This window comes from uncultured Bifidobacterium sp. (assembly GCF_945269915.1).
GTDB lineage: Bacteria > Actinomycetota > Actinomycetes > Actinomycetales > Bifidobacteriaceae > Bombiscardovia > Bombiscardovia indica.
Map to the genome: position 1 here is coordinate 1 of NZ_CALYOY010000020.1, position 42,190 is coordinate 42,190.

General features: G+C 61.3%; 35 protein-coding genes and 1 riboswitch. Of the genes, 7 read left to right on the top strand and 28 right to left on the bottom strand.

Going from position 1 to position 42,190, the window contains the following annotated elements; translation table 11 throughout:
* Positions 1–83 precede the first annotated feature (83 nt).
* The 9 genes from Q0K62_RS04945 to Q0K62_RS04985 form a co-directional block, all read right to left on the bottom strand.
* Positions 84–884, bottom strand: coding sequence for an amino acid ABC transporter ATP-binding protein (locus Q0K62_RS04945; protein ID WP_297316906.1), 801 nt, complete (start codon positions 882–884; stop codon positions 84–86).
* 68 nt (positions 885–952) lie between these two features.
* On the bottom strand, positions 953–1,930 hold the full coding sequence (locus Q0K62_RS04950; RefSeq protein WP_297316875.1) for an amino acid ABC transporter permease: 978 nt from the start codon (positions 1,928–1,930) through the stop codon (positions 953–955).
* 171 nt (positions 1,931–2,101) lie between these two features.
* Positions 2,102–3,046 (bottom strand): ABC transporter substrate-binding protein, encoded by a 945-nt coding sequence (locus Q0K62_RS04955; protein ID WP_297316876.1) that lies wholly within the window; start codon positions 3,044–3,046, stop codon positions 2,102–2,104.
* Between the two features lie 490 nt (positions 3,047–3,536).
* Entirely contained in the window at positions 3,537–4,013 is a 477-nt protein-coding gene (gene smpB, locus Q0K62_RS04960) for an SsrA-binding protein SmpB (protein ID WP_297316877.1), read from the bottom strand.
* A 126-nt stretch (positions 4,014–4,139) separates the two neighbouring features.
* Entirely contained in the window at positions 4,140–5,540 is a 1,401-nt protein-coding gene (locus Q0K62_RS04965; protein WP_297316878.1) for a CHAP domain-containing protein, read from the bottom strand.
* Positions 5,541–5,638: 98 nt separating this feature from the next.
* Positions 5,639–6,562, bottom strand: a complete 924-nt coding sequence (ftsX, locus tag Q0K62_RS04970) for a permease-like cell division protein FtsX (protein ID WP_297316879.1) — start codon at positions 6,560–6,562, stop codon at positions 5,639–5,641.
* Positions 6,559–8,070 (bottom strand): cell division ATP-binding protein FtsE, encoded by a 1,512-nt coding sequence (gene ftsE, locus Q0K62_RS04975; protein WP_297316907.1) that lies wholly within the window; start codon positions 8,068–8,070, stop codon positions 6,559–6,561. The genes ftsX and ftsE overlap by 4 nt, the downstream gene beginning before the upstream one ends.
* A gap of 127 nt (positions 8,071–8,197) precedes the next feature.
* Positions 8,198–9,337, bottom strand: coding sequence for a peptide chain release factor 2 (prfB, locus tag Q0K62_RS04980; protein ID WP_297316880.1), 1,140 nt, complete (start codon positions 9,335–9,337; stop codon positions 8,198–8,200).
* A gap of 185 nt (positions 9,338–9,522) precedes the next feature.
* Positions 9,523–9,654, bottom strand: a complete 132-nt coding sequence (locus tag Q0K62_RS04985; protein WP_297316881.1) for a hypothetical protein — start codon at positions 9,652–9,654, stop codon at positions 9,523–9,525.
* Between the two features lie 128 nt (positions 9,655–9,782).
* On the opposite strand from Q0K62_RS04985, the gene dapD reads away from it, so the two are divergent.
* A complete protein-coding gene (dapD, locus tag Q0K62_RS04990; protein WP_297316882.1) occupies positions 9,783–10,778 on the top strand; it encodes a 2,3,4,5-tetrahydropyridine-2,6-dicarboxylate N-succinyltransferase in 996 nt (331 codons plus the stop codon).
* Positions 10,779–10,920: 142 nt separating this feature from the next.
* Here dapD and Q0K62_RS04995 read toward each other — a convergent pair whose 3' ends face one another.
* The 3 genes from Q0K62_RS04995 to Q0K62_RS05005 form a co-directional block, all read right to left on the bottom strand.
* Complete coding sequence (locus Q0K62_RS04995; protein WP_297316883.1) at positions 10,921–12,213, bottom strand: citrate synthase; 1,293 nt, start codon at positions 12,211–12,213, stop codon at positions 10,921–10,923.
* A 193-nt stretch (positions 12,214–12,406) separates the two neighbouring features.
* Complete coding sequence (map, locus tag Q0K62_RS05000) at positions 12,407–13,183, bottom strand: type I methionyl aminopeptidase (protein WP_297316884.1); 777 nt, start codon at positions 13,181–13,183, stop codon at positions 12,407–12,409.
* A 138-nt stretch (positions 13,184–13,321) separates the two neighbouring features.
* Entirely contained in the window at positions 13,322–13,990 is a 669-nt protein-coding gene (locus tag Q0K62_RS05005) for a DUF308 domain-containing protein (RefSeq protein ID WP_297316885.1), read from the bottom strand.
* A 201-nt stretch (positions 13,991–14,191) separates the two neighbouring features.
* Here Q0K62_RS05005 and Q0K62_RS05010 point away from each other — a divergent pair, with 201 nt between their 5' ends.
* Complete coding sequence (locus Q0K62_RS05010; RefSeq protein WP_297316886.1) at positions 14,192–16,285, top strand: M13-type metalloendopeptidase; 2,094 nt, start codon at positions 14,192–14,194, stop codon at positions 16,283–16,285.
* Between the two features lie 71 nt (positions 16,286–16,356).
* Here Q0K62_RS05010 and Q0K62_RS05015 read toward each other — a convergent pair whose 3' ends face one another.
* Complete coding sequence (locus Q0K62_RS05015; protein WP_297316887.1) at positions 16,357–16,917, bottom strand: single-stranded DNA-binding protein; 561 nt, start codon at positions 16,915–16,917, stop codon at positions 16,357–16,359.
* A gap of 297 nt (positions 16,918–17,214) precedes the next feature.
* Between Q0K62_RS05015 and Q0K62_RS05020 the strand changes: the two genes are divergently transcribed.
* A complete protein-coding gene (locus tag Q0K62_RS05020) occupies positions 17,215–18,069 on the top strand; it encodes an exodeoxyribonuclease III (RefSeq protein WP_297316888.1) in 855 nt (284 codons plus the stop codon).
* Between the two features lie 236 nt (positions 18,070–18,305).
* Here the strand turns inward: Q0K62_RS05020 and Q0K62_RS05025 are convergent, their stop codons facing one another.
* The gene (locus tag Q0K62_RS05025; RefSeq protein ID WP_297316889.1) at positions 18,306–20,120 is read right to left on the bottom strand and encodes a proline--tRNA ligase; all 1,815 of its coding nucleotides are present in this window, start codon (positions 20,118–20,120) and stop codon (positions 18,306–18,308) included.
* Between the two features lie 426 nt (positions 20,121–20,546).
* Here Q0K62_RS05025 and Q0K62_RS05030 point away from each other — a divergent pair, with 426 nt between their 5' ends.
* Complete coding sequence (locus Q0K62_RS05030; RefSeq protein WP_297316890.1) at positions 20,547–21,020, top strand: GNAT family N-acetyltransferase; 474 nt, start codon at positions 20,547–20,549, stop codon at positions 21,018–21,020.
* 43 nt (positions 21,021–21,063) lie between these two features.
* Here the strand turns inward: Q0K62_RS05030 and Q0K62_RS05035 are convergent, their stop codons facing one another.
* From Q0K62_RS05035 to rpmE, 9 genes are all read right to left on the bottom strand, one after another.
* Positions 21,064–22,470, bottom strand: coding sequence for a PIF1 family DEAD/DEAH box helicase (locus Q0K62_RS05035; protein WP_297316891.1), 1,407 nt, complete (start codon positions 22,468–22,470; stop codon positions 21,064–21,066).
* Between the two features lie 63 nt (positions 22,471–22,533).
* Positions 22,534–23,235: an oligoribonuclease gene (orn, locus tag Q0K62_RS05040; protein ID WP_297316892.1), complete on the bottom strand. Its 702-nt coding sequence runs from the start codon at positions 23,233–23,235 to the stop codon at positions 22,534–22,536.
* A gap of 139 nt (positions 23,236–23,374) precedes the next feature.
* Entirely contained in the window at positions 23,375–24,376 is a 1,002-nt protein-coding gene (locus tag Q0K62_RS05045) for a zinc-binding dehydrogenase (protein ID WP_297316893.1), read from the bottom strand.
* A 324-nt stretch (positions 24,377–24,700) separates the two neighbouring features.
* Positions 24,701–26,248, bottom strand: coding sequence for an IMP dehydrogenase (gene guaB, locus Q0K62_RS05050; protein WP_297316894.1), 1,548 nt, complete (start codon positions 26,246–26,248; stop codon positions 24,701–24,703).
* 37 nt (positions 26,249–26,285) lie between these two features.
* A complete protein-coding gene (locus Q0K62_RS05055; protein WP_297316895.1) occupies positions 26,286–27,464 on the bottom strand; it encodes an MraY family glycosyltransferase in 1,179 nt (392 codons plus the stop codon).
* Positions 27,461–28,120, bottom strand: a complete 660-nt coding sequence (locus tag Q0K62_RS05060) for an L-threonylcarbamoyladenylate synthase (RefSeq protein WP_297316896.1) — start codon at positions 28,118–28,120, stop codon at positions 27,461–27,463. The genes Q0K62_RS05055 and Q0K62_RS05060 overlap by 4 nt, the downstream gene beginning before the upstream one ends.
* A gap of 88 nt (positions 28,121–28,208) precedes the next feature.
* Complete coding sequence (prmC, locus tag Q0K62_RS05065) at positions 28,209–29,159, bottom strand: peptide chain release factor N(5)-glutamine methyltransferase (RefSeq protein WP_297316908.1); 951 nt, start codon at positions 29,157–29,159, stop codon at positions 28,209–28,211.
* Between the two features lie 20 nt (positions 29,160–29,179).
* Complete coding sequence (prfA, locus tag Q0K62_RS05070) at positions 29,180–30,268, bottom strand: peptide chain release factor 1 (RefSeq protein ID WP_297316897.1); 1,089 nt, start codon at positions 30,266–30,268, stop codon at positions 29,180–29,182.
* 94 nt (positions 30,269–30,362) lie between these two features.
* Complete coding sequence (gene rpmE, locus Q0K62_RS05075) at positions 30,363–30,575, bottom strand: 50S ribosomal protein L31 (RefSeq protein ID WP_297316898.1); 213 nt, start codon at positions 30,573–30,575, stop codon at positions 30,363–30,365.
* Between the two features lie 209 nt (positions 30,576–30,784).
* Here rpmE and Q0K62_RS05080 point away from each other — a divergent pair, with 209 nt between their 5' ends.
* Entirely contained in the window at positions 30,785–31,558 is a 774-nt protein-coding gene (locus tag Q0K62_RS05080; protein ID WP_297316899.1) for a (S)-acetoin forming diacetyl reductase, read from the top strand.
* Positions 31,559–31,653: 95 nt separating this feature from the next.
* Here the strand turns inward: Q0K62_RS05080 and Q0K62_RS05085 are convergent, their stop codons facing one another.
* Together Q0K62_RS05085 and Q0K62_RS05090 are read right to left on the bottom strand one after the other, a co-directional pair.
* Positions 31,654–32,865: an aminotransferase class I/II-fold pyridoxal phosphate-dependent enzyme gene (locus tag Q0K62_RS05085; protein WP_297316900.1), complete on the bottom strand. Its 1,212-nt coding sequence runs from the start codon at positions 32,863–32,865 to the stop codon at positions 31,654–31,656.
* 74 nt (positions 32,866–32,939) lie between these two features.
* Positions 32,940–34,364 (bottom strand): amino acid permease, encoded by a 1,425-nt coding sequence (locus tag Q0K62_RS05090; RefSeq protein WP_297316909.1) that lies wholly within the window; start codon positions 34,362–34,364, stop codon positions 32,940–32,942.
* Positions 34,365–34,605: 241 nt separating this feature from the next.
* Here Q0K62_RS05090 and Q0K62_RS05095 point away from each other — a divergent pair, with 241 nt between their 5' ends.
* Positions 34,606–35,427, top strand: coding sequence for a PAS domain-containing protein (locus Q0K62_RS05095; protein ID WP_297316901.1), 822 nt, complete (start codon positions 34,606–34,608; stop codon positions 35,425–35,427).
* 483 nt (positions 35,428–35,910) lie between these two features.
* On the opposite strand, the gene Q0K62_RS05100 is transcribed toward Q0K62_RS05095, so the two are convergent.
* Positions 35,911–36,459, bottom strand: coding sequence for a VOC family protein (locus tag Q0K62_RS05100; RefSeq protein WP_297316902.1), 549 nt, complete (start codon positions 36,457–36,459; stop codon positions 35,911–35,913).
* Positions 36,460–36,514: 55 nt separating this feature from the next.
* On the bottom strand, positions 36,515–37,348 hold the full coding sequence (locus Q0K62_RS05105; protein WP_297316903.1) for a MerR family transcriptional regulator: 834 nt from the start codon (positions 37,346–37,348) through the stop codon (positions 36,515–36,517).
* 144 nt (positions 37,349–37,492) lie between these two features.
* Positions 37,493–37,554, top strand: a riboswitch (guanidine-III (ykkC-III) riboswitch).
* 34 nt (positions 37,555–37,588) lie between these two features.
* On the opposite strand from Q0K62_RS05105, the gene Q0K62_RS05110 reads away from it, so the two are divergent.
* A complete protein-coding gene (locus Q0K62_RS05110; RefSeq protein ID WP_297316904.1) occupies positions 37,589–38,269 on the top strand; it encodes an ACT domain-containing protein in 681 nt (226 codons plus the stop codon).
* 345 nt (positions 38,270–38,614) lie between these two features.
* Here Q0K62_RS05110 and Q0K62_RS05115 read toward each other — a convergent pair whose 3' ends face one another.
* A complete protein-coding gene (locus Q0K62_RS05115) occupies positions 38,615–40,891 on the bottom strand; it encodes a DUF2207 domain-containing protein (RefSeq protein WP_297316905.1) in 2,277 nt (758 codons plus the stop codon).
* Between the last annotated feature and the right edge of the window lie 1,299 nt (positions 40,892–42,190).

Below are 42,190 nucleotides of genomic sequence, written 5' to 3' on the forward strand. Positions count from 1 at the left end.
AGACATTATCTACAAGACCACGACCGGACCGGCTTGTAACCAGTACGGGCACCACGGAAGGCCCTTACCCGGCTTGGTTGCCTTTACAGGACGGTATCGAGAAACCCCCTGAAACGATCGGTGGTGGGGTGGTCGATGATCTTGGGACCACCCTGCTCGACGACCACACCCTCATCCATGAAGACGATCTGCTCGGCCACCTCACGGGCGAACCCCATCTCGTGGGTGACCACGACCATGGTCATGCCCTGGCCGGCGACCTGACGCATGACGCCAAGGACATCCCCGACCAGCTCCGGATCCAAGGCGCTGGTGGGCTCGTCGAAGAGCATGATGTCGGGGTGCATGGCCAGGGCCCGGGCGATGGCCACCCGCTGCTGCTGTCCACCGGAAAGCTGGGAGGGATAATAATCCATCCGGTCACCCAGGCCGACCCGTTCCAGCTGGGCCTGGGCCTCCTCCCTGGCCTTGGCCTTGGGCACCCGGCCGACATGGACCGGTGCCTCCATGACGTTCTCGAGGGCGGTCATATGGGGGAAGAGGTTGAACCGCTGGAAGACCATGCCGATCCTGGCCCGCTGACGGGCGATGGCCTTCTCATCCAGGGTCTGCAGGACCGCGCCATGAGAGGTCTCCACCTGCCTGTACCCGGTCAGTTCCCCATTGACGTAGATCTCCCCGGCAGTCCTGGTCTCCAGCTGGTTGATCAGGCGCAGAAGGGTGGACTTGCCCGAACCGGACGGTCCCAGGATGGCGGTCACCGTGCCCGGCATGACCTCCAGACTGATCCCCTTGAGGACATGCAGGTCACCAAAGACCTTGTGCACATCCCTGATGATGATGGCCGGTCTGGAGGAGCCCGACTGCTGCCTGACCTCGCCCAGGTCCCTCTTCACGCCCGGTCCTCCCGCTTCCTCTGCGCCAGTGTTCATGTTCGGTTTCGCTCCCCTGCTCATGCGTTCAACCCCGCCATCAGGACCTGGTTGACCTTATCGACATCCTGCTTGGACTGGGTCTTGTCGCTCTCGCCATCAGAACCCTGTGAGGACTTGCTCACCAAGGGTCGCGAATCGAATCCCTTGCCATAGTGCTTTTCGAGCTGGGCCTGGATGACCATGAGGATGGAGGTGATGACCAGATACCAGATGCAGGCCACGATCAGAAGTGGAATGGTCTTGTAGATGCGGTTGGCGATGGCGTTGGTGGCGAACTGCAGCTCCAGGGTGAAGGGAACGGCCAGGGCCAGGGAGGTGGTCTTGAGCATGCCGATGGTCTCGTTGCCGGTGGGCGGCACGATGATGCGCATGGCCTGGGGCAGGACGATTCTCCGCATGATCATCGAGGGGGGCATGCCCAGGGCCTTGGCGGCCTCGCTCTGACCCGGATCGACGGCCTCGATCCCGGCACGGACGATCTCGGAAAGGTAGGCGGCCTCGTTGAGTCCAAGACCCAGAACCGTGGCCACGGTGGCGTTCAGCAGGGTCTTGGTGTCGATGCTCCAGAACTCCGGTCCGAAGGGGATGCCTATGGCCAGCTTGGGAATCAGGACCGAGAGCAAGCCCCAGAAGACAAGCTGGGTGTATACGGGCGTGCCGCGGAAGAACCAGATGAAGAACCAGCTGACCCAACGCAGGACCGGGTTGGACGACTTGCGCATGACTGCCAGGATGATGGCCAGGACCGTGGCCAGAACCATGGCATAGACGGTCAGGAGGAGGGTCCACTTGATGCCGTCCAGGACGTGCTCATTGAAGAGATACTTCCAGACGGTGGGCCAATCGAAGTTGGGATTGGTCACCATGCCGTGGATCAGCATGGCCACGAAGACGGCCACGATGACGGCAGCCACGATCGGCCCCGGCTTGCGCACCGGTCTGGCCTGTATCCTGCCGGGGATATGAACCGAATCCGTCCCCTTCTTGGTATGCATCTCCTGCTTCCTTCCGATTCGCTGGCATGTAATCAGGTCCAGCCTACCGCCCCGTGTCACCGGGTTCTCGGCCGCCCCTTGCCCTCGAAGGTCCGGCCTTGGTTGCTTTGAACCTACGGCCGGACCGCTTGCCTGTATCGGGGCCAGTCAGGACCGTCCCCTGGTTGTCTCTCAGTCGGCGACCGCCGGGTTGATCTCCGCCTTGTCGATGGCACCGCTCTGCACGCCCCAGTTCTTGAGGATCTTGGCATAGGTGCCATCGTCGATCAGCTTCTGCAGGGCTGCCTGGGTGGCCTCGGCCATACCGCTCCCCTTCTTCAGGGCAGCCCCCTGAAGGACGATATCGGTGTCCTTGCCCAGCTGCTCCAGCTGGCCCCCGGTCTGCTTGATGGCGTACCCGGTCACCTGGGAGTCCGCATAGAGGACATCGATCTTACCGTTGACCACCGCCGTGGCGGCATCGGTCTGCTGCTTGTAGGACTGAACATCCACGGGCTTCTTGCCCTTGGCCTTGCACTCGGCCGAGATCTTGTCGCTGGCCTGCTGCTCCTCGATGGTGCCTGTCTGCACACCGACCTTGACCCCGCAGATGTCATCGGGATCGATCTTGGAGGGGTTGCCCTTCTTGACGGCGAAAGCGGTACCGGCCTTGAAGGTGGTGACGAAATCGACCGACTGCATCCGTTCCTTGGTGATGGTGAAGCTGGAGATGCCCGCATCGTACTTGCTCCCGATGGCGGGGATGATGGTGTCGAAGGAGGCGCTGACCATATTGCCCTTGAGTCCCATGACCTTGGCGATGGCATTGGACAGATCCACGTCGTATCCGATGGGGGTCTTCCCGTCCTCGTCCATGAACTCACCGGGGGCGTAGGAGGTCTCCATGCCGACGGTCAGCTTTCCTCCCTTGGCCACCGACTCGGGCACCTTGGCCGCAATGGCGGGGTCCTTCTTGATGCCGCTCACATCGAAGGCCGCGGGGTGGGAACTGCCTTCGGACTTGCCCCCCTGGCTGGCCTTGTCCGCTCCGTCCGTTGTACCGCATGCGCCGACCGCTGCCAGAAGGACCACACTCAGTGCGGCTGCCGCCGCCGTCTTCATCTTCCCCATCATCATTCAGCTCCATCTCCAGAGACCGCCCTCGTACAACGGCCTCCACGACTTTTCTTGATTGGTATGTACTATTATGCACTCTTTTGTATTTTTATGCAGTTATGCATGTCCGCTACCTGGCGGCCCCATTCGGAAGGGTCCACATTCTCCTTGTGATTGCAATGGTTATCGATGTCGGTAATCAGCCAACCACCATGAAGAACTCGGGCGTGTCGTTATGCATAAAACATATCCCGCATTCACGATTGTTGGAGACAATCCAATTGATCGAACTCCGATCCGTCAGGGCGGTGATACCAATCGAAGATGGTTCGGTTGCGCTGTTCCCCTGGTGGTGGGACCCAACCCGCCCACCACCACAACCAGGCGGGCTGCGGCAACAACCCACCACCCCATAACCATGGCCGGACTGCACTACCGGGAGGGGGGGGGGACGGGTGAAAGCGGAGGCAGACCAGGCCTTGGACCCCGGGCAAGACCCGGCTTCACCCCGTCAGCGGCGTCTGTTCTTATAGCGCATGGCCCGCAGGGCCTCACGTTTGTCCTGCTCCTCGCGCAGGGTCTGGCGCTTGTCGTACTCGCGCTTCCCCTTGGCCACGGCTATCTCGACCTTGACCCTGCCGTCCTTGAAGTACAGGCTGAGGGGAACGATGGTGTAGCCCTTGGCCTGAATCTGGCGCTCCAGGTGAACGATCTGCCGGGAGTGGAGCAGGAGCTTCCTCTTGCGCTTGGGGGCGTGGTTGTTCCAGGTTCCATTCAGGTATTCGGGTATGTTCGCATTCTCCAGCCAGACCTCATGGTGCCTGTCGATGCTGACGAAGGCCTCGACCAGGGAGGCCCTCCCCTCACGCAGGGATTTGACCTCGGTCCCGGTCAGGGCGATGCCGGCCTCAACCCTGTCTTCGATCTGGTAATCGTGACGGGCCCGCCTGTTCTGGGCAATCAAAGTCGTTCCGGTCTCCTTGGCCATGGCATCCCCCTTTCATCCGGGTCATCCTTCCGGGTTGTGCTGCACCGACGATAGCACACAGGCACCGTCCGTCAAGGATGGCGCCTGTGTCGAAGCCGGATCCCGGTCTCGAACCGGGACCGCGAATCAGTAGTGCACGTACTGGTAGTTGCCTGCCCCGTAGACCGTCTCGTAGGCCGGGAAGGAGGCGAAGCCGGTGCCACCCTCGGAAATCAGCACCGAACCGTCCGAATTGACACGTTCAACGACAGCCACGTGCCCATAGGTCCAATCGGCATTCCAGTACCCCACGCGCTGCCCCCGGGCGAAGACCATGGCGGCACCCACGTGCGGGGTGTTGTTGACCAGGTAACCCAGACTACGCCCGGTGTTCGCCCAATCGGCTCCATTGCCCATGTAGGATCCGACAGGCAGACTCAACTGCGAGCGACGGATGTAGGCCCAGAGTGTGCACTGACGTGCCGGATATGCAGCACCACCGACGGAGTTACCGGTGGGATGGCCGTAGCAGAAACCGGAGCCCTCGGGGCAATTGCCGGGAACGCCATAGTTCATGCCGCTGGCTCCACCACCGTTGCCGCCACCACCGCCACCACTGGGCGGAGTCACCGGACCTGATGGCGGCGCGCCGCCGCCACCGGTCTGCTGGGAGCCGCCGGATGAAGGATCGACGGTGCCGCCCCCACCGGGCTGGTTCAGGGACTGAATCATCGATTCGGTGGCCACGATGTCGGCCGCTTCACGGGCGGCCTGGGTGGTAAGAGAGCTCTTCTGACTCTCCAGACTGGCCCGGGCCTGGGCACCCTGGTCGCGCAGGGCCTGGAGACTGTCCTGCTTGGCCTGGGCCTGGGCCGCGGCCTGCTGGGCATCAGCGGCCTGCTGGTCCGCCTTGGTCTTCAGACTGGTGATCTGCTTCTCGATGGCTTCCAGGCGCTGTTTGCGATTCATCGATGAGTTCAGGGTGTTGGCCGCATCGTTGGCGGTGTTGGCCTCGGATCTGGTCACTGCCGCATCGGACTGCATCTTGTCGACGAAGTCCTGGGTGCTGGACGACTTGGTCACGATGTCCATGACCTGGGAGGCATCAGACCCGTGGAACCCCTTACGGGCCATCTGGGCCACGCCGTCCTTGGCATCGTCGTAGTCGATGCCGGTCTGCTTGATCTTCTCCTCCAGGTCGGCCTTGTCGCGCTTGGCCGCCTCCAGGCGGTCATTGGTGGCCTGGGCCAGGCTATTGGCCTGCTCCGCATTCTGCTGGGCTTCCTGGGCATCCTTCTGAGCTGTGGGAATCTGGTTGGAGTTCAGATCGTCCAGGCTGAGAATCTGGTTTGCCAGATCGGCATCCACCCCGGCCAGCTTGCCCTTCAGGGCCTCATTGTTCTGCACCTTCTGCTGAAGATCATACCAGGTCGGAGCGGCCTGGGCCTGAGGCACCTTATCGACGTACCCGAAAGCCAAGGTTCCCACCAGGGTTGTCAGGGTCAGCACGAGGCCAAGCGCAGCGTTCGTCCGTTTCGTACGCTTCATGTTCATGGCCTTTCATTCACTTCCAAATGGACTGTAGTCATTATGACAGATTTCGCTTCCTGGTTGCCGATTTCGGAGCACCCTCATTACATCACCTCTCAAGCCTTGAGATACCTGCGCAGGGAGATGGAGGATGCCAGGGCGGAGAGGACCATGGCACCCAGGATCAGGGCCGGTGCCATGACCAGGACCGTCGTCTGATTGATGTAAGGCATCCACTGCACGGTCTTGGCCAGCCAATCGGTGATGAAGAGTTTGACGATGGCGCTCAGGGCCCCCACAGCGAGGAGGGAACCCAGGAAGGAGGCCACGACGCCCTCCAGGATGAAGGGGAGGCGGATGGTCCAGTTCGAGGCACCCACCAGACGCATGATCTCCGTCTCGTTCTTTCTGGAGGCGGCGCTCATCCTGATGGTGGTACCCGTCAGGAGGATGGCCACCACCACCATGACCACGGCCAGGACCAGGGTGACCACGGTCGCCCTGTTCAGAATCTTGAAGACGGGATCGAAGATCTGCCGCTGATCGGAAACCTCCTCGACCCCGTCCCTTCCACTCAAGACCTCGGTGACCACCTGGTACTTGGTGGGGTCCTTGAGTTTCAGACGGAGGGAATCCTGCATGTCGGCGGCGGTCAGGGTACGCCCCTCATAGGTCCCGTTGGGGTACTGCTTGAGGAAGGTGCCCTTGAAAAAGTCCTCACGGCTCTGGTAGGTGATCTTGGCCACCGAATCCCTGAGTTCGTTGTGGATCGTGGATTCCAGTTTGACGATCTCGTCCTTGGTGGGGGCCTTGCCGGTGGCGCATGAGGTGGCCTGGCTGGTGCCGTCCGGGCAGAGCCAGACGACCACCTCCACCTGGTCGTACCAGTCCCCCTTGGCCTTGGTTATCTGGGCCTGCATCAGACCCGATGCCCCGATGAAGAGGAAGGATATGAAAGTGACCAGCATGACGGAGAGGATCATGGACCCGTTCCGGCGGAGATTATCCCAGGTGCTGGAAAGAATGAACCGCAGTCTCATCGCCTATCGTCCTCCTGAACGCTCTCCTTGGCCGCCCCTCCCCGCACAGGCGGAGTCGGAGGGGCCGGCGGGGCCTGGGCGGGGGCCTTGTCCGCCCGATATGAAGACTGCACCTTTTGGCCGTTTGCCTGGGCCGGGTTTCCTGTTGGCCGTTCCGAAGCATCGGCCGACCGACCGGCCTGAACCGGGGGCTCAACCGCCCGGGCCGGAACCTGACCACCTTGCGCGGAAGACTGTCCGGCCCGGTGCCGGGCACTGCCGGCCGCTCCCGTCTGCGCCGAGGAGGGCTTGAAACGGTCATACCCGGCATCGGCATCCGCACCGACCCGGGAAGGACCGGACTCCGGCGTCTCGGTGGCGGCCTGACCGGCCCCGACATCGGACTCCTGGGGGCCTTCAACCTCACTATCAGTCTGGTCGGCCTCCTGCTGCGACCCGGAAGCCTGGTCTGCGGCCCTGTTCCTTCCGGCCTCTTCCAGATTCTTGATTCCCTTGCCCCAGGTGAGGGTGGTCTCAACGGGGGTGAAGACCTCACCGTACCGGCCGGTTCGACCGGAATGGACCGAATTGGCCAAGCGGGCTATTCCCTCGTCCCCATACTGGGAATCGTGAATGGCCTCGGCCACTGCCTCGACCACCTCGACAGCCCCCTTGGTCCCGTCGCTGATGGCCTTGTTCCTGGAGGCCTCAATCGTGGTCACACGGATCTTGGGCCTGGGGGCATCGCCCTGCTGGGCCTGGTCAAGGGCATCCCCGTCCCCGGGGTCGCGGATGGCGTGATGGGCCTTGGCCTCCACCTCGGCATCGGGGAAGAACTTGGAGGAGTCGTAGGAACCGTGTTCCTGGTCACGCATGATCTTACCGGTGTGGAGCTCCACCACCCGCTTGCGCATGGAGTTGACGATCTCCTCGTTGTGGGTGGCCATGACCACCGTTGTCCCGGTGCGGTTGATGGCGTCAAGGACCTCCATGATGCCCAGGGATGTGGTCGGGTCCAGATTGCCTGTGGGCTCGTCGGCCAGGAGAATCTGCGGATGGTTCACATAGGCTCGGGCCAGGGCCACACGCTGGGCCTCGCCGCCGGAAAGCTCGTGGGGATAGTTGTCTTCCTTGCCGGTCAGGCCCACCGTCTTCAGAACCTGGGGGACCAGGGTCTTGATGGTGGAACGGCGGGCTCCGATGACCTCCAGGGTGAAGGCCACGTTCTGCCAGACCGTCTTGTTGGTCAGCAGCTTGTAATCCTGGAAGACGAAGCCGATGGAGCGTCGGTAGCCGGGGACCTCGCTGTCGCGCAACCTGCGCAGGTCGTTGCCCGCCACACGAATCTCACCCTCGGTGGCCTCCTCCTCGTGCAGGAGCAGACGGAGCAAAGTGGTCTTGCCAGAGCCGCTGGCCCCCACCAGGAAGACGAAATCCCCCCGGTCGATGGCCAGGCTGATGTTGTCCAGGGCAGGGCGGGACCCCTTCGGGTAGATCTTGGTCACGCCCTTGAGTGAAATCAGCGCCATGGACCCTCCGTTCATCGGTAACCTCACCGACATTAGCAACAAATACGACCTTACTCACCCTCACCACACCCCGACAGGTCAGAAGGCCGAAATCATGGCATCATCTCCACGCCAGCAGACCGTAGAGTCACTTTCCGGCCGCTTCGCGCTCCTCCTGTTGTTCGCGACGCTGCTGGTGGCGCCAGCGGATGCCGGCCTCTATGAAGGCGTCGATGTTCCCGTCGAAGACCCCCTGGGTATCGGATGTCTCATGACCCGTACGCAGATCCTTGACCATCTGATAGGGGTGGAGCACATAGGAGCGCATCTGGTCACCCCAGCTGGCCTTGATATCGCCGGCCAGCTCCTTCTTCTTCTTGGCCTCCTCTTCATGGCGCAGGACCAGGAGTCGGGACTGGAGGACAGCCATGGCGGCCGCCCTGTTCTGGATCTGACTGCGTTCATCCTGCATGGTGACCACGATGTTGGTGGGCAGATGGGTGATGCGGACGGCCGAATAGGTGGTGTTGACACCCTGCCCACCAGGGCCGGACGAGCAGTAGGTATCCACGCGGATGTCCGAATCGGGGATGTCGATGTGGTCCGTGGGCTCCACCAGGGGGATGACCTCGACCGCCGCGAAGGAGGTCTGCCTGCGGCCCTGGTTGTCGAAGGGGGAGATACGGACCAGGCGGTGGGTGCCGCCCTCGACCGAAAGCCTGCCGTAGGCATAGGGGGCGTCCACCTGGAAGGTGGCCGACTTGATACCGGCCTCCTCGGCATAGGAGGTGTCCAGAACCTTGGTCTTGAAGCCGTGGCGCTCCGCCCACCGCATGTACATGCGCAGGAGCATCTGGGCCCAGTCGGCCGCATCCACACCGCCGGCCCCGGACCGGATGGTCACCACGGCCGCACGCTCGTCGTACTCGCCGTCCAGGAGGGTCTGGATCTCCATGTCGGCCAGGTCGGAATTCAGGGACTCGACCTCCTTGCGGGCCTCGGCCATGGTGTCCTGGTCATCCTCCTCGCGCCCCAGTTCTTCCAGGGTCTCCACGTCATCCAGCCTGCTGGAGGCGGACTCCAGGTGCTTGAGCTGGGACTGGAGGGAAGAGAGCTTGCTGGTCACCTTCTGGGCGTTCTCCTGATCGTCCCAGAGACCCGGGGCGCTGGCCTCCTTCTCCAGGTCGGCTATCCGCGAGCGCAGACCTTCCGGGTCCAGCGCCTTGGCGATCATCTCGTACTTGGCCCGGGCCTGTGCAAGAGCCTGGGAAAAATCAACTTCTGCCATCTTGTTTCACCATTCCATACGCCGGCCTCGAAACCTGCCGGACTGCATACGCACACATCTGTCTGTATTCCTCGAATGACGGTCATACCAACCGCTCGTTCACCTGTAGGGGTTCAGCATCCTCCCGGATTCCCACACTCACCGGCTGTCGGCCACGGACGAGGACCGGCACCGCAGGGCCAACGTCAAAGCCCACTGAAGATGGCGGGGACAATCAGACTGCCCAGGAGGGCGACAGCGATGACAAGGCAGACCACCCGGGCCACATTCCTACGCCTACGCTCACGACGCTCGCGTTCATCACTGTAATCACTCACAGGGCAATATCCTAGCCATGCCCGGTCCCAACCACCAAGACCGGACGAAGCCCCGCCCCTAACCTGTTCTATTCTGATTGGAAGCGGAAGGACCAAGCGGCCCACCCGGACGATAGGAAGGAGTCGAGATGACAAGTGCAGGTACAGGATGGGGCTGGGGTCTGGCCAGCATCGACGCCCAGGGCAGGACTCTGGATGTCTGGTATCCTCATGCGGAGATATCGACCCCACCCGGTCCGGCGGACAGGCCGGCACATGGGTTCGATGCCCTGGTGCATGACCAACCCGATGCCCGCGGGGTCCGCAGGCAGCCCGTCTTCACGGTGGCCGACCTTGATGCGCCCATCAGGGATGCGGCCGATGCCTACCTGCGTCTCCACCTGCTCAGCCTGCGTCTGGCCAGACCAAACACGATGAACCTCGACGGGATCTTCGATCATCTGACCAATGCGGTCTGGACCAACTACGGCCCCTTCGCCCCGGAGGACTTCGCCCTGCGCAAGACCGACCTGTTGGGGGCTGCGGGCCGATCCATGCCCGGAATCCCAGTGGTGGACGTGACCGTGCTCAGCATCGACAAACTGCCCAGAATGGTGGACTACGTGATCCCTTCAGGCGTCCGCATCGGCAATGCCGACCGGATCCGCCTGGGCGCCTACCTCTCCCCCGGTACCACGGTCATGCATGAGGGGTTCGTCAACTTCAACGCCGGCACCCTGGGCACCTCCATGATCGAAGGGCGAATCTCCCAGGGGGTCGTGGTGGGAGACGGCTCGGACATCGGCGGCGGGGCCTCCATCATGGGCACCCTGTCGGGCGGCGGCAAGCACAGGGTCTCCATCGGTGAACATTCCCTCCTGGGGGCCAACGCCGGCATCGGCATCTCCCTGGGCGACAACTGTGTGGTGGAGGCCGGACTCTACGTGACCGCCGGAACCAAAATCGTCCTGGGTGCCGACAGCGAAACGGCCAAGTACCTGGGCATCAAGAAGGATACGGTCAAGGGCTCCGAGCTCAGCGGCCGGAATCACCTGCTCTTCATCCGCAACTCCCAGACCGGACAGGTCCAGGTAAGGCTACGGACCAAGGGGATAGAACTGAACGGCAGCCTCCATAAGAACTGACCCCGCCACAACGAGGCCCAGCCGGCATCAGCCGACGAACTCCCGTCGCTCCCACGTGCTATAGAACCCGCAAAAACGGAGTCGGCATGCTGAATCGGCAGAGGCGACCCGGTCCCCTACGGATTCGCTCGGCTGCTTCCCGTCAACGGCGCCGATCGATGGGGGTGAAGGTTCGCTTGCCATGTCCGGTGTAGACCTGCCGGGGCCGTCCGATCTTCGAGGCGGGATCGTTCATCATCTCACGGTACTGGGCGATCCATCCCGGAATACGGCCCAGGGCGAAGAGGGTCGTGAACATCTGAGGGTCGAAACCGATTGCCCGATAGACCAATCCCGTGTAGAAGTCCACGTTGGGGTAGAGGTGCCGGTCTACGAAGTAGTCGTCATGGAGGGCCATGTCCTCCAATTCCAGAGCCACATCGAAGAGGGACCTGTCGGCGGAGCCAAAGTGGTTCACCTCATCTTCCATGATGGCGTAGAGCCATTTCTTGGCGATGGCCGCCCGGGGGTCATAGGACTTGTAGACCCGGTGCCCCAGCCCTGAAATCCTGCCTCCCTCCTTCTTGGTCTCCTCAACATAGGCCCGCACACCCAGGCCGGAATCCCGTATCTCCTCGAGCTGACGGAGCACCTGTTCGTTGGCTCCTCCGTGCAGGGGACCGGAAAGGGCGTTGATGCCGGCCGCCACGGCGGAATAGAGGTTGGCATGGGCCGACCCCGCCACCCGGACGACCGAGGTGGAGCAGTTCTGCTCATGGTCGGCGTGGATGATCAGGAGCTTGTCAAGCGCCTGGACCATGAGCGGATTGGCCTGGTATGGCTCATAAGGAATGGCGAAGCTCATCCTCAAAAAGTCCTCCACATAGCCCCTGGTCTCGTCAGGGTAGAGCAGCGGTTCGTTCCTGCGGCGTCGGTGAATCAGGGAGACGACGGTACGAACCTTGGCCATGATGATGGCGCAGGCCTCGTCGAACTGGTCGGGGTCGCCGAACTCACAGGTGTCAGGGTGGAAAGTGGCCAGGGCGTTGACTGCCGAGGCCAGGACGCTCATCGGGTGGGCGCCCCTGGGGAAGGACGAGAGGAGGTTGCGGAAGTCCTCCCCCACGAAGGTGTGGTGGAGGATCCGTTCACGGAAGTCATCGTACTGCCTCTGGTCGGGCAGGTCCCCATGAATCAGGAGCCAGGCCACCTCCAGGAAGTTCGAACCCTGGCAGAGTTCCTCGATCGGATACCCCCGGTAGCGGAGGATGGACCGGCTGCCGTCAATGAAGGTGATGGCCGACTCGCACTGGGCGGTGGTCAGGAAACCTGGGTCCAGCGTGACCCATCCGTCGTTGCGCAGGGAGGAGACCAGGATGCCGTCGGGCCCCTGGGTGGACTTGACCAGCGGAAGATCGAACTCTGTGGCATCGACAACCAACCGTGCTGTTGTCATCCGACACCTCCATCTGTACCTGACGGACCGTCCGGCCAGTACGGTCACCAGGGTCGTGAGACGATGGAGCATCCCGATACCGGCGCGGAATTGCGGTCAGACTACCAGACGAAATCGTTCCTTCCGTTACCGGAAGATGATGTCAAATCACCCTGTAAACACCGGGGTTACATGCGCAGGGAACCTGCACGGATCAATCCCGCCGGGTCAGGATGACCGGTCCGTTCTCGGTGATGGCGATGGTGTGCTCGCTGTGGGCACCACGGGAGCCGTCGGACGATCGCAGGGTCCAGCCGTCCTTGGGATCCTGGAAGATCTCGTCCGTGGTGGCCAGGAACCAGGGTTCGATGGCGATGACCAGGCCAGGACGGAGCTTGTATCCATGGTGGGGAGTGCCGTCATTGGGAACATGCGGATCGCCGTGCATGATCCGACCGACGCCATGACCGCCGAATTCCAGATTGACGCTGTAGCCGTTACGGTGGGCCACCTCACCCACTGCGGCGGAGATGTCTCCCAGACGGTTGCCGGGATAGGCCTGGGCGATACCGGCCGCCAGGGCATCCTCCGTGGTCTTGATCAGACGCAGATCCTCGGGATCGGCATCGTCTCCCACTACGAAGCTGATGGCCGAATCACCGACCCACCCGTCCACGTTGATGGCCAGGTCCAGGGAGAGCAGGTCGCCGTCCTTAAGGTCATAGTCGAAGGGGACCCCGTGCAGGACCGCATCATTGACCGACAAGCAGATGTAATGGGCGAAGGGGCCGGTGCCGAAGTCCGGCGCATAGTCCACATAACAGGACGTGGCCCCCTTGCGGGACTGAATCTGCTGCTTGACATAGTCGTCAAGATCGAGGAGGTTGACCCCGGGTTTGCTCATGGCCTCGAGCTCTTTGAGGATGCGACCGACGAACCTGCCCGCCGGCTTCATCTCCTCTATCTCCTGCTTGGTCTTCAACTCGATCATGCCTGTTCCGTCCTTTCAGATTCTCCGCGTATCCCCAGCGGCTGCACCATGCGTCGGTTTGGCGTTCAGCCGGATGCACGGCCTCACCCAGGTTCTGGTATCAGTCTTATCCGGTAATCAGGACCGACAATCCCCAGATCAGCGCCTGCCGAAGGAGAAAGCCCTGATGATGGAGACGATGCCCAGAACCAGAAGGGCGCATCCACTGAAGATGACCAGGAAGATGACCGAACCCAGAGGGTAGATCATGACGCAGATACCGGCCAGGATCGACACAACGCCGGAGAAGATGGTCCAGCCCGAATGCGGCAGCCCCCAGGAGGCCACCAGGCTCATGATCCCCTCCATGATCCAGGCGATGCCGACAATCATGGTGACAAGAATGGTCAGGGCCGAAGCGGACAGGGCCGTGTTCCTGACAATGACGATGCCACCGATGGCAATCAGGGCACCGAAGAGAACACCCAGAACGCGCCATCCGGCCGGCAATCCCTGTGCCACGATGGAGGTGGCCAACCTGACCACGCCGGAGATGATGAAGTAGATTCCCAGGATGACGGTCAGCACGATCAGGGTCTTATCGGGCCACAGCAGGAGGGCGAGTCCCAGGACGACCGCAAGTGCGCCCATGGTCCCCAAGAGGACGCGGATGGTCTTCACGGTCCCCCCGGCCATACCCTCCACAATCAGTCTGAAGGGATCCATGGTCGGAATGGGGCCACCCTGGGGATTCCCGTTCCCATAGGGGCCCTGGTTCCGCCCTTCCCTGTACCAATCCGGATCTTGACCTTGGTTGGAATCTGACATAGTGCCCCTCTTTCACATGGTGCCGACGGCATCCACATGGGTGCCGCTTCTAATGTTCAGTCTAAACGAGGCCGGGAATTCGACTGTCTTTTTCCTCCCTCCGCTCACCCTGGTCATGACCGGCTTTCTTTGGTTTCCAGCAGGCTCCAGCCCCGTTACCCTGATGGCCCATGTCATCAAAAACGGTTAGGCTTGCTAGGTATGACACACCCAACAGAATCATCCGCCAGGTCCGGTCTGGACCCCGCCTCCTTTTCTTCCGTCATCCGGCCTCAGGACGACCTCTTCCGCTTCGTGAACGGACCCTGGATCGACACCTACGCACTCCCCGAAGACCGCTCCCGGTTCGGGTCCTTCGACAAGTTGGCCGAGGACGCCGAGGGCCAGATCAGGGACATCCTGGAAGATCCGGACAACCCGGCCACCAAATCGACCATCCTCTACCGGAGCTTCCTCGATTCCCGGGCCATCGAAGCGGCCGGCCTGAATCCGATTCGCCCGGACCTGGCGGCCATCGACGCCGTCGAGGACAAGGCGGCCCTGACCTCGCTCCTGGGGCGGCTCAACCCCACAGGCGGCCCCGATCTCTTTGGCATCGCCATCTACGGCGACCCGGGCAACCCCGGCACCAATGTGGCCCACATCGAACAGGCCGGACTGGGTTTACCCGATGAGGCCTACTACCGTGAATCCCACTACCAGCCCGTCCGCCAGGCCTATAAGGAGATGGTCGCCAGACTCCTGAGACTTGCCGGCTACGCACCGGACCAGGACCAGGCGATGGAACAGGCCGACAGAGTCCTGAATCTGGAGACCCGAATCGCCTCCAACCACTGGGACAACGTCTCTACCAGGGATGAGGACAGGACCTACAACCCCACCGACATGCACCAGCTGCAGCAGACCTTGGCCGATTTCGACCTGGCCGCCTGGATCAGGGCCTGGCAGGATGCCTATGATGCCAACCCAGCCGCCGCCGACCAGCCGGTCGACCTGACCGCCGCCCTGACTCACACCATCGTCCACGAACCCTCCTTCCTGAAGGGACTCAACGGATTCTGGAGAGACAGCGACCTGGAGGACCTGAAACTCTGGGCCCGGGTGCACACCCTGATCGAGTGGGCAGGATTCCTGACCGAGGACTTCGACCAGGCCCGCTTCGACTTCTACGGAAAGGTGCTATCGGGTACCACTCAGATGCGCGACCGCTGGAAGCGTGCCGTCTCCCTGGTCAACGGAATAAGTGGTGAAGAGGTGGGACAGGAGTATGTCAGGCGCCACTTCCCACAGTCCAGCAAGGATCATATGGAGGATCTGGTCGGCAACCTGATCGAAGCCTACCGCGTCTCGATCTCCGCCAGCGACTGGCTGGGCGACGAGACCAAGGTCAAGGCCCTGGCCAAGCTCGACAAATTCTCTCCCAAGATCGGATACACCGATAAGTGGCGGGATTACTCGGCCCTGCGGGTTCGTGAAGATGCGGGTCTGGTGAACAACGTCCGCCAGGCCAACCTGTACGAGTCCGGGTACCAGTTCGGCAAGGCCGGCAAGCCAGTCGACAAGGACGAGTGGCTGATGAACCCGCAGACCGTCAACGCCTACTACGAACCGACCCTGAACGTCATTGTCTTCCCTGCCGCCATCCTCCAACCCCCCTTCTTCGATCCCGAAGCCGATGATGCGGCCAACTACGGAGGCATCGGCGCCGTGATCGGACATGAGATCGGACATGGCTTCGACGACCAGGGCAGCAAGTACGACGGAGATGGCAGGCTCAACGACTGGTGGACACCCCAGGACCGTGTCAACTTCGAGGAACGGACCAAGGCCCTGATCGAACAGTACAACGGGTTCGTCCCCCGGCAGCTGGCCGAGAAGTACGCGGACGATCCCGACAAGGCACCTCATGTCAATGGCGCCTTGACCATCGGTGAGAACATCGGTGACCTGGGAGGCGTCAATATCGCCATCAAGGCCTATGCCCTGGCCCTGCAAGACAAGGCCGGCAAGGACATCGACACCAGCGCCCTGGCCATGGATGAGGCCCTGGATCAGGCACCGACCATGGACGGATACACCGGTCTTCAACGCTTCTTCCTGTCCTACGCATCCATCTGGCGGACCAAGAACCGAGACCAGCTGGCCGAGCAGTACCTCCAGATCGACCCCCACTCCCCTGCCGAGTTCCGGACCAATGGTATCGCCAGGAACGTCGATAAGTTCTATGATGCCTTCAGGGTGCAAACCTCGGATGGCATGTGGTTGGATCCGGCGGACAGGGTCCACATCTGGTAGACATGCGCCTCCGGCCGCGGTGCCGCGGCCGGAGGCGCAAAAACCCCTACCGACAACCCATCAAAATGGATTCAGAAGGCATCCGCTGACTGCTCGGATGCCTTCTCCGTATCATCCGTTGGATCCGGAGCCCCTACGTGCTGGTCGGAGGCATCCTCACCCTCGGCATCCGATTCGAGACCTCCGGCCTCTTCGGAATTTCCCCCCGCCCCCGCTTCCGCCTTACCATCCCACGGGTCCCTGAATCCCTGCGAGTCAGGGTCATCAGGTTTGATCCTGATGAAGGATCCCTGCCCCAGATTCAGATCATGGCCCACCCCGTCCGCTTCCAGGACCATGGTGGAGTGCGGCTGCCCACCACTGGTCCATTCCTCGGTCACCAGACCGCCGGACACCATGACCGGGTCCCCCTTATGGAGTGATTGCAGAAGGTTCATGGCCAGGCTCCTGAAGGCCTTGACCGTTATCCATGTTGTAGGCCTTCTGGTCCATACGCCCCTGGCCGTGTCATAGTAGGCCGGCGTTGACCCCAGTCTGAAGGAACACACCGGGGTGGACCCCGGCTGGCCGATCCGTGTGGGGTCCTTTCCCACGAACCCGAACATGAGAACCCTGGATTCATTGGCTGCCATCGGTTACCTCTTTCATCGTGATCGAACATCCTTGTTGAAGGCCACCCGAAGGGACCCTGATCGGGAGAACCGACTGCCAGAGCGGGGGAAGGGGACTTGGCCTCCGTTCCAGGCGTTTCCCATCGAGTGGTGAGGTCCATCATGGGCCAGATGGGCTCAGATTCCCCCCTGCTGACGGGCAATGTGGTCGAACATCGCCCCGAACCCGACCCTGTGCAGGGGAGCCACCTGCTGGCCCGGAGGAGGATAGACTGAAGAAGCAGACAGAGGCATGCCGGCACGGAAGGATCATCACTCATGGTGCACACACTGGTCAGTTGGAACATCGACTCCCTCAACGCCGCCCTCCTGGGCAGCAGCGCCCGCGGATCCCTCTCCCTGAATGTGGTGGATTCAATCAGGGACCTGAACCCCGACGTCCTGGCCATCCAGGAGACCAAACTCAATGACGACCAGAAGAAGACCGACAAGATCCTCAGAGCCCTGATGCAGTACTTCCCTGATTATCAAGAGGTCCATCGCATCTCCGAGCCACCCGCCCGCCGCGGATATGCCGGCACCCTGATGCTGTACCGGAACGATCTGCCCACACCCGAGGTCACCTATCCAAAGATCGGTGCCCCGGACACCATGGATGACGAGGGACGGATGATCACCCTGGAGTTCCCCGACTGCTTCGTCACCACGGTCTACACCCCCAATGCCGGCTCGGGACTGGTACGGCTTGAACCACGCGGACACTGGGATGACTGCTACCGTGCCTACCTGAAGAAGCTGGATGCCAGCAAGCCGGTCCTGGCCTGTGGCGACTTCAACGTGGCCCATGAGGAGATCGACATAGCCAACCCCCGGTCCAACCACCATTCCGCAGGCTTCACCGACCAGGAACGCAACAAGTTCGGTCAGTTGCTGGATGCCGGCTTCACCGACACCTTCCGAAAGGTCCACGGACAGGCGGCGGGATACTTCGATGGCCAACGCAGCGTATACACCTGGTTCGCCCAGCGCGCCCTCACCAGCAAGGCCAACAACTCCGGCTGGAGGATCGACTACTGGCTGACCTCCGATCGCCTGGCCGACAAGGTCACGGTTTCCGAACCCGTTGACACCGGCACGAGAAGGGACCACCTGCCCATCCTGTTGCGAATCTGATCCAGGCAACCGTCATCTGAACCAGCCGGACGAACCTATTCAGCCAACCGGACAGAATCTGGGATGACCGCAGGGCCATCCTGCTCAAAAGGCGAATCCCAAGGTCAATCACCACGATTGCGCACATCCGCCCGCAGCATCCGGGCAGGGATATGGAGCGCCCAGGTCGGACCACAAGAGTCGACCGGGCCGCTTTCCTTTCGCATCAATACCGGTGGGACCATCCGCGAATCAAGTCAGTCCAGGGCCGCGATCCGATCAAGGATGACCTTGGCGGCCTGGTTGACGGGGACCGAGACCGAGTCGGACCCGTCACGGTTACGGATCTCGATGGTCCCATTCTCGATGGTGTCACGCCCTGCGATGGCGACCAGGGGCACGCCGATCAGCTCCGCGTCCTTGAACTTGACGCCGGGGGAAACCTTGGGACGATCATCGTAGAGGACCTCGACACCCTGCTCCTCCAGCTGGGAGACAAGGCCCTCGGCGGCTTGGAAGGCCTCCTCCTTCTTGCCTGTGGCCAGCACATGGACCATGGCCGGCGCCACGGCCTTGGGCCAGGCCAGACCCCTCTCATCGTGGTGCATCTCGGCGATGCAGGCCAGGACACGGGAGATTCCGATGCCGTAGCAACCCATCCAGACGGGGACTGCCTTGCCGTTCTGATCCAGCACCTTCAGGTCCAGGGCCTGGGAGTATTTGAGACCCAACTGGAAGACCTGCCCGATCTCCACTCCCCGCTCGAAGCTCAGAGGCCCCGACCCGTCCGGACTCATGTCGCCATGACGGACCTCGGCAGCCTCGACCACCCCATCAGCCTTGAAGTCGCGCCCATAGACCGCATGGGCCAGGTGCTTCCCATCGGCATCCGCTCCGGTGACCCACTCCGAACCGGGGGCCACATGGGCATCAACCAGGTAGCGCACATGGTCGGCGGACTCGATGTCGCCACGCTGCGGTCCCAGGACCCTGGGCCCGATGTATCCCTTGACGAATTCAGGGTGGGATGCCAGGTCGGCCTCGTTGGCCTCCTCGATCTCGGCAGGGGCGAATTGGGCCTCAAGCCTCTTCATATCGACCTTGCGGTCTCCGGGAAGGCCGACCGCCACCAGCTCACGCCACCCGTCGGGGTGGTCCTCGTCAGCTGGATGCTTGACGGCGACGACCATGTTCTTCAAGGTGTCCTCAGCCGTCCACTCGCGTCCGTCCTGACGCGGATGGAGGTCATTCAACCTCCCCACCAGGTTCTCGATGGTCTTGGAGTCGGGCGTATCCACCTCGGTCATATCCGGGGTGCCGGAGCGGTCGATCGCCTCAGGCTCAGGCGTGGTCAGGGCCTCGACGTTCCAGGCCTTGCCGGAGGGGGCCAGGGCGAAGGTATCCTCGCCGATGGGCAGGGGGGCCAGGAATTCCTCGGACTGGGACCCACCCATGGGTCCGGAAACGGCATGGACGATGACATAGTTGACTCCCAGACGCTTGAAGATCCGCTCGTAGGCCCCGCGCTCGTCCTGATAGGCCTTCTGCAGCCCCTCCTCATCAATCGTGAAGGAGTAGGCATCCTTCATGACGAACTCACGACCACGAATCAGTCCTGCACGGGGACGGAACTCGTCACGGTACTTGGTCTGGATCTGGTAGAGGGCCACGGGCAGGTCCTTGTATGAGGAGTACATGTCCTTGACCAGGAGGGTGAACATCTCCTCGTGGGTGGGGGCCAAAAGGTAGTCAGCCCCGTGCCTGTCCTGGAGCCGGAAGAGATTCTCGCCGTACTCCTCCCAGCGGTGGGTGGCCTCGTAAGGCTCACGTGGCAGGAGGGCCGGGAAGTGGACCTCCTGCGCCCCGATGCCGTTGATCTCCTCGCGGACCACATCCTGGACCTTGTCCAGAACCTTCAGGCCCAGTGGGAGCCAGGTGAAGATGCCGGGCGCCACCTTGCGCACATACCCCGCCCTCTGCAGGAGTTTCGCCGAGTCCACATCGGCATCGGCAGGATCCTCTCGCAGGGTCCTCAGGAACAGTGTTGACATGCGCATGGCTTTGGTACTCATACCTCCCAAAGATATTCGCGCAAAGGGACATACCGGCTTGGGGACCATCATGGAACCCCTCAACGGAATGGAACCTCGGACCGCCAAATGAGTGGGGCTGGACAGGAGTCTCACGTCTGGGTCCACCGACAAGGTTGCCATCGTCACCGGTGAAGCCTTGGGCATGGCTTCACCGGTGTTCCCCTCGTCCCTCACGTTGGCGGTGTCCTTATCAATGCCGACGGCGGCCATGCGGCACGGTAATCCGGATTGACATGGCAGAAGACGGGTTGGTCGGCATCGGTCCGGTCGGACTTCCCTAGGCAATTGCACCTGAAGCGGATCGGCTCCACATCAGGGCGAACCCTTCTCCACCGACCGGTAGACACCGGTATAGTGGTGAATTGAACAGATTCCACGGATTACATAGTGACAAGGCAGGCACCCATGTCACCGACCCAGGCCATAACCATCCAGCCCTTCGCCAGCCTTGATGCGGAACACATGGAGCTCCTTCTGGAGGCAGACCCCTCAGTCCGGATGGTTCATACGGTTTTCGCCCGGGCGGATGCCTATGAAATCCGGGTGGGAGACGACCTGGCAGGTGTCATGCTACTTGTCGGACCAGGTCCGGAGATCATGGAAATCGCCAATATCAGTGTGGCCCGGTCTCATCGCAGGCAGGGCCTTGGCAGGAGACTGATTGAACGTGCCCAGAAGGAGACGGTGGAGCTGGGGTACGGAAGATTGGAAGTCGGCACTGGTTCGACCAGTACGGAAGCCCTCCTCTTCTACCAGATATGTGGTTTCCGCATGGACAGCATCGAGCGGGATTACTTCGCAGGCCGTTACGACCAGCCGGTTGTAGAGAACGGAATCATCCTTAAGGATATGGTCCGCCTGTCATGGATGCCCGACTGACCCGCATCCGCCCTCCCAGGTCCAACCGAACAGACACACCTGGTCAGAAGAGCTGGTCCTGGGCGAATTCGTCTTCAGGCTCCTGACCGACAGCCCGCTTGGTGAAGGACCCGGGGCCCTCATCGTCCAGCCGGGCGCAGGCCGACTTGGAGTTGGCCCTCAGATCCGCATCCAGGATGACGGCATCGGGAGAGACCAGGAAGGCGTGCTCGTTGATGCCGGTCAAATAGAGCCCGCCCAGGCTTTCCACACGGGAGAGGGCCACGTACCCCATGCCAGGCGCGAAGGTCCTTCTCAGATCCATGACGGCCCGGTCCAGGGTCATACCCTGGGACTTGTGGATGGTGATTCCCCAGGCGCACCTCAGGGGGACCTGGTTGACGGCGGCCAGGACGGTGTCCCCGTCCATGGTCTCCCAGGAGGCCGGTTTCATCGTGACCACGTTTCCGTTCTGGAATGAGACGATCGGCCAGCCGCCCTTGGCCGTGCTGGTGAACCCCTTGACCGTACCGATGGATCCGTTGACATACTGGTGGTCCTGATCGTTACGCAGGGCCATGACCGCCGCGCCGGTCTTCAGGGCCAGATCCTCCGGGGCAAGCATGTTCTTCTTCAGCCGTTCCACCAACCTGGCCTCGCCACGGGATGTGGCCTCGTAGTGGTGGGCCTCCTCGTCGATGGCTGCCAGGCGCTGGTCGTTCAAGGTGTCGGCCTGCCTGTTGACCGGGAAGAGGTGGACCGCCACCAGACCCGGGGCCGGGACCGTCCCGACGCGGGTGGCCAGGACGTCGTGGTCCTCCTGGGTCACACCACCCTCCCTGATATCGGTCAGGACGGTCAGCAACTGCCCGTCATCCTGGCGATGCTGCTCGGTCAGGTAGCAGACCACCGGATCCAGATCCTGCCAGACCAGGGATTCCGTAACGAATCCATCCGGGTCCTTTCCCGCCTCAGCGTAGCGTTCCCGTGATGCCTGGCACTCGGGCCCAGGCATCATGCCGCCCGCGTGGTTGGGTCGGGTGACCGGCGGGAGTTGGAAGAAGTCCCCCGAGAGAACCACCTGGATACCACCAAATGGTTCAGGACTGTGCCGAACGGCCCGGCAGGCCTGGTCCACCATGTCGAAGAGCCAGGCATGCATCATCGAGACCTCATCGATGACCAGGATGTCGGTTCCCGCGATCTGCCGACGCCGCCTGGTCTTGATCCTCCGCATCAGGGATTCGGTCATGCAGGTGGAGATGCCCACCCCGCTCCAGGAGTGGATGGTCTGACCGTTGATATGGGTGGCGGCTATGCCGGTGGAGGCGGTTACGGCCACGACCGCCCCGTCCTTACGGGCCTGGTCGACGAACTCGTTCAGCACGAAGGTCTTGCCCGACCCGGGAGCACCGGTGATGAAGGCGTTGGCCCCCGCGTTCAGTATGGTCAGGGCTTCGGATTGCTGCATGTCTCCATGGTGCCACGCCTGAGGTACATGGGCCTTGCCCCCAGCTCAGGTCGGCCGCCACAATCAGTAGTCGGTCTTCTCGGGCTTGTTGGCATCCTCGACCGGGTTGCCGGACTCCTCATAGTGGCGCAGGAGACTGGTCCGCTCGATTTCCTCGGCTCCCGCCTTGGACCGGGCCTCGTCGGGGCCAGGGGCCGCCGTGAAGAACATGGAGCGGTAGTAGCGGAGCTCATCCATGGACTCGATGATGTCGGCCAGGGCCCGGTGACCGCCATGCTTGGCCGGCTTGTTCCTGTAGACGTCCGGGTACCAGCGGCGGGAGAGCTCCTTCAGGGTGCTCACGTCGATGACCCGGTAGTGCAGGAGGTTCATCAGGTCGGGCATGTACCGGTCCAGGAACTTCTTGTCGGACCCGACGGAGTTGCCGGCCAGGTGGGCCTTGCCGTGCTCGGGAAGGAAGGGCCTGATGTATTCGATGACCTGACGCTGGGCCTCGGCCAGATCCAGACCGGTCTTCATCTCCTCGATCAGGCCGGAGGAGGTGTGCATATGCCGGACGAAGTCATCCATGTGGTCCAGGGCGGCCTGGGAGGGCTTGATGACCAGGTCGATGCCCTTGTCCAGGACCTTCATGTTGAAGTCGGTGGGTACCACGGAAACCTCGCACAGCTCGTCGTGGAAGATATCCAGGCCGGTCATCTCGCAATCGATCCAGATCATGCGGGATTCCTCCGCGCTGAAGGTCAGATCATTCTTGTCGCTCATCTGCTCACCTTTCAGACCCGGGTCGCTCCCCGGATCGCTCCTTCCGCCACCTTGGACGGAACATTACAAGATACCGCCAGGACATGACCGACCGGGGATTCCCCTTCCGGCGATTCCGACCCTGTCCGCGATGCGGTCGTCAGTCCCCGCCCACCGTGAGGATGACCTTTCCGAACACTCCACCTTCGCTGAAGTGCCGGAAGGCCTGAGGGGCCTGGTCAAGGGTGTAGGTGGAATCAATCACCGGATGCAGGTCGGCCAGCTCGACGAACCTGAGCAGGCGCCTGAAATCCTCCAGGGAGCCCATGGTGTTGCCGTGGACGCGGATGTCCTGGAAGAAGACCCGGGTCAGTTCGGCACCCGGCTGGTCTCCTGAAGTGGCCCCACAGACGACGATGGTGCCGCCCGGGCGGACGGACCTGACCGAGTGGGACCAGGTGGCCGTCCCGACCGATTCCAGGACTGCATCCACCTTGTGGGGAAGCCGTTCCCCGCTGGCCACAACACCATCCGCGCCCAGCTGACGGGCCCTGTCCAATTTGTCCTGTCGACGCGAAGTCACGAAGACCTCCAGCCCTGCCGCATGGGCCAGCTGCAGGGAGGCGGTCGAGACGCCCCCACCCGCCCCCTGGATCAGGATGCTGTCCCCGGGCTTGACCCCGGCAGCCGTGAATATCATCGAGTAGGCGGTCAGCCAGCTCGTCCCCAGAGCCGATGCCTCCTGGAAGGTCAGGTTGCCGGGCATGGGCAGGACGTGGGCCGAGGGAACGGCCACCTTGGCCGCCATGGTCCCCTGATGGCGTTCCGAGAGGATGCTGCGCCCCTCCCCCGGACCAACCCCGGCGCCATCCCCGCCGACCACCGTGTAGGGAATGACCCTGCTCCCGGCCTTGGGACCGCCCTTGGTCCCCGGGATGTCGTCTTCCAGTATTCCCGCCGCATCGGTCCCCAGGATCATGGGCGTGGCCTGCGGGGAAAGACCCACCCCCTGGAGACTCCAGAGGTCGTGATGGTTCAGGCTGACAGCCCTGACAGCAATGGTCGACCAGAACTCATGCCTGTCAGGTTCGGGCCGCTCCCCGACCTCAAGCATGGAAAGTGGGTCCTCCCCGCAGACACCTTTCGCGTATACCGCCTTCATCGGCCTTCCTTCCTCGACGCAGGGGCCGCAGACCACCGTCATCGGCGGCCATGGCCGAACGGAATCCGGACCGCACGGCCAGGGCAACCCCACTTCGATGAGAGCCTGTACGGCCCCTCACCTGCCACGAGGGTATCACCCAAGCGACAAGTCCGGGCCCATGTCATCATCCCCAATTGCCGCCTTACCGGATACGACTCGAGGCCATACCGTGCGGAACCCATGCGAATCGACACTGGTGCGAACGTGGTCACCCGAAACAAGCGAAGGGCGCGTGGCCAAAACGGTCCTGCGCCCTTCACCCGCCCAAGAGGGCCGAATCACTCAGTCATGGAAGCCGGAGTAGTTGGGGGCCTCCTTGGTCATGACGATGTCATGCGGATGGGACTCGCGCAGACCCGCGTCGGTGATGCGGATGAAGCGACCCTTCTCCTGGAGTTCGGGAATGGTGCGCGCTCCCGTGTAGAACATGGTCTGGTGGAGTCCGCCGACCAGCTCGTAGAGCACATAGTTGAGCGGCCCGCGGTAAGGAACCTCCCCCTCGACCCCCTCAGGGACCACCTTGTCACTGCTGGTCACATCGGCCTGGAAGTAGCGGTCCTTGGAGTAGGACTTCTTGCCCCTGGGTGCCATGGCGCCCAGGGAGCCCATGCCACGATAGACCTTGTACTGCTTGCCACGCAGGAGGACCTTCTCGCCCGGAGCCTCCTCGGTTCCGGCCAGGAGACCGCCCAGCATGACCGTATCGGCACCGGCCACGATGGCCTTGGCGATGTCACCGGAGTAGTGGATGCCACCGTCGGCCACCAGAGGAACACCGGCGGCCTTGCAGGCCTGGGCGGCATCGTAGACGGCGGTCAGCTGGGGTACGCCCACACCGGCCACCACCCGGGTGGTGCAGATGGAGCCGGGGCCTACCCCGACCTTGACGGCGTCCACACCGGCATCGATCAGGGCCTGGGCACCCTCCTTGGTGGCGATGTTGCCACCGATGATGTCAACATGGTCGAATGCGTGGTCGGACTTGATCCTACGGATCATGTCCAGCATGAGCTTGGCATGACCATGGGCCGTATCGACCACGAGCACGTCCACACCGGCGTCGGTCAGGGCTGTGATGCGCTGCCAGGCATCGCCGAAGAAACCGACGGCCGCAGCCACACGCAGGCGGCCACGCTCGTCCTTGGTGGCTTCGGGATACTGCTCGGTCTTGACGAAGTCCTTCACGGTGATCAGACCGGCCAGCTTGCCCTGGTCATCCACCAGGGGGAGCTTCTCGACCTTGTACTTGGCCAGGAGATCGTGGGCGTCTTCCTTGGTGATGTCGGCCGGACCGGTGATCAGATGGTCCTTGGTCATGACGTCACTGACCTTGAGCTTGTCGAAGTCGGCAGGGTTGACGAATCGCATGTCACGGTTGGTGATGATGCCGACCAGGCGCTGCTCGCGGTCGACAACCGGCAGACCGGACACCTTGTAGACCGAGCAGAGCTTGTCCAGGTCGGTCAGGGTGGCATCGGGGGTGACCGTCAGGGGGTCGGAGATCATACCGGACTCGGACCGCTTGACGATGTCGACCTGGTTGGCCTGGTCCTCGATGCTCAGGTTGCGGTGGAGGACGCCGATGCCGCCGTTCCGCGCCATGGCGACGGCCATGGTGGCTTCGGTGACGGTATCCATGGCCGCGGAGAGCACCGGGGACTTCATGGTGATGTTCCTGGTCAGGTGGGTGGTGGTATCCACCTCGGAGGGGATCACATCGGACTCGTTGGGCAGGAGAAGCACGTCGTCATAGGCAAGTCCGAGCTTCTGGAACATTGGGGGAAGAGGAGAGTAAGGGGCGGAATCGATATGTGAATTATCTAGGACCATGGCACTATTCTACAGACCCTGGTTGACCTGGATGCGCTCATTGGCCGAGCCCGGAACCATCGTGGTGGTCATCTCCCCTGGCATGCTCGGCCCGTTGCGCGGAAAGCCGGGCATTCTCCTGCCGAATCTCGGGGATACGCCGCCGATAATAGGGATAGAGGGTGGCGAAGGTCAGAAGGAGGGTGGCGATCAGGAAACCGATACCCACATAGAGCGGCCGGTAGAAGAGGATGAAGAGGGACCCGAAGGAGATCAGGGCCGCCCAACCCCACAGAATCAGGACGGCCGAGCGGACGGAATGACCGATACGGAGCATCCTGTGGTGAAGGTGCATCCGGTCAGGATGCATGGGTGACTGCCCGTGGCTGAGCCGCCGAATGATGGCCAGGCACATGTCGAGGACCGGGATGAAAAGGACCAGGATGGGCAGGAGGATGGGCATGAAGGCGGGCAGGTAGATGCTGGCATGGATGGTGGCCGGATCCAGACGCCCGGTGACCACGATGGAGGCGCAGGTGATCAGGTAACCCAGGAGCATGGACCCCGAGTCTCCCATGAAGAGCTTGGCGGGGTGCCAGTTGTGCAGGAGGAATCCCACACAGGTCCCCACCATGGCCACGTCGATGAGGGTGGCCAGAGAGGCGTAGTCCGGCGAGATGCGGGCGATGATATAGGAGTAGATGGCGAAGGCGATGCCCCCGATGGCCACGATGCCCGATGCCAGGCCGTCCAGACCGTCCACGAAGTTGACGGCATTGATGGAGGCCACGATCAGGAAGGCCGTGATGGCCATGGAAAGACTGGGCGAGGCGGCGACCAGGGAGCCCAGGGGCAGGGAGATGATCTGCACCCCTCCCCAGGAGACGAAGACCGATATGAGCAGCTGACCGGCCAGCTTCAGCATCCAGTCCAGATCCCAGAGGTCGTCGGCCATGCCCAGGAGGCAGATGGCCACGGCCCCGCCCAGGATGACCCAGGCCTGGTGACCCGACTGGAAGAGGCCGGTGATGAAGGGGATGCGGGAGGCGAAGAACATGGAGACGGCGAACCCGATCAGCATGCCCAACCCACCAAACCGGGGGGTCGGAACGGTGTGGACGTCGCGGGCCCGGACCTCACCCACCGCACCGATCCTGATGGCTATATGCCGCACCATGGGCATGACCAGCCAGGTGGCCCCACCGGCGATGGCCGCGATGAACAGGTAGACCCTCATGCCCGGCCGCCTTCCTTCACGACTTCCCTGATGGCCTGGCGCAGGTCCTCCTGGCCGACCACACCCTGGCGGAGGATGCGGATGCCTTCGGGATCATCGGCATCGGCCGCGACGACCGAGCTGGCCACCGAACCGGGGGTCGGACCGCCATCCAGATAGCAGCCGACCGAATCACCCAATTGCTGACGGGCCTCGGCAGCCGTGCGAACACTGGGATTGCCTGACCTGTTGGCACTGGATGCCGCCAGCGGCCCGGTCACCGCAAGGAGGGCACGGCATATGTCGGAGTCGGGCACCCTCACCGCCTGGGTCCTGCAGCCTGCCTCCTGACGGGGGGTGCAGAGTCCGCATCCCTCTTCGACCCGGCAAATCGGCGAAAAGGGTCCGGGCAGGAAACGGTCGGCCAGGATATCCAAGGGAGCGGGCAGGCTCAGGCTCAAGGCGGGTATGGCCCCGACGGAATCCAGAAGGACCTGGATGGACTTGGTGCGGGGCCGGTGCTTGGCGGCGAAGAGCCTGGCGATGGCCAGATCGTTGAAGGGGTCACAGACGATACCGTAGACCGTGTCGGTGGGGATGACCGCCAGCCCCCCACTGTCGATCACCTCGGCCAGACGCAGCAAGGAATCTTGACTGCAATCCAGCACCTGACTCATCCGATTCACCGCCTTTCCTGCTCCTGCCGACCAACCAGCAAGCTGGGTCCATCGCCTGTCTGCCATGGGCGACCATGGTTTTACTCCCCTATTGTGCCCCATGGGCAGGTCTGCTGCCAGTCGGACCATCCGACCTGACCGCCATGAGGTAGCGATCCCGACCGGCAAGGTCCTGCCCGGTTTCAACCTTCCCGAATCCCTCCTGCCGGGCCAGTCGGCGCAGGGCCTCCCCCTGACTGCAATCATGCTCCATGACCAGGGCTCCCCCTGGGCGGAGCAGGTCTGCGGACCGTCTGATGATTCCCTGGGGTATCAGGCACCCGTCAGGGGAACCGCCATACAGGGCCATTTCAGGATCCCAATTCCTGACCTCGGGCTGGGTGGGCATCCGGTCCTGAGGGATGTATGGAGGGTTGCTGATGACCAGGTCGACGCGGCCATTCAACTCGGCAAGGACCTTCCCACTGGTGGCATCGCCGAGGACCAGCCGGTAAGCGGAACCCTGTTCGACCAGCGTTTCCGACTGTGCATCCACATTCCTCCGGGTCCAGGTGGCCGCCTCCTCCGAGGCCTCCACCGCCCAGACCCTGGCACCGTGGACCTCGGTGGCCACCGAAAGGCCCACCGCCCCGCTTCCGGCACAGAGATCGACCACCAGGGGGGTCGGCAATCCCCGGTCGGTCAGCCAATCCAGCCCCGCCTGGACCACGGTCTCGGTCTCCGGCCTGGGAATGAAAACCCCGGGCCCCACGTCCAGGTCGAGCATTCTGAAGGCCGCATGGCCAAGGATGTACTGCAATGGCTCACGGTCGGACCGCCTTTGCAGGCAGTCGTGGTAGTCCTGCAAGACCTGGTCGGCCGCTCTGCCCGGGGCCGCGAACCGGTCGAGCCCCCATCCGAGCAGGAGTCCCCTGTCCAGGTCGTGCAGGTCGGACCCTGCTGTCTCGGCAAGGAGGACCCGGGCATCATGTTCGGGGGTGTCCAGGCCCGACCCGCGGAGTACCTGGCGCCCCTCATCCACCAGGAGGTGCAGACCCATACGGTCATTGTCTGCGGAGGTCACTCCTGGGCAGCCATTCTCTGGGCCTCGTCGGCCTGGATGTCCGAGTCGATGATGGCCTGCAGGTCCCCGTCCAGCACCTGCTCCAGGTTGTAGGCCTTGTACCCGGTGCGGTGGTCGACGATCCTGCTCTCCGGGAAGTTGTAGGTCCTGATCCGCTCGGAACGGTCGAGGGAACGTACCTGCGAATGGCGCATATCGGCGGCCTGGGCGGCCTCCTCCTCATGCTTCATGGCCAGCAACCGGGACTTGAGCACCCGCAGGGCCGCCTGCCGGTTCTGGATCTGCGACTTCTCGTCCTGCATGGAGACCACGATTCCCGTGGGGATATGGGTCATGCGAACGGCCGAATAGGTGGTGTTGACCGACTGCCCGCCAGGCCCGGAACTCATGAAGATGTCGATCTTCAGATCCTTGGGGTCGATCTGGATCTCGTCGTCATCCTCGTCGGCCTCGGGGAAGACGATCACACCCGCCGCCGAGGTCTGTATCCTGCCCTGGGACTCCGTGACGGGAATCCTCTGGACCCGGTGCACGCCACCCTCATACTTCAGCGAGGCCCACACCCCCTCATCAGGGGACACCTGTCCCCTGGCCCTGATCGCCATCTGGGCGTCCTTGATCCCGCCCAGTTCGGTACGGTTCTCGCTCATGATCTCGGTGGACCAGCCGCGCTTCTCCGCGTAACGGGTGTACATGCGCATCAGGTCACCGGCGAAGAGGGCGGCCTCCTCGCCACCGGTGCCGGCCTTGATCTCCATGATGGTGTCGCGGGAATCATCCGGATCCCTGGGAATCAAGGCGGTCCGCAACCGTTCTCGGGCATCGGGAACCCGTTCGGCCAGCTCCTTGGCCTCCAGGGCGAACTCCTTGTCCTCTGCGGCCATGGCTTGGGCGGCCTCGCAATCCTCGATGAGGCTGGTGTATCGGCGATAGGCATCGACGATGGGGGCGAGTTCGGCATGGCGGCGACCCAGCTTGCGGATCTGGGCCGGGTCGGATGCCGATTCAGGCTGGCTCATCTGGTGTTCCAGGCGCTGGTATTCCTCCAAGGCGACCCTGGCTGCCGGGAACTCTTCCTCACTCATCGAATCTCGCCCTCTCTGGCCGATTTACATAGAAAAAACGCCAGTTCCGAACCGGGCATAGCAGACGACCCGGGTCGGGACTGGCGTTGAAATGCTACTTGTTCTTCTTGCCGTAACGGGCTTCGAACCGTGCCACACGCCCACCGGTGTCGAGAATCTTCTGCTTGCCGGTGTAGAAGGGGTGGCAGTGCGAGCAGACATCAACCGTCATATGATCGCCGGGGGCGGTCGAACGGGTGATGAAGGTGTTGCCGCACGAGCACGTGACCTCTACGGGATGATAATCAGGATGAATTCCCTGCTTCATGATGAACTCCTAGGAGACAAACGGCACCGGGTCGCCAACCCCTGTGGCCAGCGTGAACCGGAACCGCGATTATTGTAGCTCACTCTCGGGAGAACCGCCCCGATTGCGCCACGCGCCGAATGGATTTGCCCCGGAATTCTCGCATTCCAAGCCTATAATCAAACCACCAGGCCATATGACTGGCCTTCCACCCAATGAAGGAGGAGAGCATGGCACAGGAAGTAGCATTCGTCACCGGAGCTGCCCAGGGCATCGGAGAGGCCATATCTCGTCGTCTGGCATCGGACGGGTTCGCCGTGGCCGTGGCCGACATGAAAGCGGACAAGGCCCAGGAGGTCGCCGATTCCATCAACCAGGACGGAGGCAGGGCGATCGCCGTCACCCTGGACGTGACCGACAAGGTCCAGGTCCGCTCGGCCGTCGAGAAGGCCGCCACCCAGCTGGGTGACTTCAACGTCATCGTCAACAACGCCGGGCTCGGCCCCACCACCCCCATCGAATCCATCACCCCGGAGATGTTCGACAAGGTCTACCACGTGAATGTGGCCGGCACCATCTGGGGTATCCAGGCTGCGGTCGAGCAGTTCCGCGCCCGTCACCACGGCGGCAAGATCATCAACGCCACCAGCCAGGCCGGAGTGGTGGGCAACCCCAACCTGATGCTTTATTCCTCCACCAAATTCGCCGTCCGCGGCCTGACCCAGGTCGCCGCACGTGACCTGGCCAAGGAGGGAATCACGGCCAACGCCTACGCGCCCGGCATCGTCAAGACCCCGATGATGATGGACATCGCCCACGAGGTCGGAAAAAACGCCGGCAAGGATGACGAGTGGGGCATGTCGACCTTCTCGGACGGCATCGCCATGGGACGTCTCTCAGAGCCCAGCGATGTCGCCAACGCTGTCTCCTTCCTGGCTGGACACGACTCCGACTACATGACTGGTCAGACCCTGATCGTCGATGGCGGCATGCAGTTCCAGTGATGCCCTGGGCTCCTTGCCCACTGGCCCTTGAACACGAGGACCCCCGCCGGTTGGGCGTGAACCCAATCGGCGGGGGTCCTCATCGACTCTGGCACTCAGGCGTTGAAGACGTACTTGTCCAGACGGTCCATGGCCTCCTTGACCCGACTCAGGGGCAGGGCCAGGTTCATGCGGATGGCGCACGGCGCCTTGAACTGTCGTCCGTCCTGAACGGCCACGCCGACATCCCAGGCACGCTTTTCCAGCTGATCCAGGGTGAGGTTATGGTTCCTGCACCAGTCCGTGCAATCAAGGAAGAGCATGTAGGTGCCCTGGGGCTTGGAGACATCGACCCCGTCGAAATGCCGGTCGATGTAGTCGCAGGCATAGTCCACGTTCCCGGTCAGGACCTGACGGAGTTCATCCACCCACTCCTGTCCCTCCGGCTTGTAGGCCCCGATCAGGGCATGCATGGACAGGACGTTCATGTCGTTGTAGTGGGCCTTGGAGCCCTTGGCCACGATCCGGTCGCGCAGATACCTGCTGTAGATGATGTGGTAGGAGCCAACCAGCCCGGCCAGGTTGAAGGTCTTGCTGGGCGCATAGAAGGCGGCCGTCCTGTTGCGGGCGTCATCGCTGACCGACTGGGTGGGGGTGTGCTTGTTGCCCGCCAGGATCAGATCGGACCAGATCTCGTCGGAGATGACCACGCATTCGTTCTCCTTGTAGACCTCCATGGCCTTCTCGACCTCCCACTTCTCCCAGACACGGCCACAGGGGTTGTGGGGGTTGCAGAAGACCGCCACATGGATGTTGTTCTCCTTGAGCTTGCGGTCCATGTCCTCGAAGTCCATCCTCCAGACACCCTGCTCGTCCTTCTTCAGCGGGCTGTGCACAATGTGGTAGCCGTTGTTCTCGATGCACATCGTAAAACCGACGTAGGTGGGGCTGTGAAGCAATACCGCATCGCCTGGAGCAGCAAAAGCCGTCAAGGTGGAGACGACCCCTCCCAGGACCCCGTTCTCATAACCGATGTCCACGGGTGTCAGTCCCTCCACACCATTGCGGGTGCGCTGCCAGTTGATGATGGCATCGTAGTACTCGTCAGTAGGGCTGAAGTAGCCGAATGCCGGGTGCTTGGCGCGCTCGATGATGGCCTCGGGAATGGTAGGCACCGTCGGGAAGTTCATATCCGCCACCCACATGGGGATGACATCGAATCCCTCCTTGGGAGGGTCGGGCGCGAACCCTGGGTTGGCGCCCAAACCGTCAACCGCGATGGCATCCTTGCCATGCCTATCCATGATGGACGTAAAATCGTAGGTCATTGTGTTCCTTTCTCAATCCTGACCGGGCGAGCCGGCCGACTGCAACAATTCACCAGCGGACCATGGCGATGCGTTCAGGAATCCGCATTGGACGCATCACCCTCGTCTGAAAGTGTATCCTTCAAGGCGTCCTCGCCGTTGACCGGTGTCGAATTCCCCGAGTCTCCACCAGAGACCGGTTCCGTCTTCCCCCCGTTTCTTCTGCGTTGGAGAACGAAAAGCACAGCAAGAAGAATCATCCAAGGAATTGTCACCAGATAGCTGATTCTGTACTCGGGCATGATGGCCATCATGACCATGATCAGCATCATGAAGGCGAGCGCATAGAAATTGCTGAAGGGATAGAGCGGGAGCTTGAAGGTCAGCTCGTTCTCCTTACCCTCCCGACGTTTGATGCCGCGGAAACGATATTCACTCACCAGCTCGGCCACCCAGCTGAAGACCAGCATAAAGACCGTAATCGAAGAGAAGAGGGCGAAGGCCCGCTCAGGCAGGACGGCCATGAGGGCAATGCCCAGGAGCTGCATGAGTACAACCGTCAGCACACTGACATAAGGGATCTTCTTCTTCGACACTCTTGACAGAATCGAAGGAGCGCTGCCTTGGAGGGAGAGGTTGTAAAGCTGACGACTGTATATGAATATGCCGCTGCTTACTGCACTCAAGGAGGCGGTGATGATGACGAAGTTGATGATGGAGGCCGCGGCAGGAATGCCCAGTGACGCGAAGACACGGACAAAAGGAGACCCCACGCCCTTCATCCTGTCCCAGGGCCACATGCACAGAATCACGAAGGTGGACCCGAGGTAGAAGAGGATGATGCTCCAGAACACCCCATTGACGGCACGGGGCATGGTCTTCTTGACATCCTTGGCCTCACCTGCCGTGTAAGCCACCGATTCCGAACCGCCGAAAGCGAAGGCCACCATGACGACGGAGAACAGGAGCCCCGTCAGGCCGTTGGGCATGAAGCCATCGACCGTCAGGTTCCTGAACATGACGGGATCGCCTCCGTTGCCGATACCGGTGAAGATGATGATCAGACCACCGACGACCATGACGAGAATGGTGACCACCTTCACGGCAGAGAGCCAGAACTGTGACTCACCATAGAAGCTGACGGATATCAGGTTGATGACGGCCATCAGCACCATGCCGATCAAGCCGCTCGCCCATATGGGGAAGGAGGGGAACCAGAACTGAACGTACTTGCCCAGTGCCGTGAACTCCGCTCCTGACCCGGCCACACAACCGAGCAGGCTGGTCCAACCGATGGCATACCCGACGAATGGATGTATGTACCGGCTGGCATAGGACACGGTCGCACCCGATACGGGTTCGGCAGTAGCCATTTCCCCGACCGCCCGGCAAACGACGAAAATGGCTGCACCGGCCAGTGCATATGCCAGTAGGACGGATGGACCCGCATAGGATATTGCGCCGGAGGATCCGTAAAACAGGCCGACACCAATGGCCCCACCGATGGCCATCATCCCCATCTGCCGGGTGTTGAGGCTACGGTTCAGGTCCTCTTCCTCATATTTCTCCGACGGACTGGACAATGAATCAAACGTACTCACTGGGACACCTCCTCTTTGAGCTGTTTGTAGTTATTTTATCACAACAATAATATTTTGTCTTCTTAATGATAGATTTTTTTGCATTGTGCTAGTATTTCCTGTACATACCGTTCCTGTTTCCAATCAATCGGCACCTGCCGTCGGCGGGAAGGAGTGCAGAATGGGCGACGCTGATACCATCTCCCCAGCCTTGCGGCCTTTCGTCCCCTTGGTTGATTTTCTTGGGGAGCTATTGGGACATGACACCGAGGTCGTCCTGCAGGATGTCCAGGACTTCTCGCACTCAGTGGTCGCCATAGCCAACGGACATGTCAGCGGACGCAGCGTGGGCAGTCCTGCCACCGATCTGGTGCTGAGGATCTGGCAGAACCATGAGTTCGACCACCGGAACTATCTGGTCCACTATGCCGGGTACACCCGTGAAGGCCGACCCATTGTTTCTTCCACATTCTTCCTGAGGAACACTCAGGACCAGGTCATCGGTTTCCTGTGCATCAACTTCGACAATTCCATATTCAAGGAGACCAGCAAGGCCCTGCGCACAGCCAGCGACTATCTGGATTCCATCAGCGCCAGCGGAACCCCCTTCCCCACGCACCGGGCGGATCAGAACCCTTCCGGCCGGGACAATACCGATGTGGATCGGCATGGTGCTGAACAACTCCACACCCCTACGGGTCAACAGCCGGTGGTCACCGACGGAACGCAGGAAATACTGTCGGTCAACGCAGAGGACCTCACCAAGCAACACATCCAGACCTTTGTCAAGGAACGCGGGGTCCAGCCCGAGCGAATGAACAAGTCGGAACGATTGAAGATGATCGCCGACCTTGACGAGTCCGGCGTCTTCCTGATCAAAGGAGCCGTCGACACGGTGGCGGGCGCCCTCGGCATCTCCTCTCCGACCGTGTACCGATACCTGCACTCGGTCAGGAAGGGTGAAGAGGAAACGCCCGAGCAAGTCGCCGAAAGCGGCAAGTAGGGCCGCCTTGACAAGTTGCGGCGACACGCGGCCCAACCCTAACGAGACCGTTGACAGCAAGGTTGACGGGTGTATGCTATCCAGTAGAGGTTATCTCTATACGGGGGAAACGTATATACGATAATTCGTTGAGGTTCTGATGATGAACCTCGGTATGGAGAGCATAATGCGTGGGTTCCCCCTGACAACGACTTCGATTCGTTATTCCATTCCGATTACGTTCTGGCCTTCCCGGCATCATTCCTGTCTGAACACGTAATCCGACGCTTCTTGGCCATTGGCCAATCTCCGAACCTTGCCCAGACCCGTCCGTATGGCAGCCGCCGGCCGGGGTGCAGGCAGAGGTCCGATTAAAAAACGCGCCTAGCTCTTTTCCCCCGGCTGCCATGCATATCGCCCCCTAGGGAGTGGTACATAGCATGGTGCTAGAGCTAGGCTGCGAAAGGACGGGCCCGAGCAGTTCGGGCCCGTCCTTCTTATAGCCTAGCAAGAACCACCAGTCTCCGGGACCCCCTCCCCATACATACCCCGGCCGAGCACCTGCAGGTAGCGACGGGCCTGATCCTGATCAGCCGGAAGGGCTGCGGTCAGGGTCACCTTCAGCCCCTCCGGAGTCCGTATAGCAGCCTCCAGGGAATTCCAGGGAACCCTCCGGGGCTTCCTGGTTGACCCGGGCAGTAACCGTTCGCAGGCTTCGACCATCCCTCCGATCTGATCCCTCGTCACGGCGATGCTCAGTTTGCCGATCGAATCAGCAGGCACCGTTCCTGGTTTACGGACCAGCAGTACATCCTGAAAGGCCCACCGCCGCAGATGCGTCATGGTGCCCGGCATGGTGTAGATGACGCCAAAGCCCAATCCCCGGGTCCAGAAATCCACCGAATCCTCAAGGTCATTGCTGGGCAGGGTCATGAACAAGGGCATCGCGTATATGCCCTCATACGGCTCGTCAGGCAGGTCGCCGGAACCAGGTGCCGGAACCGGGCTGACCTCCGCCGCATCGAAATGACCTCCTCGTTTCCTTGTATTCATGCGAGGACCTTTCTTTCGTCCATTCCGGGCCGGGGTTTCCCCTTGCCCCTCTCTCCTACCGCCAAATCGCCTTGGCTGGATCCAGACCATGCCTGCGCGCGTTGCATTCGATGGCCTCCACCAGCCAATTCGTCAGACCGGGTTCAAGTTCCTCATAATGATGCCTGAACCGTCCATCCGCCTCGTACATCCGAGCCAGGCAACAGTGCATGGAGGGCGTTACCCGGTACCAGTACAGGGCATCACGGTGCCTTTCCGCCAGATCCATGGCTACCTCGCCACGAGGATCCACCCCACCCCTGCATGCCTCGGCCAAATCCGATTCCACCTCAACCAGGTGGGCCCCTGCCTCCTTCCGGTCATGCCGGCTCATGGTCACCACCCGCTCGCTGTATTCCAGCCATTCCCTGCTACCAGCCCACCGGGTCCGGGCCTGTCGCGACCAGTCCCCATCATCTTCACCCGCACCCTGATTGCAATCCTCGGATACGGGAGTCGAATCGGAGGCTTCAAATCCTTCCTCAGCCTGGTTCAGGGATATCAACTTGTTCAGGGTCTTCAGGATCTCCTGCAGTTCAACGATTTTCCCTTCCAGGGCGACCCGGGAATCCTCCATCTCACCCATGACCGCCGCAACCGGGGCGTCCAGGACCTCTCTGATCCGGTCGGAGTCGAATCCCAACTCCCGATAGACCATGACCCGCCTGAGCCTCTCCAGGTCGTCAGGACCATACTCCCTGTACCCGGACCAGGTACGCGATGGCGATACCAGGCCGATTTCGTCCCAACGTCTGAGTACACGCCTGCTGACGCCCGTGGCCTCAGCCACCTCACCGATTCTGCAGTATCGCTCCTCGACGAGTTCCTCACCTGTCCGTTTCCCGTTCATACTCAGACAGTAGACCCTCACCGGTGGTGAAGGTCAAGGCGGATGCATGGGTTGGCCGGGAATGGAAAGGCGGGGTATGCGAATGACCGGAAGGATCACCCAAGGGAGGGGCTCCCGACTCTCGGCAGCCAAAGTGATACAGTGTTCCCGGAAGGTCTTCTTCCCCGGACGAGATGCGCCGTACCCGGCCTTGACGACGACGCTGCATTGCATCATGGTTCGCGGAAGGACGTGGTTATTGTGGTTGTTCTACCCCTGTGGATACAGATTGTCGGATCCCTGCTCATACTGTCGGCCTTCGCCTGGGGTCAGATGACCGACATCCCCTCATCCGACATCGCCTATCCAGGCGTGAACCTCCTGGGTTCGGGTCTGCTGGCCCTGGATGCCCTCTCAGGCCGTCAGTGGGGGTTCCTCCTCCTTGAAGTCGGTTGGATCCTTGTCTCGGCGATCGGCCTGGTCCGAGCGCTCCGGAATCGGACCCATAGGGCTGACAAGGCAATTCAGGCGGACGAATCCGACCATGAATCAGGACCGACCATGCGCACCGGCGATATTCAGATACATGCCATCGATGAGAACCTGACCGTCTGCAAGGTGGCAGACTACTCCGGAGTGGACCTGGACGCCCCCTTCCGCTTCACTGGCAACACCGATGAGGAACACTCCCTGGTCTGCCCAACCGATCGCCTTCCCCCGCAACTGATTTCACGCAGTGATGGATGGCGCGCCTTCCGCATCCAGGGGGTTCTCGACTTCTCCCTGATCGGCATCCTTGCTCCGATCGCCACCCTGCTGGCCCAGGCCGGAATCGGCATTTTCGCCCTGTCCACCTACAACACGGACTATGTGCTGACACAATCCTCCGATTTCGACAGGGCGATGCGGATCCTCGCAGAATCCGGATACCGAATCGTGTGAGGTCTTGCGCTGGGACCGCGTACGGTCAACCGGAAAACGGTACCGTACTTGGAGGATGAGACGGCCTTGCGCCGTTCGTCGGACCGTCACTCTCCCATTTCTTCCAAGAGACCTTTACCCAGGTCGGAAACGGTCTTCACTATCCCCAGCTACAGGGTCCACCGCTTTCGGCCCGAGTCGGAGATAAGCCCGTTCCTGTCAGCGACTGCGCAATCCAGGTGCCCTTTCCTGGCCTTGGTCACATCTGCGATCGGAGAAAGCGGCGGATTCGCCATCGCCTTCCCGCCTTGGCAATCCAAGATACAGCTTCACGAGCTGCATTGACCGAAATCCGGGAAGCCGAAGTCACGATCCCCCGAAGGATCCACCACCAGAACCACCTGAGGAACCGCCGAAGGAACCGCCACCCGAACCACCGTCCGAACCGCCAGAGAACCCGTCCGAAGAAACGCCGGGCGAAGACACCTCTGATATCGCATTACCGAACGTGGTGAATGCATCCGAAACTTCGCTGCCCAGATCGTTAACGGAGGACACGGCGATATTATGGTTGCCATCAACCAATGAGCTCCAACCGGATGCAGATGTTTGAGTCGGGTAAATATCGGGGATGTTGTTGTTCACATTGCCAGATGCATCGAAGGTCAACCGCAGCAGGGATTTCTCGGACTTGCTTGCCAACCATGTGGCATCCGTGAGCTGCGGGCATTCCGCGGCGATCTGATGAACTACCTCCTCGCTGATACCGAAGGCTGTTGCGTAGACCAGATATGAGTCAAAGAGTTTAAGGTTTACCTTGGTTTCATCACCGATATCTATGGGGTGAAGCAGATGCTGACGGTAACCCACAACCTTTCCGGCCGTTTCCCTGCCGAAATCAGTCAGGACCTCGCTTGCCCCATAGGACATTGAGAAACTGGCGACGGCTATCAACGCCAGGGCCAAATACAAGCGAACATAAAAGGAGCCGTTAGGGAAGTCAATAAATATGATTGCCGCTGCCATCACCAACATCACGAACCCCAGAAGATAATGGGAAAGTCGGATATCGGTTATGTGAGAATCCGTAAGCTCGGAATTCACTGCTTGCGTATATTGTTCGATCAACTTGAGACTGTCGGGATGGTTGGTCAGTGCCTCATTCAGCTGGTCCATATCACAAGTGTTTGGAGCATCCCCATCCACCGGAATGGCAGCTCGAAGGATATTAACGACCGCCTGCTCGCTTTTCGTCAGGCCCATTGCTTCCATTCTGCGTTGCCCAAGCGGGCGCGTAGTAATCCTCAGAGACCTGACTCTATTCGAAGTTGTCCCCTCGTGAAGTGAGGGAGACGACCCTTGTTGGCCGTCTTCAACCGAGTCATGCGAACTGATGGAAATGGCCTTCTTCTTGGCAAGGGAGAGAATCGTGGCAGCGAAGAGATCGGATGCCTCGCTTTGCTTATCAAGCACGGTGTTGCAAATGGTGCCGGCGGCGGCAGGAGAAAGGTCCGATAGATCTTTGCAGTCAATCGGACCACCGTAATAATCCGTATCCCGATATGAGCGGAAAGCCGACCAGAGCTCGTAGCCGATGGCACAAATCGCCAGGAGAGGAACCAGGATGACGGCCAGTAACAGACGTATGGCATAGAGCAGTTTCTTGATTCTCCAAGACCGGGCTTGAGACTGTTCGCTATCTGTTATGCGTTTTTCAGCCGATCCCTGTCGTACCCGGGCAACCCCCTTCGTGCTGGACACGTCAAAGGTCGTGACCAGGTCCAAGTACTGCGCAGGGCGCACCTTCCTGGCGAAGAACCGTATGGTTCCGTCCTTATCGATATCGACCCTTCCGTTTCCTTCGAAATGGAGCCAGGCCCGGGGATTGGCAGCAGCGGTCCCACCCGGCATATGGATGACTCCCGTCACGGAATCCACCGGAGTCGTGTTTTCCTCACCAATAGGTTCCCACTGAAAAGTTCCAACGTCATCGTAGGCAGTCGTCACCCCATGGAAGGTCATATCGACCTGGAAGACCTCATGGTCGGCGGAGGGGGTTTCCGGCATATTCCAACCGATCTCAACCTTGCACTCCTTCTTGGCCCCGCATGGATCCGCCGGTTCTCCACCGACTGATTCCCCCTGCCCATCCTTTGTGGAAGAATGATACTGCTGAAGCAATCCCGCCCCATCCACCTTGGCCAAATACCAAGTATCCTGCATCTCATGTTCCCAGCCGTCCTGCGAATAATGACCTGAGGGGTCAATTGTCTTATCATCGGAATCAGTGGTCAGCTCCTTGTAGGCCGTATGGTCCGTCAGGTTTTTGACTGATACGTCACTGATACCCGTGAGGTTGCCGGACTTGATAGTGTAACGCTGGCACAATCGACGCCAGGGTCCGTTCCCTTTCGGCTTCAGATGGACATCAAGGATCTGGCTGATACGTAAATCACCGTTCTGCTCTATCCGCACATCATAATGCAGGCTGTTATAAGACAGATCGGATTGAGTCTGCGACAACTCTTGGGTGGCAACGACATATACGAGGAAAGCCAAGAAGAGGGCCAGGATCATGCCTCTGAGGAACCGTGATGCACTCCAGCAATCAGAAAACTTGGATGGTTGAGTATCCGATGCCATATGTTCACCTCCGCCGACGAGTATCCCCCCCCCCGGCCAACTAACCCCATCACTATAAAGCACCAACCACTGAATTAACCAGCAGAAGTGATCGATACCCAAGCTCATGGGCGAGGTGGATCTCCTCGGCTCGAACAATCGAACCAGGCAGTCCGGATAGGTGGTGCTATAGAGATGCGACTATCCGGTTGATGTTCTTTCAATGGCATGGCAATAGGCGTCGGGGCCTGCCAACAGACCTTTATTATCGAGGCCTAGGGCAGGATTCCCGATCCGACGACTGGCCATTCGACCAGATGGTCGAAGTCCGCATACACCTATCGTCCGTCCTCTACCGCAGGAGTTTCGTCATACAGACGACTCTTCCATCCAGCGGCCATTTCCGTTTCGATGCGGGCGGTCTTCCATGCCATCCCCATGCGCGGGCAACAGCACCTGTTCGGCGATGACTATGGAGCCAAAACAATACATCTGGCAAAACCGACATTCCAGAGCCAATCTTGTCCGACCTTTCATCCCGTTTGGGACAGATCACATGGCACTGACAGACCCCACGAGGCGATGTTTGACAACTCCGAAACCCGGACGATTCCAAAATCGGCATAGCCTCCGGTAGGCTGACTCAGGTCACAGCAAACGAAGAGCGAAATGAAGAGGGCATTGTCGCATTGGCGGCCGTTACGACCATGGTGATGGGTTTGTCGGCATGTGGAGAAGACGCCTCGAACGGTGCCGACACCGGGAAGAAGCAGACCAGTTCCCGGAGAAGACCGGGAAGGGAACGGAAGCCCCAGGCCGGCCGACCTCACGGGCACAAGGAGCAGGTGAACGGGTCCGACAAGGACCACTACCAGCAGGCCACCGTCACCACCGACACCATCGGAATCAACCCGGATCAGCCCCGACACCACCAGTCCGTACCGGCCCGGCTGCATCACCCCCCCCCACCGCCTTCGGCGACTACCCATGGACCAGCCAAGGCGACAAGGACAAGATGGCGCAGAGCCTGCTCTCCTCGCAGGGTGCCACCAAGGACTTCAGCACGCGAACGGGGAGATCACCTACTCCTTTAGCACGATGAGCACCACGGCCACCGTCCATATCAAGAAACAATGATGACCACGTCTTGTCATGGCTCCGCCTCGTCGGGGCTTTTCGTTTGTGCGGGGTGATCCGGTTTGCGATTTACCGTACACGTACCGCACACCGGGGCATGCGTCACATGGTCCGAAGCTACGAGATAACCCTGCAACCGTTGTGGCTGTAGGGGTTCCGAACCTGTGGGGCCTCAGGGGCTTG

Excerpts from the sequence above, each read along its gene's own strand:
- Q0K62_RS04950 (WP_297316875.1), bottom strand. The coding sequence starts at position 1,930 with ATGCATACCAAGAAGGGGACGGATTCGGTTCATATCCCCGGCAGGATA.
- Q0K62_RS04955 (WP_297316876.1), bottom strand. The coding sequence starts at position 3,046 with ATGATGATGGGGAAGATGAAGACGGCGGCGGCAGCCGCACTGAGTGTG.
- smpB (WP_297316877.1), bottom strand. The coding sequence starts at position 4,013 with ATGGCCAAGGAGACCGGAACGACTTTGATTGCCCAGAACAGGCGGGCC.
- Q0K62_RS04965 (WP_297316878.1), bottom strand. The coding sequence starts at position 5,540 with ATGAAGCGTACGAAACGGACGAACGCTGCGCTTGGCCTCGTGCTGACC.
- ftsX (WP_297316879.1), bottom strand. The coding sequence starts at position 6,562 with ATGAGACTGCGGTTCATTCTTTCCAGCACCTGGGATAATCTCCGCCGG.
- ftsE (WP_297316907.1), bottom strand. The coding sequence starts at position 8,070 with ATGGCGCTGATTTCACTCAAGGGCGTGACCAAGATCTACCCGAAGGGG.
- prfB (WP_297316880.1), bottom strand. The coding sequence starts at position 9,337 with ATGGCAGAAGTTGATTTTTCCCAGGCTCTTGCACAGGCCCGGGCCAAG.
- dapD (WP_297316882.1), top strand. The coding sequence starts at position 9,783 with ATGACAAGTGCAGGTACAGGATGGGGCTGGGGTCTGGCCAGCATCGAC.
- Q0K62_RS04995 (WP_297316883.1), bottom strand. The coding sequence starts at position 12,213 with ATGACAACAGCACGGTTGGTTGTCGATGCCACAGAGTTCGATCTTCCG.
- map (WP_297316884.1), bottom strand. The coding sequence starts at position 13,183 with ATGATCGAGTTGAAGACCAAGCAGGAGATAGAGGAGATGAAGCCGGCG.
- Q0K62_RS05005 (WP_297316885.1), bottom strand. The coding sequence starts at position 13,990 with ATGTCAGATTCCAACCAAGGTCAAGATCCGGATTGGTACAGGGAAGGG.
- Q0K62_RS05010 (WP_297316886.1), top strand. The coding sequence starts at position 14,192 with ATGACACACCCAACAGAATCATCCGCCAGGTCCGGTCTGGACCCCGCC.
- Q0K62_RS05015 (WP_297316887.1), bottom strand. The coding sequence starts at position 16,917 with ATGGCAGCCAATGAATCCAGGGTTCTCATGTTCGGGTTCGTGGGAAAG.
- Q0K62_RS05020 (WP_297316888.1), top strand. The coding sequence starts at position 17,215 with ATGGTGCACACACTGGTCAGTTGGAACATCGACTCCCTCAACGCCGCC.
- Q0K62_RS05025 (WP_297316889.1), bottom strand. The coding sequence starts at position 20,120 with ATGAGTACCAAAGCCATGCGCATGTCAACACTGTTCCTGAGGACCCTG.
- Q0K62_RS05030 (WP_297316890.1), top strand. The coding sequence starts at position 20,547 with ATGTCACCGACCCAGGCCATAACCATCCAGCCCTTCGCCAGCCTTGAT.
- Q0K62_RS05035 (WP_297316891.1), bottom strand. The coding sequence starts at position 22,470 with ATGCAGCAATCCGAAGCCCTGACCATACTGAACGCGGGGGCCAACGCC.
- orn (WP_297316892.1), bottom strand. The coding sequence starts at position 23,235 with ATGAGCGACAAGAATGATCTGACCTTCAGCGCGGAGGAATCCCGCATG.
- Q0K62_RS05045 (WP_297316893.1), bottom strand. The coding sequence starts at position 24,376 with ATGAAGGCGGTATACGCGAAAGGTGTCTGCGGGGAGGACCCACTTTCC.
- guaB (WP_297316894.1), bottom strand. The coding sequence starts at position 26,248 with ATGGTCCTAGATAATTCACATATCGATTCCGCCCCTTACTCTCCTCTT.
- Q0K62_RS05055 (WP_297316895.1), bottom strand. The coding sequence starts at position 27,464 with ATGAGGGTCTACCTGTTCATCGCGGCCATCGCCGGTGGGGCCACCTGG.
- Q0K62_RS05060 (WP_297316896.1), bottom strand. The coding sequence starts at position 28,120 with ATGAGTCAGGTGCTGGATTGCAGTCAAGATTCCTTGCTGCGTCTGGCC.
- prmC (WP_297316908.1), bottom strand. The coding sequence starts at position 29,159 with ATGGGTCTGCACCTCCTGGTGGATGAGGGGCGCCAGGTACTCCGCGGG.
- prfA (WP_297316897.1), bottom strand. The coding sequence starts at position 30,268 with ATGAGTGAGGAAGAGTTCCCGGCAGCCAGGGTCGCCTTGGAGGAATAC.
- rpmE (WP_297316898.1), bottom strand. The coding sequence starts at position 30,575 with ATGAAGCAGGGAATTCATCCTGATTATCATCCCGTAGAGGTCACGTGC.
- Q0K62_RS05080 (WP_297316899.1), top strand. The coding sequence starts at position 30,785 with ATGGCACAGGAAGTAGCATTCGTCACCGGAGCTGCCCAGGGCATCGGA.
- Q0K62_RS05085 (WP_297316900.1), bottom strand. The coding sequence starts at position 32,865 with ATGACCTACGATTTTACGTCCATCATGGATAGGCATGGCAAGGATGCC.
- Q0K62_RS05090 (WP_297316909.1), bottom strand. The coding sequence starts at position 34,364 with ATGGGGATGATGGCCATCGGTGGGGCCATTGGTGTCGGCCTGTTTTAC.
- Q0K62_RS05095 (WP_297316901.1), top strand. The coding sequence starts at position 34,606 with ATGGGCGACGCTGATACCATCTCCCCAGCCTTGCGGCCTTTCGTCCCC.
- Q0K62_RS05100 (WP_297316902.1), bottom strand. The coding sequence starts at position 36,459 with ATGAATACAAGGAAACGAGGAGGTCATTTCGATGCGGCGGAGGTCAGC.
- Q0K62_RS05105 (WP_297316903.1), bottom strand. The coding sequence starts at position 37,348 with ATGAACGGGAAACGGACAGGTGAGGAACTCGTCGAGGAGCGATACTGC.
- Q0K62_RS05115 (WP_297316905.1), bottom strand. The coding sequence starts at position 40,891 with ATGGCATCGGATACTCAACCATCCAAGTTTTCTGATTGCTGGAGTGCA.